At 67.0% G+C, this 57,671-nt stretch carries 45 protein-coding genes, 2 tRNA genes and 4 pseudogenes (1 of these 51 cut by a window edge); 14 read left to right on the top strand and 37 right to left on the bottom strand.

Annotation, left to right across the window (positions count from 1 at the left end):
- A protein-coding gene (locus tag H8R18_RS03945) for a methylated-DNA--[protein]-cysteine S-methyltransferase (protein WP_191070822.1) crosses the window boundary here: on the bottom strand, positions 1–107 show its 5' end (the start). It extends 442 nt beyond the left edge of the window; the window shows 107 of its 549 coding nt (coding positions 1–107); it begins with the start codon at positions 105–107; its stop codon lies beyond the left edge, outside the window.
- On the opposite strand from H8R18_RS03945, the pseudogene H8R18_RS03940 reads away from it, so the two are divergent.
- Together H8R18_RS03940 and H8R18_RS09940 are read left to right on the top strand one after the other, a co-directional pair.
- Positions 106–1,674 (top strand): annotated as a pseudogene (locus H8R18_RS03940) (AMP-dependent synthetase/ligase); the annotation flags it as partial. The gene H8R18_RS03945 and the pseudogene H8R18_RS03940 overlap by 2 nt on opposite strands.
- Positions 1,675–1,754: 80 nt before the next feature.
- Entirely contained in the window at positions 1,755–2,018 is a 264-nt protein-coding gene (locus H8R18_RS09940) for a hypothetical protein (protein WP_420846898.1), read from the top strand.
- 40 nt (positions 2,019–2,058) lie between these two features.
- Here the strand turns inward: H8R18_RS09940 and uvrA are convergent, their stop codons facing one another.
- A complete protein-coding gene (gene uvrA / locus H8R18_RS03935) occupies positions 2,059–4,905 on the bottom strand; it encodes an excinuclease ABC subunit UvrA (RefSeq protein WP_191070820.1) in 2,847 nt (948 codons plus the stop codon).
- A gap of 103 nt (positions 4,906–5,008) precedes the next feature.
- Between uvrA and H8R18_RS03930 the strand changes: the two genes are divergently transcribed.
- Positions 5,009–5,302: a YciI family protein gene (locus H8R18_RS03930; RefSeq protein WP_191070819.1), complete on the top strand. Its 294-nt coding sequence runs from the start codon at positions 5,009–5,011 to the stop codon at positions 5,300–5,302.
- Positions 5,302–6,312: a bile acid:sodium symporter family protein gene (locus H8R18_RS03925; protein ID WP_194189388.1), complete on the top strand. Its 1,011-nt coding sequence runs from the start codon at positions 5,302–5,304 to the stop codon at positions 6,310–6,312. Before H8R18_RS03930 ends, H8R18_RS03925 begins: the two co-directional genes overlap by 1 nt.
- On the opposite strand, the gene H8R18_RS03920 is transcribed toward H8R18_RS03925, so the two are convergent.
- The 4 genes from H8R18_RS03920 to coaE form a co-directional block, all read right to left on the bottom strand.
- Entirely contained in the window at positions 6,259–7,254 is a 996-nt protein-coding gene (locus H8R18_RS03920) for a TerC/Alx family metal homeostasis membrane protein (RefSeq protein ID WP_191070817.1), read from the bottom strand. The genes H8R18_RS03925 and H8R18_RS03920 overlap by 54 nt on opposite strands.
- A 138-nt stretch (positions 7,255–7,392) precedes the next feature.
- The gene (locus H8R18_RS03915; protein ID WP_191070816.1) at positions 7,393–9,897 is read right to left on the bottom strand and encodes an HAD-IC family P-type ATPase; all 2,505 of its coding nucleotides are present in this window, start codon (positions 9,895–9,897) and stop codon (positions 7,393–7,395) included.
- A complete protein-coding gene (gene uvrB, locus H8R18_RS03910) occupies positions 9,898–11,988 on the bottom strand; it encodes an excinuclease ABC subunit UvrB (RefSeq protein WP_191070815.1) in 2,091 nt (696 codons plus the stop codon).
- Between the two features lie 9 nt (positions 11,989–11,997).
- Entirely contained in the window at positions 11,998–12,663 is a 666-nt protein-coding gene (coaE, locus tag H8R18_RS03905; RefSeq protein WP_191070814.1) for a dephospho-CoA kinase, read from the bottom strand.
- Between the two features lie 166 nt (positions 12,664–12,829).
- On the opposite strand from coaE, the gene H8R18_RS03900 reads away from it, so the two are divergent.
- On the top strand, positions 12,830–14,740 hold the full coding sequence (locus H8R18_RS03900; RefSeq protein ID WP_191070813.1) for a BCCT family transporter: 1,911 nt from the start codon (positions 12,830–12,832) through the stop codon (positions 14,738–14,740).
- Between the two features lie 76 nt (positions 14,741–14,816).
- On the opposite strand, the gene H8R18_RS03895 is transcribed toward H8R18_RS03900, so the two are convergent.
- Positions 14,817–15,362, bottom strand: a complete 546-nt coding sequence (locus H8R18_RS03895) for a PaaI family thioesterase (RefSeq protein WP_191070812.1) — start codon at positions 15,360–15,362, stop codon at positions 14,817–14,819.
- Between the two features lie 168 nt (positions 15,363–15,530).
- A complete protein-coding gene (rpsA, locus tag H8R18_RS03890; RefSeq protein WP_191070811.1) occupies positions 15,531–16,985 on the bottom strand; it encodes a 30S ribosomal protein S1 in 1,455 nt (484 codons plus the stop codon).
- A 148-nt stretch (positions 16,986–17,133) separates the two neighbouring features.
- Here rpsA and H8R18_RS03885 point away from each other — a divergent pair, with 148 nt between their 5' ends.
- Positions 17,134–17,811 carry an SDR family oxidoreductase gene (locus tag H8R18_RS03885; RefSeq protein WP_191070810.1) on the top strand — a complete coding sequence of 226 codons (678 nt, stop codon included), beginning with the start codon at positions 17,134–17,136 and terminating at the stop codon, positions 17,809–17,811.
- A gap of 5 nt (positions 17,812–17,816) precedes the next feature.
- Here H8R18_RS03885 and polA read toward each other — a convergent pair whose 3' ends face one another.
- Together polA and H8R18_RS03875 are read right to left on the bottom strand one after the other, a co-directional pair.
- Complete coding sequence (gene polA / locus H8R18_RS03880; RefSeq protein WP_191070809.1) at positions 17,817–20,483, bottom strand: DNA polymerase I; 2,667 nt, start codon at positions 20,481–20,483, stop codon at positions 17,817–17,819.
- A 73-nt stretch (positions 20,484–20,556) separates the two neighbouring features.
- Positions 20,557–21,171 carry an ANTAR domain-containing response regulator gene (locus H8R18_RS03875; RefSeq protein ID WP_227712879.1) on the bottom strand — a complete coding sequence of 205 codons (615 nt, stop codon included), beginning with the start codon at positions 21,169–21,171 and terminating at the stop codon, positions 20,557–20,559.
- 36 nt (positions 21,172–21,207) lie between these two features.
- Between H8R18_RS03875 and H8R18_RS03870 the strand changes: the two genes are divergently transcribed.
- Positions 21,208–21,281 (top strand) — tRNA-Leu (locus H8R18_RS03870).
- 128 nt (positions 21,282–21,409) lie between these two features.
- Here H8R18_RS03870 and H8R18_RS03865 read toward each other — a convergent pair.
- The 16 genes and pseudogenes from H8R18_RS03865 to H8R18_RS03795 all read right to left on the bottom strand — a co-directional run bounded on the left by H8R18_RS03865 (position 21,410) and on the right by H8R18_RS03795 (position 36,814).
- On the bottom strand, positions 21,410–21,625 hold the full coding sequence (locus H8R18_RS03865) for a hypothetical protein (protein WP_191070808.1): 216 nt from the start codon (positions 21,623–21,625) through the stop codon (positions 21,410–21,412).
- A 118-nt stretch (positions 21,626–21,743) separates the two neighbouring features.
- Positions 21,744–23,180 carry a pyruvate kinase gene (gene pyk / locus H8R18_RS03860; protein WP_191070807.1) on the bottom strand — a complete coding sequence of 479 codons (1,437 nt, stop codon included), beginning with the start codon at positions 23,178–23,180 and terminating at the stop codon, positions 21,744–21,746.
- Between the two features lie 31 nt (positions 23,181–23,211).
- Positions 23,212–24,072, bottom strand: coding sequence for a prolipoprotein diacylglyceryl transferase (gene lgt, locus H8R18_RS03855; protein ID WP_191070806.1), 861 nt, complete (start codon positions 24,070–24,072; stop codon positions 23,212–23,214).
- Complete coding sequence (gene trpA, locus H8R18_RS03850; RefSeq protein WP_191070805.1) at positions 24,069–24,866, bottom strand: tryptophan synthase subunit alpha; 798 nt, start codon at positions 24,864–24,866, stop codon at positions 24,069–24,071. The genes lgt and trpA overlap by 4 nt, the downstream gene beginning before the upstream one ends.
- A complete protein-coding gene (gene trpB, locus H8R18_RS03845; RefSeq protein ID WP_191070804.1) occupies positions 24,863–26,101 on the bottom strand; it encodes a tryptophan synthase subunit beta in 1,239 nt (412 codons plus the stop codon). Before trpB ends, trpA begins: the two co-directional genes overlap by 4 nt.
- A gap of 21 nt (positions 26,102–26,122) precedes the next feature.
- A complete protein-coding gene (trpC, locus tag H8R18_RS03840; RefSeq protein WP_191070803.1) occupies positions 26,123–26,974 on the bottom strand; it encodes an indole-3-glycerol phosphate synthase TrpC in 852 nt (283 codons plus the stop codon).
- 33 nt (positions 26,975–27,007) lie between these two features.
- Complete coding sequence (locus H8R18_RS03835; RefSeq protein WP_227712878.1) at positions 27,008–28,564, bottom strand: chorismate-binding protein; 1,557 nt, start codon at positions 28,562–28,564, stop codon at positions 27,008–27,010.
- Positions 28,561–28,923, bottom strand: a complete 363-nt coding sequence (hisI, locus tag H8R18_RS03830; RefSeq protein WP_191070802.1) for a phosphoribosyl-AMP cyclohydrolase — start codon at positions 28,921–28,923, stop codon at positions 28,561–28,563. Before hisI ends, H8R18_RS03835 begins: the two co-directional genes overlap by 4 nt.
- A gap of 2 nt (positions 28,924–28,925) precedes the next feature.
- Positions 28,926–29,693, bottom strand: coding sequence for an imidazole glycerol phosphate synthase subunit HisF (hisF, locus tag H8R18_RS03825; protein WP_191070801.1), 768 nt, complete (start codon positions 29,691–29,693; stop codon positions 28,926–28,928).
- Positions 29,694–29,695: 2 nt separating this feature from the next.
- On the bottom strand, positions 29,696–30,964 hold the full coding sequence (locus H8R18_RS03820) for an FKBP-type peptidyl-prolyl cis-trans isomerase (protein ID WP_191070800.1): 1,269 nt from the start codon (positions 30,962–30,964) through the stop codon (positions 29,696–29,698).
- Positions 30,965–30,994: 30 nt separating this feature from the next.
- Positions 30,995–31,153, bottom strand: a complete 159-nt coding sequence (locus tag H8R18_RS09735; RefSeq protein WP_338089211.1) for a hypothetical protein — start codon at positions 31,151–31,153, stop codon at positions 30,995–30,997.
- The gene (locus H8R18_RS03815) at positions 31,150–32,352 is read right to left on the bottom strand and encodes a proteasome accessory factor PafA2 family protein (RefSeq protein WP_338089210.1); all 1,203 of its coding nucleotides are present in this window, start codon (positions 32,350–32,352) and stop codon (positions 31,150–31,152) included. Before H8R18_RS03815 ends, H8R18_RS09735 begins: the two co-directional genes overlap by 4 nt.
- Complete coding sequence (locus tag H8R18_RS03810; protein ID WP_191070798.1) at positions 32,349–32,528, bottom strand: ubiquitin-like protein Pup; 180 nt, start codon at positions 32,526–32,528, stop codon at positions 32,349–32,351. Before H8R18_RS03810 ends, H8R18_RS03815 begins: the two co-directional genes overlap by 4 nt.
- Positions 32,529–32,572: 44 nt before the next feature.
- Positions 32,573–34,150, bottom strand: a pseudogene (gene dop / locus H8R18_RS09935) (depupylase/deamidase Dop).
- Between the two features lie 24 nt (positions 34,151–34,174).
- Positions 34,175–35,728: a proteasome ATPase gene (arc, locus tag H8R18_RS03800; protein ID WP_191070796.1), complete on the bottom strand. Its 1,554-nt coding sequence runs from the start codon at positions 35,726–35,728 to the stop codon at positions 34,175–34,177.
- A gap of 30 nt (positions 35,729–35,758) precedes the next feature.
- Positions 35,759–36,814: a tRNA (adenine-N1)-methyltransferase gene (locus H8R18_RS03795; RefSeq protein ID WP_191070795.1), complete on the bottom strand. Its 1,056-nt coding sequence runs from the start codon at positions 36,812–36,814 to the stop codon at positions 35,759–35,761.
- Between the two features lie 50 nt (positions 36,815–36,864).
- Between H8R18_RS03795 and H8R18_RS03790 the strand changes: the two genes are divergently transcribed.
- A complete protein-coding gene (locus H8R18_RS03790) occupies positions 36,865–37,686 on the top strand; it encodes a RecB family exonuclease (protein WP_191070794.1) in 822 nt (273 codons plus the stop codon).
- On the opposite strand, the gene H8R18_RS03785 is transcribed toward H8R18_RS03790, so the two are convergent.
- Both H8R18_RS03785 and H8R18_RS03780 read right to left on the bottom strand, forming a co-directional pair.
- Positions 37,683–38,096: an HAD family hydrolase gene (locus H8R18_RS03785; RefSeq protein ID WP_194189387.1), complete on the bottom strand. Its 414-nt coding sequence runs from the start codon at positions 38,094–38,096 to the stop codon at positions 37,683–37,685. The genes H8R18_RS03790 and H8R18_RS03785 overlap by 4 nt on opposite strands.
- A gap of 226 nt (positions 38,097–38,322) precedes the next feature.
- Positions 38,323–39,177 carry an undecaprenyl-diphosphate phosphatase gene (locus tag H8R18_RS03780; RefSeq protein WP_191070792.1) on the bottom strand — a complete coding sequence of 285 codons (855 nt, stop codon included), beginning with the start codon at positions 39,175–39,177 and terminating at the stop codon, positions 38,323–38,325.
- 39 nt (positions 39,178–39,216) lie between these two features.
- Here H8R18_RS03780 and H8R18_RS03775 point away from each other — a divergent pair, with 39 nt between their 5' ends.
- The 3 genes and pseudogenes from H8R18_RS03775 (at position 39,217) to H8R18_RS10050 (ending at position 44,787) form a co-directional block, all read left to right on the top strand.
- Positions 39,217–40,152: an aldo/keto reductase gene (locus tag H8R18_RS03775; protein WP_191070791.1), complete on the top strand. Its 936-nt coding sequence runs from the start codon at positions 39,217–39,219 to the stop codon at positions 40,150–40,152.
- A gap of 164 nt (positions 40,153–40,316) precedes the next feature.
- Positions 40,317–42,179 (top strand): site-specific DNA-methyltransferase, encoded by a 1,863-nt coding sequence (locus H8R18_RS03770; RefSeq protein WP_338089213.1) that lies wholly within the window; start codon positions 40,317–40,319, stop codon positions 42,177–42,179.
- Positions 42,179–44,787 (top strand): annotated as a pseudogene (locus H8R18_RS10050) (DEAD/DEAH box helicase). Before H8R18_RS03770 ends, H8R18_RS10050 begins: the two are co-directional and overlap by 1 nt.
- Before the next feature lie 288 nt (positions 44,788–45,075).
- Here the strand turns inward: H8R18_RS10050 and H8R18_RS03760 are convergent.
- From H8R18_RS03760 to H8R18_RS03745, 4 genes are all read right to left on the bottom strand, one after another.
- Positions 45,076–45,330 carry a hypothetical protein gene (locus H8R18_RS03760; RefSeq protein WP_191070788.1) on the bottom strand — a complete coding sequence of 85 codons (255 nt, stop codon included), beginning with the start codon at positions 45,328–45,330 and terminating at the stop codon, positions 45,076–45,078.
- A gap of 25 nt (positions 45,331–45,355) precedes the next feature.
- On the bottom strand, positions 45,356–45,634 hold the full coding sequence (locus tag H8R18_RS03755; protein WP_191070787.1) for a DNA primase: 279 nt from the start codon (positions 45,632–45,634) through the stop codon (positions 45,356–45,358).
- Between the two features lie 44 nt (positions 45,635–45,678).
- Positions 45,679–46,773 carry an FAD-dependent oxidoreductase gene (locus H8R18_RS03750; protein WP_191070786.1) on the bottom strand — a complete coding sequence of 365 codons (1,095 nt, stop codon included), beginning with the start codon at positions 46,771–46,773 and terminating at the stop codon, positions 45,679–45,681.
- Positions 46,774–46,885: 112 nt separating this feature from the next.
- Entirely contained in the window at positions 46,886–47,389 is a 504-nt protein-coding gene (locus H8R18_RS03745; protein ID WP_420826888.1) for a pyrophosphohydrolase domain-containing protein, read from the bottom strand.
- A 114-nt stretch (positions 47,390–47,503) separates the two neighbouring features.
- Between H8R18_RS03745 and H8R18_RS03740 the strand changes: the two genes are divergently transcribed.
- A tRNA-Leu gene (locus H8R18_RS03740) sits at positions 47,504–47,591 on the top strand.
- A gap of 52 nt (positions 47,592–47,643) precedes the next feature.
- Here H8R18_RS03740 and H8R18_RS03735 read toward each other — a convergent pair.
- The 4 genes from H8R18_RS03735 to H8R18_RS03720 are packed head-to-tail and all read right to left on the bottom strand — an operon-like array spanning position 47,644 to position 55,992.
- Entirely contained in the window at positions 47,644–50,778 is a 3,135-nt protein-coding gene (locus tag H8R18_RS03735) for an error-prone DNA polymerase (protein WP_191070785.1), read from the bottom strand.
- 8 nt (positions 50,779–50,786) lie between these two features.
- Positions 50,787–53,918: a DEAD/DEAH box helicase gene (locus H8R18_RS03730; RefSeq protein WP_191070784.1), complete on the bottom strand. Its 3,132-nt coding sequence runs from the start codon at positions 53,916–53,918 to the stop codon at positions 50,787–50,789.
- Positions 53,919–53,950: 32 nt separating this feature from the next.
- Positions 53,951–55,534: a DNA polymerase Y family protein gene (locus H8R18_RS03725; RefSeq protein WP_191070783.1), complete on the bottom strand. Its 1,584-nt coding sequence runs from the start codon at positions 55,532–55,534 to the stop codon at positions 53,951–53,953.
- Positions 55,534–55,992: a hypothetical protein gene (locus H8R18_RS03720; protein ID WP_191070782.1), complete on the bottom strand. Its 459-nt coding sequence runs from the start codon at positions 55,990–55,992 to the stop codon at positions 55,534–55,536. Before H8R18_RS03720 ends, H8R18_RS03725 begins: the two co-directional genes overlap by 1 nt.
- 108 nt (positions 55,993–56,100) lie before the next feature.
- Between H8R18_RS03720 and H8R18_RS03715 the strand changes: the two are divergent.
- Both H8R18_RS03715 and H8R18_RS03710 read left to right on the top strand, forming a co-directional pair.
- A pseudogene (locus H8R18_RS03715) lies at positions 56,101–56,640 on the top strand (YbhB/YbcL family Raf kinase inhibitor-like protein).
- Between the two features lie 11 nt (positions 56,641–56,651).
- Entirely contained in the window at positions 56,652–57,113 is a 462-nt protein-coding gene (locus H8R18_RS03710) for a tRNA (cytidine(34)-2'-O)-methyltransferase (RefSeq protein ID WP_191070780.1), read from the top strand.
- Positions 57,114–57,117: 4 nt separating this feature from the next.
- On the opposite strand, the gene H8R18_RS03705 is transcribed toward H8R18_RS03710, so the two are convergent.
- Entirely contained in the window at positions 57,118–57,546 is a 429-nt protein-coding gene (locus H8R18_RS03705) for a hypothetical protein (protein ID WP_191070779.1), read from the bottom strand.
- Positions 57,547–57,671: the final 125 nt, after the last annotated feature.

Genomic DNA, 57,671 nt, shown 5'->3' with positions numbered 1-57,671 from the left:
TCGAAACGGCATCGCTCGAGGTAACGGCCCTGCCCGACAAGGAACAGCGCACCGAACGGCGTCACCGTGATGTAGCGGCGCCGAGGAAACTTGTCGGTCGGATCCATGCCCCCATTATGTCGCGGCGACGCCACCTCGGCGAAGACGGGACGGGGTGGGATTCCGCTAAGCTACGTATGCGTAACTCCATCAATGAGGTGTCTCATGGCTCGTCCTACCGCCCGCGGGGAGTCCCTCCTCGTCTCCCCCACCGTCGTCGACGCAATCATTCGTCGCGCAACGTATTTCCCCACAGAAATCGCCGTCGAGAGACCTTCACAAATCGGGCGGACGTGGGTCAAGACGACGGCGCGCGAGCTGGCCGACGATCTCCTCAACGTCGCCCGCGGGTTCTGCGCCCTAGGGCTGCAGCCGGGCACGTCCGTCGCGATTTTGGCGGCCACCTCGTACGAGTGGATGCTCGTCGACCTCGGGGCTCAGGCCGCCGGCCTCGTCGTCGTCCCCATCTACGAGACCGATTCGGACGCCCAGATCGAGTGGATCATCGATAACGCTGACGTGCGCGTCGCCGTCACCGACACCACGGCGCAGGCTAAGCGCATGGCCGACATTGCGGCAGCGACCACCCCGCTCCTCCACGTGCTCGCCCTCGACGACGGGGGGCTGGAGGAGCTGCTCGAACGTGGCGAATCGGTCTCGCTCGACACCGTGACCCAGCGCATCGCCGACATCGATCCGGACGCCGCCATGTCGATCGTCTACACGTCGGGCACGACGGGGAAACCCAAGGGCGTCGAGATCACGCATTCCTCGCTCATGCACATGCTCGAGGCCGTGCGCGGCCCTTGGGGTCCTCTCATCTACGATCGCGCGACGGCGCGCGTCCTCCTGTTCCTCCCGGTGGCTCACGTACTGGCCCGCTTCATCAGCTATCAGATGCTCGTCGGCCACGGCGTCGCCGGCTACACGCGCTCGACGAAGACCCTGCTCAACGACCTCGCCTCTTTCAAGCCCTACGCGCTGCTCGTCGTTCCACGTGTGCTCGAAAAGATCTTCAACCTCGCTGACACCCAGGCTGGCTCGTCGAAGCTCACCCTCAAGGCATTTCGGTGGGCGGTGCGCGTGGGCGAGGAATGGGCCCGCGCGGTCGAGACGCCCGAGGGACCGACGCGCTCACAGGTCATCAAGCTGAACCTCGCCCGCAGACTCGTCCTCAACAAGGTGCGCAAACTGCTGGGCGGCAACCTCGTCAACATGACGTGCGGGGGCGCTCCCCTGTCGCACCGGGTCGGCTACTTCTTCCACGCCATGGGGATCGAGGTCACGCAGGGCTACGGCTCCACCGAGTGCACGGGTCCGCTGACGATGGCCCACCGCGACGACAACGTCATGGGCACGGTCGGGCCGCCGCTGGCGTGCAACGAGGTGAAGCTCGCCGAGGACGGCGAGCTGTTGGCGCGGGGGTATTCGCTCATGCGCGGCTACCACAACGACCCCGAGGCCACCCGTGAGGCCTTCACCGAGGACGGGTGGTACAAGACGGGTGACCTCGCGCGCATCGACGACAAGGGGCGCGTCTACATCACCGGGCGCAAGCGCGAGATCATCGTCACCGCGGGCGGCAAGAACGTCACGCCCGCCCTCCTTGAGGAATCGCTCAAGGGCTATCCGCTGGTGTCGCAGGTCATGGTCGTCGGAGACAATCGCCCGTTCGTCGCCGCGCTCGTCACGCTCGATCGCGACATGTTGCCGGCGTGGTTGCGCAATCACGGCCTGGAGCCGATGGATCGCACGCGCGCGCGCGCCACCCCGAGGTGCTGGCCGCCCTCAACCGGGCGCTGGAGAAGACGAACGCGCTGGTCTCGCGCGCGGAGTCCATCCGCAAGATCCGGGTCCTGCCCACGGACTTCACCGAGGACAACGGCCTGTTAACCCCGTCGCAAAAGATCAAGCGCGACAAGATCGCCGAGCGTTTTGCTCGCGAGATCGACGAGATCTACGAGCCGGCACGACGCTAGGGCACGTGTGGCGCCGTGTCGGTGCGCGGCACCACACGCGTCACTTTTTCGCGGTGCCGAGGACGTCGGCGAGATAGCGCCCGGTGTAGGAGCGAGGCGATGCCGCGACCGTCTCGGGGGTGCCCTCGGCGATGACCTGGCCGCCACCCTCCCCGCCCTCGGGTCCCATGTCGACGATCCAGTCGGCGCACTTGATGACGTCGAGGTTGTGCTCGATGACGATGACGGTGTTGCCCTTGTCGACAAGGCCCTGCAAGACGAGTAGCAGCTTACGGATGTCCTCCATGTGCAGGCCGGTCGTCGGCTCATCCAGGACATAGATCGTCCGCCCGTTGGAGCGCCGGTGCAGCTCTGAGGCGAGCTTGACCCGCTGCGCCTCGCCGCCCGAGAGTGTCGTTGCCGCCTGCCCCAGACGCACGTATCCGAGACCGACGTTGACGAGCGTCGTCAGGTGGCGCGCGATGGCCTGAATGGGCGAGAAGAACTCGGCTGCCTCCTCAACGGGCATGTCGAGGATGTCGGCCACCGTCTTGCCCTTGTAGCGGATCTCCAACGTCTCCTTGTTGTAGCGCGCGCCGCGGCACACCTCGCACGGGACGTAGACGTCGGGCAGGAAGTTCATCTCGATCTTCAGCGTGCCGTCGCCTTTGCACGATTCGCAGCGCCCGCCCTTGACGTTGAAGGAGAACCGACCCGGCCCGTAGCCGCGGACCTTGGCCTCGGGGGTCTGGGCGAAGAGCTTGCGAATGTGGTCCCACACGCCCGTGTACGTCGCGGGATTCGACCGGGGCGTGCGCCCAATCGGCGACTGATCGACGTGAACGACCTTGTCGAGGTGTTCCATGCCCTCGACGCGCTTGTGCCGACCGGGCACGTTGCGCGAGCGGTTGAGTTCCTTGGCGAGCGCGCGGTAGAGGATCTGGTTGACGAGCGTCGACTTGCCCGACCCCGAGACCCCCGAGACGACGGTGAACGTGCCCAGGGGAAAGGACACCGACACGTTCGACAGGTTGTTTTCCTTCGCGCCGACGACGCGCAGCATCCGCTCCGGGTCGACGTCGCGGCGCTTCTTCGGCATGGCAATCTGGCGGCGCCCCGACAGGTAGTCCGCCGTCAGCGACCCCTCGGTGTCCTCGAGGCCGTCATAGGGACCGGAGTAGACGACGTGACCGCCGTGCTCGCCCGCAGCCGGGCCGATGTCGACGACCCAGTCGGCGGCGCGGATCGTGTCCTCATCGTGTTCGACGACGACGAGGGTGTTACCGAGATCGCGCAGCTTCTCCAGCGTCGTGATGAGGCGGCGGTTGTCGCGCTGATGCAGCCCGATCGAGGGCTCATCCAGCACGTAGAGCACGCCGGTGAGGCCGGACCCGATCTGCGTCGCCAATCGGATGCGCTGGGCCTCCCCACCCGAAAGCGTTCCCGCCGCGCGCGAGAGCGTGAGATAGGACAGGCCAACGTCGACGAGGAACCGCAGCCGCACCTGGATCTCCTTCAGCACGGCACCGGCGATAGCTCGCGCGCGCCCATCCAGCTGGAGGTTATCGAGGTAGTGCGAGGCCTTGTCGATCGACAGGTCGGTGAGTTCGGCGATGTTGAGGTCCCCCACCCGCACGGCCAGAACCTCGTCGCGCAGCCTCGTTCCCCCACATGCGGAACAGGCAACCTCGCGCATGTAGCCCTCGTAGCGCTCACGTGCCGTGTCCGACTCGGTCTCCGTGTGCTTGCGCTCGACGTAGTGAACGGCACCCTCGAATCCCGAGGCATACACGCGTTCGCGGCCCCACCGGTTGCGATAGCGCACTTTAACCTTGTAGTCCTTGCCGTGCAGCAGCGCGTGGCGGACCTTTTTCGGCAGCTTCGCAAACGGGGTGTCGACGTCGAAGCCCAACTGCTCGCCGAGCGCGCGCATGTCGCGCAGGAAGTATTCGTTTGACGTTCCCCACGGCGCAATCGCGCCCTCGGCCAGCGTCTTCGAGGGATCGGGCACCAACAGATCGGGATCGACCTCGAGGTGCGAGCCGATTCCCGAGCACTCCGGACACGCGCCGTAGGGGGCGTTAAAGGAGAACGTGCGCGGCTCCATCTCGTCGAGGGTGAGTGGGTGGCCGTTCGCGCAGGCGCGTTTCTCGGAGAACCGACGGGTGCGCTCGGGATCGTCGGCGTCGCGATCGACGAAATCGATGATGACGAGGCCCTCGGCGAGATTGAGGGCCTGCTCGACGGAATCGGTCAGCCGCGTGCGCACGCCGTCACGGATGACGAGTCGATCGACGGTGATCCAGATGTCGTGGCGAAGCTGTTTCTCCAGCGCCGGCGGCGACTCGAGCCGGATTTCCTCGCCGTCGACGCGGGCGCGCGCAAAGCCCTGGGCCAGGACGTCGGCGAACAGGTCCTCGTACGTGCCCTTTCGCCCGCGCACGACGGGGGCGAAGACCTGAATGCGGGTGCGCTCGGGGTAGTCGAGCAAGACGTCGACGATTTGCTCGGCCGATTGCGCCTGAATCTTCTCGCCACACGTCGGGCAGTACGCCTGGCCGGCGCGGGCATACAGCAGACGCAGGTAGTCGTAGACCTCGGTGATCGTGCCAACTGTGGAGCGCGGATTGCGCGACGTCGACTTCTGATCGATCGAGACGGCGGGTGAGAGTCCCTCAATGAGATCGACGTCGGGCTTGTCCATCTGCCCGAGGAACTGACGCGCGTATGCCGACAGCGACTCGACGTAGCGACGCTGCCCCTCGGCAAAGATCGTGTCGAACGCTAGCGAAGACTTGCCCGATCCCGACAGCCCGGTGAAGACAGCCAACGAGTTGCGGGGAATCGACACGGTGATGTCTTTGAGATTGTGCTCGCGCGCACCGGCGACCAAGAGAGTGTCATTCATCGGTGCCCATTCTAGGAGGTCCGTCCCGCGCCGGCTCAGGCGCAAGGTTGCCGGGCACACGTGACACAATGGAGAAAACTCCACATGCCTATCGGGAGGGCCCATGAGCATCTTCGCCGTCGATTATCTCTACGACGCCACCCGCACCGCCGAGATGGACGAGCTGCGTCCGGCGCATCGGCGCTATCTTCGAGCGGCGGGCGAGCGCGGCGTCGTTGTGCTCGCCGGCCCCTCTCCCCTGGGTCCCGACACCCCCGCGGCCATTATCTTTGTACGTGCCGAGAATGCCGAGCAGGCGCTGCGCGAGCTCGACGGCGATCCCTTCTTCACGGCCGGCCTCATCACCGAGCGTCGCGCCCGCGACTACACCGTCGTCGTCGGCGGATTTGCCAGCTAGTGTCCGCCTCGCGACTGCGTGATCTCGCTGATCCGTTCATCATCACGCTGCTCCTCATCGTCGCGGCCGGGATTCTTATCCCGGCTCCCGCCGCCCTCATCGGCGCGTTCACGTGGGCCGGCAAGGTCGCCGTCATGGTGCTCTTTCTTGTCTATGGCGCCAGGCTGGCCACCCGCGACGTCGTTGAGGGGCTGACGAACCTGCGCCTCCAGGGTGCCGTGGCCGCGGCGACGTTCCTCGTCTTTCCGCTGCTTGGCTGGGCCACCTATGTTCCCCACAAGCTCGTCCTCGGCCCGATGTTCGCGCTCGGCACGCTCTACCTCACCTTGCTGCCCTCAACGGTACAGTCCTCGGTGTCGTTTACGTCGATAGCGCGTGGAAACATCGCCGGAGCCGTGTGCTCGGCGACCGTGTCGAACATCGCCGGGGTCGTCCTCACCCCCGCGCTCGTCTACCTCATCATGGGGCGCGCCTCGGGCGTCGATCCCTCGCGGATCCTCAACGTCGTCGCCCAGCTATTGGTCCCCTTCGTCATCGGCCAGCTGCTTCAGCCGCGCGTCGGTGACTGGGTGCGGTCGAAACGCTGGCTGACGAAGGGTGTCGACCACGGCACGATCCTCCTCGTCGTCGCCTCTGCCGTGTGTGGCGCGACAGCTCAGGGACTGTGGCACACGGTGACGTGGGCGCAGGTCCTCGGGCTACTCGCGTCCTCGGCGATCATCCTCGCCATCATGTTGGCGCTGACGTGGTGGGGTGGCAAGGTGCTTGGCCTCAATCGCGGCGACCGCATCGTCCTGCTCATGTGCGGGTCAAAGAAATCGCTGGCGACGGGCCTGCCGATGGCCTCGATCATCTTCCCGGCGACGACGCTGGCAGCGGTGACCGTACCCGTCATCGTCTTTCACCAGCTCCAGCTGGTCGTGCGCCATCCTGGCTCGCCGCCTCGCGCGCGCCGGCTAGGCGGCGTCTGCTCCACCGAGTCGCTCGCGTCGACGCGAGACAGCCAGTGATACGACTGTCGTCCCCATCAGGACCACGAGGATGTAGGCGAGCGACACCCCGATGGACGGCTCCCAGATGCCCTCGACGTGGCGACCGCCGTTGATGAAGGGCAAATTATTCTCGGCGATCGCGTGCAGGATGAGCTTGATGCCGATGAAACCGAGGATGAGCGCCAGTCCGTAGTTGAGGAAGATGAGCTTTTCCAGCAGGCCGTCGATGAGGAAATACAGCTGACGTAGCCCCAGCAACGAAAATGCCGTCGCGGAAAAGACGATGAACGGCTCGCGCGTCAGCCCAAAGATCGCCGGGATCGAGTCGACGGCGAACATGATGTCGGCCGAGCCGAGCGCCACCATGACGACGAGCATCGGGGTGATGAACGTCTTGCCGCGGTGGCGCACGAGCAGCCGCCCGCCGACGAAGCCGTCGGTCATGGGAAAGACTCGTCGCACGACGCGCGTCAAGCGATTCTCCTGGTAACTGTCGTCCTCGTCCTCACTCTGGCGCACCTGCGATATCGCCGTGTAGATGAGGAAGGCACCGAAGATGTAGAAGATCCACGCGAACCGGTTGACGAGCGTCGCCCCGATCATGATGAAGGCGAAGCGGAAGACGAGGGCGAGGATGATGCCACCGAGCAGCACCTCTTGCTGATAGGCGCGCGGAACCCGGAAGGCGCCGATGATGATGATGAAAACGAACAGATTATCCAGGGACAGCGACCATTCGGTCACCCAGCCGGCCCAGTATTCACTGGCGTAATTCAGGCCCCACAGCCACCACACTCCGAAGCCGTAGGCAACGGCCAGGGCGACATATGCCGCCGACCAACGCGCGGCTTCCTTGAGCGTCGGTTCGTGAGCGGCCTTGACGTGGCCGATAAAGTCGATTGCCAGCAGTGCGACGACGAGGACCGTTAAACCGATCCAGGCAGAGATATGGACATCCACGAGCGGTCTCCTCCGGCTCTTTCCGTACAGGTCAGGGCGCGAGGTCTCAATCCGCCGCTGGGGCCACCTGACCGAGCGCTGCGGCGCCGTGATGACGACCAGGTTGTTTACGGGTTTACTCCCCTCTGCCCGCCCAGTTTACTCAGCGCCCGCGCGAGCCTCCAACGCCCCACGGGTGTCGTCGCTTACACGGGTGGAACTGTAGAAGTGACGCGACCACACCCACCCGATGACTCCGATGAGGATGGCACCGGCCGCAACGAGGCCGCTCACGAGCTCCCAGTGGCCGGTGCTCAACCACCGCAGCGCGAAGAAGTGGCGCGCGAGCGGGATCAGGGTGATGAGGACAACGCACGCCCCCATCGCGGCAACGAGGATCCCTCGCCACGACACGAGCGGACGCGAGAGCACCGCCAGAAGGGCGAGCGAGCATCCGGTGATCGTCAGGGTGCACAGGGTCTGTGGAACCCGATTCGCCTCGTCCAGATGTGTGAGATAGACCCCGAGTCCGAGCGCGGCGATGATGAGGCCGCACGGACCAACCAGGGTGAAGACGCGGCGCAGGAAGCCCGGGCGGTAACGCGATCGCGATGGTGCCAGCGCCAAGACGAATGCGGGAACGCCGATCGTGAAGACGCCGATGAGGGTGAGGTGGCGCGGCAAGAAGGGATAGTTGACCGCGCTCAGCGAGACGACCATGGCGATGAGGAAGGCCCACAGGGTCTTGGCGAGGAACAGCGTCGAGACCCGCTCCATGTTGCCGAGCACACGACGCCCCTCGTCGACGACGGCGGGCAGGCGGGAGAACTCCGAGTCGAGGAGGACGACCTTTGCCGCGGCCTTCGTCGCCTGCGCGCCCGACCCCATGGCAATCCCGAGGTCGGCGTCCTTGAGGGCGAGGGCATCGTTGACGCCGTCTCCCGTCATCGCCACCGTGTGACCGCTGCGCTGGAAGGCGTGGACGAGCGCGCGCTTTTGTTCCGGCGTGACCCGGGCGAAAATCCGGTACCTGTCGACGGCTTCGTCGAACGCCGGATCGCCGGCCGGCGGAGCCTCACGGGTGCGGCGCCGATGGTGGCGCTCGGCGACGGTGGAAGGCGGGGTCGGCAGCGTGCGCGCGTCGCACACCTCATCGCGCTCCACCGAGACACGGGCGTGGCGGGCCACCGTGAAGACCGTCTCGGGGGCATCGCCGGAGATGATGCGGACGTCGACGCCTTGGCGCTCGAAATACGTCAGCGTTTCCTCGGCGTCGGGGCGAATCTCCTCGAAGAACGCCAACACAAAGCGACCGTGAAGGCCACTCGGCAGGCTCGTGGCATCGGCAGCGATGGGCTCCGGGGTCGACGCAACGGCGACGGCGCGCCATCCGGCCGCGAGGTAGTGATCGGTCGTCTCGCGCATGTCGACGGGATTGTCGCACGCCTCGATGATGATCTCGGGCGCGCCCATGACCCACGTCGTCTGGTCTGCTCGCGCGGCAGACCACTTCGTCCGCGACGAAAAGGGCACCCGCACGTCGGGTTCGGCGACCGGGCGGTCGAGGGCGTCGGCCAGAGCCACGGCCGTCGCATTCGTCCGGTCGGCGCTGAGTAACGCGAGCCCGTCGAGGAGATCGTCGTCGAACATCGAAAAAGCCCCGTGCTCGTAGCCACCGGGCAGGTCACCGCCGCTGCACGTCATGAGACCGGTCGTGATTGTGCCTGTCTTGTCCAGACACAGGACGTCGACGCGCGCGAGCACCTCGACCGCCGGCAGTTCCTGGACGAGAACCTTGCGGCGGGCGAGCTTGAGCGCCGCCGTCGCGAAGTTCACCGAGGTCAACAAGACAAGCCCCTGCGGGATCATCCCCACCAGGGCAGCGACGATGGCGACGACCGCGGTGCGCCACTGCCCGGAGGATATGACGCCGGCGAGGCCGTGCGACCAGTCGATCTGCGAGGCGCCGAGGATGAGGATCATCACGGGCAACACCCACGTGATGATCCGAAGGATCTTGTCGATACCCTCGCTGAGCTCGGAGTGGGCAAGCTGAAACCGCTTGACCTCACTGCTCATCGTGTTCGCCCACGAGTCGGCGCCGACTTTGTCGACGACGACGTGAGCCTGTCCGGCGACCACCGTGGCCCCCGACAGCACGCGGTCGCCGGCCTGCTTGTGGACGGGCACCGATTCGCCGGTGAGAATCGACTCGTCGACTTGCAGCTGAGCCGACGCCTCGACGGTGCCGTCGGCTGGGATTTGGTCGCCCGCACGCACGAGGACCAGGTCGGTGACGACGATGTCGTCGGGCGCCACGGTCGTCTCCGCGCCATCGCGAATGACGGTGATCGGCGAGGCCGACAGGATCGCCAGGCGATCGAGCGTGCGTTTGGCCCGGATCTCGGAGACGATGCCCGTCGCCGCATTGAGGATGAGGACGCCGGCAAAGACGCCGTCTCGCAGCTCGCCGACGGCGACGATGACGACGAGGCACGCACACAAGATGGCGTTGAATAGCGTCAGACAGTTATCGCGAATGATCGCGCCGATCGAGCGCGACGTCGGCGTCGTCACAGCATTGGTTTTGCCCTGTGCGACGAGATCGCGCACCTGCGCCGTCGTCAGCCCGCGCGGGCGAGATGGTGTGGTGACCTCGCTCATCTAGTGTGCCGCCTTCATCGCTCGCAGTTCCTTCTTCAGGTCGGCGACCTCGTCGCGCAGACGCGCGGCGAGCTCGAATTCGAGGTTGTCGGCCGCACTCATCATCTGTGCCGACAGCTCCTCGATGAGGCCCGCGAGGTCGCCCTCGGCCGAGATCGCCAGCTGTTCGCGTATGCTCGCCGCCGCTCCCTCGCGCTGGCGTCGATCGGGACCCGTGCCGGCACCGCGATAGCCGGAAGCAAGCAGCTCCTCGGTATCGACTTCCTCTCGTGCCAGCATGTCGGTGACGTCGGCAATCTTCTTGCGCAGCGGCTGGGGATCGATGCCGTGTTCGGTGTTGTAGGCGATCTGCTTGGCGCGGCGCCTCTCGGTCTCGTCGATCGCCGCCCTCATGGAGTCGGTCAGCGAGTCGGCATACATGTGAACCTCGCCCGAGACGTTGCGCGCGGCGCGTCCGATCGTCTGGATCAGCGACGTCGTCGAGCGCAAGAAGCCTTCCTTGTCGGCGTCGAGGATGGCGACGAGCGAGACCTCGGGCAGATCCAGGCCCTCGCGCAACAGGTTGATGCCGACGAGGACGTCGAAGCGCCCCAGCCGCAGCTCGCGCAGCAGTTCGACGCGACGCAGCGTATCGACGTCGGAGTGGAGATACTCCACGCGGACGGAGCGCTCGGCGAGGTAGGTCGTCAGATCCTCGGCCATCTTCTTCGTCAGCGTCGTCACGAGCACGCGCTCGTTCTTGTCCGTGCGAGAGCGGATCTCGCCGAGGAGATCGTCGATCTGGCCCTCGGTCGGCTTGACGATGACCTTGGGGTCGACGAGACCCGTCGGGCGAATGATCTGCTCGACGACGCCGTCGCCGCGCTCGCGCTCGAACGGCCCGGGCGTGGCCGACAGGTAGACGGTCTGCCCGATCCGGTCTTGGAATTCGTCGAACGTCAGCGGTCGGTTATCCATCGCCGAGGGCAGACGGAACCCGTGGTCGACGAGGGTGCGTTTGCGCGACATGTCGCCCTCGAACATGCCGCCGATCTGGGGAACCGTCACGTGGGATTCATCGATGATGAGCAAGAAGTCATCGGGGAAGTAGTCGAGCAGCGTGTGGGGCGGTGTCCCCGGTCCGCGCCCGTCGATGTGGCGCGAGTAGTTCTCGATGCCCGAGCACGTGCCGATTTCCTTCATCATCTCCAGGTCGTAGGTCGTGCGCATCCGCAGACGCTGCTCCTCGAGAAGCTTGCCCTCGGCGGTGAATTCGGCCAGCCGCTCCCCCAGCTCGGCCTCGATCGAGTCGATGGCGCGCTGCATCCGCTCAGGCCCGGCCACGTAGTGCGAGGCCGGAAACAGATAGACGTGGTCTTCGGTAGCAACGACCGTGCCCGTCACGGGATGCAGGGTTGCCAGCCCGTCGATCTCGTCGCCGAACATCTCGATGCGGATCGCGAGTTCCTCGTAGACCGGAATGATCTCGATCGTGTCCCCGCGCACCCGAAACGTTCCGCGCTCGAAGGCGACGTCGTTTCGGGTGTACTGCATCTCGACGAAACGCCGCAACAGCTCATCGCGATCGATGGTCATGCCGACCTCGAGGGGCACCATGCGTTCGACGTATTCTTCGGGCGTGCCCAGGCCATAGATGCACGACACGGTGGAGACGACGATGACGTCGCGACGCGTCAGCAGCGAATTCGTCGCGGAGTGGCGCAGCCGCTCCACCTCGTCGTTAATCGAGGAATCTTTCTCGATGTAGGTATCCGTCTGGGGGACGTAGGCTTCGGGCTGGTAGTAGTCGTAGTAGCTGACGAAGTATTCGACCGCGTTGTGGGGAAAGAGTTCGCGCAGTTCCGCGGCCATCTGGGCAGCCAGCGTCTTATTCGGCTCCATGACGAGGCAGGGGCGTTGGACCTTCTCGACCAGCCAGGCCGCCGTCGCCGACTTTCCCGTGCCCGTTGCCCCCATGAGGACGACGTCGGTCTCTCCCCCGTTGATCCGTTTCGCCAACTCGGCGATCGCGTGGGGCTGATCGCCCGACGGGGTGTATTCCGAGACGACGCTAAAGGGGGCATCCTGCCGAAGCAGCGGCACAGAGGTCATGGGTTCAGGCTAGTTGTCTCGACCCGTCAGAGCGAGCAGAGCCGGCCACAGCTCGCCCCTGACCGCCTCGGCGGTGTCGGCGGGCCTCCCCGTGTTGGTGACGATGGCGTGAGCACTGCGCTCACGTTCGGCGTCGCTGGCTTGAACGGCAATCCGCGCCATCGCATCCGCCGTCGTCATCTGTCGATCGCGGCGAAGCCGCTCGAGCCGCGTCGCGATATCGGCCCATACGACGACGATGGCGTCGAAATAGTCTTCGGCCCCGGTCTCGACGAGCAGCGGGATGTCGTAGACCGCGATGGATCCGGCCTCCGCCCGCGCAAAGAAATCATGAGCCTCGCGGGCGATGAGCGGGTGGATGAGCCTCTCGAGGTCGGTGCGCGCACGATCGTCACGGAAGACAACGCCGGCCAGGCGAGCCCGATCGACCGAACCGTCCTCGGCGATGACGTCGTCACCGAAACGGGCGCGAATCGGCTCAACCGCGGCTCCGCCGGGACCTTGGAGGTCGCGAGCGATATCGTCCGATGAGATGACCGAGGCACCCAGGTCGGCGAGCGCTCGGGTGACCGTCGTCTTGCCGGCCCCGATGCCGCCGGTCACGCCAACGCGCACCGCCCGACTTGGACCCACGTAGTGGAACGGTGTGACGAATCGGATCGGCAGGCCGCTCACTCGCCCTCCCCTTCTCCTCGATCTCTCGGCGTCTTTTGCCACACTAGCGAATCACACGAGAAGCAGCTGCGGGACGCTCCCACATGACGTGCCCACATCGTCTTCCTATACTGGCAGATGGTGCCCACTTTCGGGCACGTGTTGTTGTTCCCAATCTCGGAAAAGTATGGTTTCTCAGTCATCGACCACCCCATCGTCCGATGCATCCGCGGCGCCCGTCATCGACAAGGCTCCGCCCGAACCCCGTGAGGTTCCCGACAGCCAAGCCGATTCCACGCCGCCGGCGGGTCTCGTCGTTCGGCGAGCGGTGTTCTGGCCTTCGGTCATCATCCTTGTTGCCCTCGTCGTCCTGGCGATCACCGTGCCTCATCAGCTTCACGACGTGTTGTCGTGGCTATCGGCACGGGTGACGAACAATCTGTCGTGGTACTACGTCCTCATCGCGTCGGGGTTCGTCGTCTTCGCCCTCGGCGTCGCGTTCTCGCGCCTGGGCGATCTCAAGCTCGGCCGCGACGACGAGGACCCCGAATACTCGACGGCGTCGTGGTTCGCCATGCTCTTTGCCGCCGGCATGGGGATCGGGCTGGTGTTTTACGGTGCCGCCGAGCCCCTGTCGCACTTCGCTAACCCCCGTCCGGGCCTATCGGGTTCCGATGCGACGCTGGCGCGCGACGCCATGGGGTCGACGTTCCTCCACTGGGGCCTGCATCCGTGGTCGATCTACGTCGTCGTTGGCCTGGCGGTTGCCTATTCCTCGTTCCGTCGCGGCCGACCGATGTCGCTGCGGTGGAGCCTCGAGCCGCTGTTCGGCGAACGCGTGACCGGCAAGCTCGGCGACACGATCGACGGCGTCGCCATCGTCGGGACGCTGCTCGGCATCGCGACGTCGCTGGGCTTCGGCGTCGTCCAGGTTGCCGCGGGCACCGAGTTCCTCGGCGGTCCGCACGCGACCAAGGGAATGCTCATCGCGCTCGTTGTCGTCATCTCGACGATCGCCGGCATCTCGGCCGTCTCCGGAATCGGCCGCGGGATTCAGTGGCTGTCCTCGATCAACCTCATCCTCGCGGTGCTTCTTGCGCTGGCAATCCTCGCGCTTGGCAACACGACATTCATGCTGTCCGAGTACGTCTCGGGACTCGGAGCCTACCTCGGCGACTTCATCAACCGCTCGCTGCGGACGCTACCCTTCCAGGGTCCCGACGGCACCCAGTGGCTGTCGTCGTGGACGACCTACTACTGGGGCTGGTGGATCTCCTGGTCCCCCTTCGTCGGCATCTTCATCGCGCGGATCTCGCGCGGGCGCACGGTGCGCGAGTTCATCGTCGGCGTCGTCGCCGTGCCCGTCCTCGTGACGACCGCGTGGTTTGCGATTCTCGGTGGCAACGCGCTCTACCAGGTCATGTTTGCCGGAAAGAAGCTCATCGGTCCCGACGGAACCGTCAACACCGATACCGTGCTTTTCCAGTCGTTCTCGCATATGCCCGCCGGCGCGCTGCTGTCGGGGCTGGCGATGATCATCGTCGTCATCTTCTTCATCACGTCCTCCGACTCAGGCTCCTTCGTCATGTCGATGCTCTCGGCCGGAGGCAACCCCGACCCCGCCGTTCGGGTCCGCCTGACGTGGGCCGTCCTCACGGGCGCGGTGACGGCTGCCATGATGTCGACCGGCGAATCATCGACGGCGTTGGCGGCCTTGCAGTCGCTCGCGATCCTCGTCGCACTGCCGTTCTCGGTCATCATGATCGGTATGTGCCAGTCGATGATCCGCGCCATGCGTCACGATCACTGGGCCCTCGAACGCGAGAAGCAGCGAGCCATCCGCGAAATGCTCGTGACGAAAGTCAAGGACGAACTCGATCAGGGCGACGACGGCGAGGCCCAGCCGATTCCCGTCATGCCCAGCGGTGACCGCACCCAGCAGGTGCTGAAGGACGCCAAGCGATTCTTCACGATGAACCGCGCTGATCGCCGCGTCCCCCGCGCGGTCGCAACCAGCCAGGTTCATGGTCGCGCCGCCTACCGCGGGCCGAATGCTCCGGCCGCGCCGCCGCCGCGAGACCAGATCGACCCGAGCTAGGTCCGATCCACCCATACGCCAGAGGGAGGCTCCGACAGAACGCCGGGGCCTCCCTCGTGTTATATGGAATGCGGGGCTAACGCGAGGTGCCTCGCGCTCCCTCCGCCGTCGCGGCGATGGGGCGCAGGGCGCAGGTGTGCTGCCCACTCGACGTGACAACGCCGTCGTCGCGGTAGACGCACAGCTGGTAGGACGCGAAGCTGCGAGTGAGGCTGACGCGACGGGCGACGCACCAGATCCGTCCTTCGGCAACGCCGCGGTGATGGTGCATCGCAATGTCCAGGCCCAGCGCCGTCCAACCCTCGGGGGCTCCGACCCACGCGGCGAACGAGCCCGTTGTCTCACCGAGAACGGCGTTGATTCCCCCGTGGAGAATTCCCATATGTTGTTCGTTGCCGGCAACGGGCATCGAGCAAATCATGCGCTCGGCGTCGATGACGTGGATGCGCAGACCGAGGTCCGTCGCGACGTTACCCTCGGCCCAGGGAAACTCACTCGATCGATCGGGCAGGCTCTGGAACCACTCACCGCGCTCGGCGTCGCTCACGCACGACGATGTCATGCGATCGATGGTCTCTCGCAGCTCCTCAGCGCTGTTCGTCGTGGCCGGGCTCGTCGTCATACCTGTGTCCTCTCTTCCGCATCGGGTCGTGCACGCGCTACGCGCCGACCTCTCTATCTATGCCCAAGATACGCTGTGGCCCCGCACCGGAGTGCGGGGCCACAGCCTAGCGATTATTCACTCCGCCGATCACCGCAGTGTGCCTAAACAGGCCGCGGTGTCGGGGACTCAGCGATCGCTGGTGAGCTTCTCGCGGAGCGCAGCGAGCGCCTCATCCGAGGCGAGCGTGCCGGCGGAGTCGGCCGTCTCGGTCGAGTAGGAGGCGTCCTGAGCCGGGTCGACAACCAGGGCGTCGCGGTCGGCCTCGAGAGCACGCGCAGCCTGCTCCTTGTGCGCCTTCCAGCGGGCCTCGGCCTGGGCGTACTGCTGCTCCCACGCCTCGCGCTGAGCCTCGTAACCTTCCATCCACTCGTTGGTCGCGGGATCGAAGCCCTCGGGGTACTTGTAGTTGCCCTCGTCGTCGTATTCGGCCGTCATGCCGTACAGCGACGGGTCGAACTCCTGAGCGTTCGGGTCGACGCCGTCGTTCGCCTGCTTGAGCGAGAGCGAGATGCGGCGGCGATCCAGGTCGATGTCGATGACCTTGACGAAGATCTCTTCGCCCATCTTGACGACCTGCTCGGGAACGTCGATGTGACGCTGAGCCAGCTCGGAGATGTGGACGAGGCCTTCGATGCCGTCCTCGACGCGGACGAACGCGCCGAAGGGAACGAGCTTCGTCACGCGACCGGGAACGACCTGGCCGATGGCGTGGGTGCGGGCGAAGACCTGCCACGGGTCTTCCTGCGTCGCCTTGAGCGAGAGCGACACGCGCTCGCGATCCATGTCGACGTCGAGAACCTCGACCGTGACCTCCTGGCCGACCTCAACGACCTCGGAGGGGTGATCGATGTGCTTCCACGACAGTTCGGAGACGTGAACGAGGCCGTCGACACCACCAAGGTCGACGAACGCGCCGAAGTTGACGATCGACGAGACAACGCCGGAACGGATCTGGCCCTTCTGCAAGGTGTTGAGGAACTGCGAGCGGACCTCAGCCTGCGTCTGCTCGAGCCAGGCACGGCGCGACAGAACGACGTTGTTGCGGTTCTTGTCCAGCTCGATGATCTTGGCCTCGAGCTGACGACCGATGTAAGGCTGCAGGTCGCGCACGCGACGCATCTCGACGAGCGAAGCGGGCAGGAAGCCGCGCAGGCCGATATCGAGGATGAGGCCACCCTTGACGACCTCGATCACCGTGCCGGTGACGACGCCATCCGACTCCTTGATCCGCTCGATGTCGCCCCAGGCGCGCTCGTACTGAGCACGCTTCTTCGACAGCATGAGGCGGCCTTCTTTGTCTTCCTTCTGGAGGACAAGCGCCTCGATCTGGTCGCCGACGTTGACGACGTCATCGGGGTTGACGTCGTGCTTGATGGACAGCTCGCGAGAGAGGATCACGCCCTCGGTCTTGTAGCCGATGTCGAGCAGGACCTCGTCGCGGTCGACGCGAACAACGGTGCCCTCGACGATGTCGCCATCGTTGAAGTACTTAATCGTGGAATCGATGGCAGCGAGCAGGTCGTCTTTCGACCCGATGTCGTTCACCGCAACCTGATCCAGGTGCTCAGTGGAGGTGGTCATGTATTGGAGTCTCCGAAACGGACTATGGTAGACGGACAGTTTCAGCGGTTAGGCGCCTATGGCCCAACCGCTACACAGTCTAGCAAACCCCGCCAAGACGCCAAATGTCGCGCCGCGGCAGCGACGCACACGATCGAGGAGGAGCCCCATGCGCCACGCACTCATTACCGGAGCCACCCGCGGCATCGGCCGCGCCATTGCCGAGGCTCTGAGCCCCACCTATCACCTCTACATTGGTGGCACCGCCGCGTCATCATGCGAAAAGGTCGCGGCCGCCTATCCGCACGCGACGCCGTGGCCGGTCAATCTCACCGACCTCGACGCCGTGACGGAGGCGGCTGCGGCCATTGACGAGCTCGACGTCCTCATCCACTCAGCGGGCATCGCCCCGCTCGGCAACGTGGCCAACACCACGTCCGATCATTGGCGTGAGGTCTTCGAGGTCAACGTCTTCGCCCCGGTCCACCTCACCCAGGCGCTGCTGCCCGCGCTGCGTCGCAGCCACGGGCAGGTACTCACGCTCAACTCGGGGGCCGGCTTCCACTCGATGCCCGGCGGCGCGGCCTACGCGGCGTCGAAGTTTGCTCTGCGCGCCTTCACCGACGCCCTGCGCGAAGAAGAACGCGAACACATCCGCGTTATCTCCATTCACCCCGGGCGTGTCGACACCGACATGCAGGTCGCCATGCAAAACGCTGGACCCGACTACGACGGCACCCGCTATGTCGACCCCGCTTCTGTCGCCCAGGCGTGCGCGTTCGCGCTCAGCATCGGCGAGGATGCGACGGTGGAATCGCTCGAGATTCGTCCGCGATTCACCCACTAAGTCCGCTAGTGGGCCGCCTCGCGCCACGTCGCCCCGTAGCCCACCGATACGTCGAGGCTAACGTCGAGGCTCGCGGCAGTGGCCATGTTGTGGCGCAACAACTCCTCGAGCTGGTCGCGCTCGCCCGGGGCGACCTCGACGATGAGTTCGTCGTGGACCTGGAGCAGCAACCGCGATCGCAAGCCTGCCTCGCGCATCGCCGCGTCGACCATAATCATCGCCGACTTGATGATGTCGGCGGCCGAACCTTGAATGGGGGCGTTCAGCGCGGCCCGCTCGGCGGCCTGTTGTTCGGTGCGCGAGAGCGAGGCGAGGTTCATGAGGTAGCGGCGACGTCCGAGGATCGTCTCGGTGTAGCCCGTCTTGCGGGCGCGGGCCACGAGGGACTCCAAGTAGTCGCGAATTCCCCCGAAACGCGAGAAGTAGGCGTCGCGCAGGTGGCGCGCCTCGGCCTGCGAGATGTCGAGCTGACGCGACAGTCCGAAGACCGACAGCCCGTAGGCCAGCCCGTACGACGTCGCCTTGATCTTCGACCGCTGTTCCGGGGTCACTTCCTCGGGGGCGACGCCGAACACCATCGCCGCCATCGTCTGGTGCAGGTCCTCGCCACTGCTAAACGCGGCAATGAGTCCGGGATCTTGCGATAGGGCCGCCATGACGCGCATCTCGATCTGGGAGTAGTCGGCGGTCATGAGGCCGTCGTAGCCCTCCCCCGCGACGAACACCTCGCGAATCGCCATGCCGGTGGGCGTGCGCGCGGGGATGTTTTGCAGATTGGGGTGAATTGACGACAGCCGCCCTGTGGTCGTCTTCGTCTGGAGGAATTCCGTGTGAATCCGCCCGTCGGGCTGGACGTGTTTGGCCAGCGACTCGACGACCTGGAGCAGCTTGATCTTGTCGCGGTGTTCGAGCAGATACGCCAGGAACGGGTGCTGGGTGGACACGTAGAGCTGCTGCAACGCCTCGGCGTTGGTCGTGTACCCGCGCTTTGTCTTGCGCGTCGGTGGCATCTTGAGCTGCTCGAACAAGACCTCCTGGAGCTGCTTCGGGCTGGACAGGTTGAGGTCGGGGCGCTCGACGACGGCGCACGCCTGTTCGCGTGCCCGCTCGACCTGGTGGGTGAGGTCACCGATCAGCGCCTCCAGCCGCTCCTCGTCGACGGTGATGCCCGCGTCCTCCATGCGCGCAAGGATCGGCGTAACCGGCTGCTCGAGCACCCGGACGAGATCGAGTTGCTTGGCCTGCTCGAGGCGCTCGACGAGAACGGGAACGAGGTCGGCGACGACCTGGGCCCGCCACGCTGACGGCGCGGCCTCGTCACCGAAGAGGGTGCCGGCGTCGGCGTCCGAGGGCGCGGTGCGCCCGAGGTATTCACGCGCCAACGATTCGACGTCGTAGTCCGTGGCCGCCGGCGCGAGCACGTGGGCGCACAGGGCGACGTCGGTGCCCGGTGACTGCGCCTCGATCCCGGCGCCGCGCAGCGCGTGCCACGCTGCCTTGAAGTCGGCGTAGGCCAGCCGATCAGCGTATTCGGCCAGAAGCTGGCGCAGCTGGGTGACGATGGCCTCGTCACCGCGCAGCTCAACCGTGACGGCCTCGGTGCCGCGGGCGAGGCTGACGATGTCGGCATCGCCGCGTCCCGGGCTCGTTCGCCCGACGACGTCGACACCGATCGTCGCGTCGTCGCTGCCCGCCCACGCGAGCAGACCGCCCGACAGGCTGTCGGCGTCAACGATGCTCAGGCGTCGCTCCTCGACCTCGCGCTCACCGCGTGCGTGGAGGGGACGAATCTGGTCGAGGGCGTGCCAGACCTGGGTGCGCAGCGACGTGAATTCCAGGTCGTCGCACAGTTCCTCCCACGCCTGGAGATTGCCCGCGCCGACCTCGAGATCGCCGACGGCGACCGGCAGATCGAGGTCGCGACGTAGCTCGTTGAGCTGCAAGTTACGACGCACGAGGTCGACGCTTTCGCGCAGCGCCTGGCCCCGCTTGCCCCGGATCTCGTCGGCGTGGTCGAGCAGGTTGTCGATCGTGTCGTACTCGTTGATGAGCTTCGCCGCCGTCACCTTGCCGATCCCGGGCACGCCGGGGATGTTGTCGGCCCCTTCGCCGACGAGGGCGGCAACCGCGCGATAGCGATCGGGACTCACCCCGGTCTTTTCGCGGATCTCTTGCGGCGAAAATTCGTTGAGCTTCTGCGTCGAGGAGCCCGGCGACAACACGTGGACCTGATCGGTGACGAGCTGGTACATGTCGCGGTCGCTGGAGACGATGAGGACATCCCGCCCGTCCTCTTCGCCGTGGCGCGCCAGGGTCGCGACGATGTCGTCGGCCTCGAAACCCGGCTTCGTCAGGGACCGGATACCGAGCAAACCCAATGCCTGCTGGATGATCTCGATCTGACCGGGCAGAGACTCGGGCGTCTCGCGCCGACCATCCTTGTACTCGGGGTACAGCTCCTTGCGAAACGTCGGCGTCGACGTGTCGAAGGCGACGGCGACGCCCCCGGGCTCGTAGTCGTTGACGAGCCGCATGAGCATGCGACAAAACACGAACACGGCATTCGTCATCTGACCCGTCGACGTTTGAAAGTCTTCGGGCGAGCGCATCGCATAGTAGGCACGAAACGCCAGCGAATGGCCGTCGATGAGGAGCAGGCGCGAAGAGGTCATGCCCCCACTGTAGTGGCGCACATATGCCAACGCCGCGCCGGATACACATCACCGGCGCGGCGCGAAGCTGCGGCTACTTGTTGCCGACCTGTTCGATGACGGCCTGAGCGACCTCGCGCATGGACAGACGCCGATTCATCGAGGTCTTCTGGATCCACCGGAACGCCTCGGGCTCGGTCATATCCATGTTCTCCATGAGCAGCCCCTTGGCGCGGTCGACGGCCTTGCGGGTCTCGAGGCGCTCGGAGATGTCAGCGATCTCGTCTTCCAGCGCCTGAATCTCCTGCGAACGCGACACCGCGATTTCGACGGCGGGCAGCAGGTCGTTGGGGGTGAAGGGCTTGACGACGTAGGCCATCGCCCCGGCGTCTCGGGCACGCTCGACGAGTTCGCGCTGTGAGAACGCCGTCAACATGACGACCGCGCACGGCAGCGATTCGGTGATCTGCTCGGCCGCCTCGATGCCATCCATCTTCGGCATCTTGACGTCCATGACGCACAGGTCGGGCTCGAGTTCGCGGGCCTTTTCGACGGCGGCTTCGCCGTCGCCCACCTCGGCGACGACGTCATAACCGGCTTCCGTCAGCGTCTCGACGATGTCGAGACGAATGAGGGTCTCGTCTTCGGCGACGAGGACGGTGCGCTGGTCGCGCACCTCAGGAGTTTCATCTGATTTCGAAGTTGTCACGGGATTATTCTATAATGGCTCGCGGACCTTGTGTCTGCCCCGATAGCCCAACTGGCAGAGGCGGTCGGCTCAAACCCGGCTTGTTGTGGGTTCGAATCCCACTCGGGGTACGCATCTCTAGCGCGCGTCACGGCAGGTGGCGCGCGCTTTTCGTTGTCCGCGCCGAACCGTGAACGCTGTGAAAAGGCGAAGTCCCCAGGAAGCTCGCACTTCCTGGGGACGGCGTCTCACGGGCGCTTTAGACAGCCGCGGGGCGAATGGATACGCCCAACACGTCCTGTGCCCAGCGCCGCTCTCCCTCGCTGGCCGATCCCAGCGCGCTCAGGGCGCGGGCGACTCGCGAGTTGTGGGCAACATCGGCAAACCACGGACGCACGGCCTCGGGGATCGAGGCGGCGAACACGTTGTTCGCCTGACGTCCGGTTCCGGATTCTTCCACGTTGAAAAGTGTCATGAGATACTCCTTCTTCTTCCTTCTGCGGGGTAGACACGCGGTGTGCCTGGCAGCCCCATCGGCCTTGCGGCCGGCCCCACGTTACCACGGGGGCCATGCGCTAGCGCGCTGACGCGCACTAGTAGACGGACCGATAGTCCATCTCCTCCCCAACCTTGTGGATGCGCAGGGAGTTCGTCGACCCCGCCGTCCCCGGAGGCATGCCGCCGAGAATGACGATCTGGTCGCCGGCCTCGGCCAAGTGCGAGGCCTGCAACAGCTGGTCGACCTGCCACACCATGTCGTCGGTGTGGCGCACCTCGGGAACCCGATACGTCGTCACGCCCCACGTCACCGCCAGGCGCGAGCGCGTCGACTCCAGCGGGGTGAACGCGAGGATGGGAATCGGCGAGCGCAGCCGCGCCATCTTGCGCGCCGTGTCGCCGGACTGGGTGAAGGTCACGAGGTACTTGAGGTCGAGGGTCTCGGCGACCTCGTTCGCGGCCTTCGTCAACACGCCCGCCGGGGTGAGCGCGTATTCCCCGCTCAACGGGGCAATGCGCTCGCCGCCGTTGACCTCGACGTTTTCGACGATGCGCGACATCGTGCGCACGGCCTCAATGGGGAACTGCCCGACCGAGGTCTCGCCCGAGAGCATGACGGCATCGGCCCCATCGAGGATGGCGTTGGCGCAGTCGGATGCCTCGGCGCGCGTGGGGCGGGGGTTGTGAATCATCGAGTCGAGCACCTGGGTGGCGACGATGACGGGCTTCGACATGCGCCGGCACACCTCGATCGCGTGCTTTTGGACGAGCGGCACCTGTTCGAGCGGCAGCTCGACGCCGAGGTCGCCGCGGGCAACCATGACGCCGTCGAAGGCCTCGATGATCTCCATGAGATTCTCGACCGCCTGGGGCTTCTCGATCTTAGCGATCACCGGGCAGCGGTAGCCTTCTTCCTCCATGATCGCGCGCACGTCCTGGTAGTCCTCGGCGGACCGGACGAACGACAGGGCGATGATGTCGGCGTGATGCTTGAGGGCCCAGCGCAGGTCGTCGCGGTCCTTCTCGCTCAGCGCTGGGACGGACACGGCGACGCCGGGCAGGTTGAGGCCCTTGTGATCCGAAACGATGCCCGGGACCTCGACCGTCGTGACGACGTCGGTATCCGTCACGGACTTCACCCGCACCGCGACGTTGCCGTCGTCGATGAGGAGTCGATCGCCCGGGCGGCAGTCGCCAGGCAGACCGGGGAACGTCGTCCCGACTTCTTCCGCATCGCCGGGGACATCGCGCGTCGTGATCGTGAAGGTGTCGCCCTTGTGGAGGCTCTGCGGGCCCTCGGCAAACGTTCCGAGGCGGATTTTCGGTCCCTGCAAGTCGACGAGAATCGCGACGGCGCGCCGCGAGTCCTGGGCGGCCTTGCGGATCGTCGCGATGACCTTCTCGGATTCTTCTTGCGAGCCGTGTGAGCGGTTGATGCGGGCAACGTCCATGCCGGCGTCAACCAACGCTTGGATCTGTGAGGGAGAATCGGTCGCCGGACCGATTGTGCACACAATTTTTGCTCGTCGCATAACTCGATCCTATCGGGTTGCGCGGCCAAGGTCAGTTCTGGGCCGTTTGTCCCTGCTCACGTTGCTCGCCCGCACGTTCGTCCGCGCCGATGCGGGCCGGATGATTGGCTCGCCCGGCCCGAGATGCGGCAACCGCAGCCAGGGCGAAGATGATGAGGCACGTCCACATATTCAGGCGCAACCCGAGGATGTGGTTAGCCGTGTCGATGCGCAACGCCTCGATCCACACGCGCCCCAGGCAGTAGCCGGCGACGTAAAGCCACCACACCTGTCCCGATGCGAGGCGGCGACGGCGTTCGAGCCCAATGAGGACGGCCGCGAGGGCGAGGTTCCACAGCAGTTCATAGAGGAACGTCGGATGAAACAGCGTGCCCGGTGCGTAGCCGGCGGGCAGGTGCGCGGGATCGACTCGCAGCCCCCACGCCAGCTCGGTCGGGGCGCCGAAGAGCTCCTGATTGAACCAGTTACCGAGACGCCCGATGGCCTGGGCACATGCCAGTCCCGGCGCCAGCGCGTCGGCGAAGGGGCCGAAGCGGGCTTTGCGGCGAACGACCAGGTAGGCGCCGAGGGCGCCGAGCGCGACGGCTCCCCAGATCCCCAGCCCGCCATTCCAGATTTTGAGGGCGTCGCCAAGATGGCGTCCCGGGCCGATGTAGTTCTCATACGACGTCACGACGTGGTAGATGCGCCCCCCAATGATGCCCGCCGGCACGGCGACGATGGCCGCGTCGAGGACGAGATTGGGATCGCCTCCGCGGTCGCGGTAGCGGCGATGGGCGATGACGACCGCGACGATGACACCGAGAAGGATAACGATGCCGTACATGTGGATCGTCAGCGGCCCCAGCGAGAACGTCGAGAAGCCCGGGGAAGGGATCGCGCCAGGCCTCACCGCTCGACCTTTAGCGTGGCCTCGCGCAGGTCACGGGCGAGGGCGTCGAGGCGGGCGGTGGCCTCGTTCCAGTCGCCGTCGAGGCACTGCAGCAGCGCCGACCCGACGATGACGCCGTCGGCGTAGGTGGCGATCGACGCGGCCTGCTCGCCCCGCGAGACGCCGAAGCCGACGCACACCGTGTCGGCGCCGCCGCGGCGGGTGCGCTCGACGAGGCCGCGCGCGGCCACATCGACGTCGGAGCGAGCACCGGTCACGCCCATCGTCGAGGCCGCGTACACCCACCCGCGCGTGTGCTCGCAGATCATCGCGATGCGTTGATCCGACGAGGACGGGGCAACGAGGTAGGTGCGTTCGAGGTTGTGCGCGTCGGCGGCGGCCTCCCACTCGCCGCCCTCTTCGGGCGGCAGGTCGGGCGTGACGACGCCAACGCCGCCGGCGGCAGCGAGATCGCGGGCGTAGGTGTCGACGCCGCGGGTGAACATGAGGTTGTAATACGTCATCGTCATGACGGTGCCGCCGTGGCGCGAGACCGCCTCGACCGCCGTAAACACGTCGTCCGTGCGCAGGCCCTGCTCAAGGGCGCGAACCGAGGCCTTCTGGATCGCCGGGCCGTCCATCGACGGATCCGAATACGGCTGGCCGAACTCGATGACGTCAAAGCCGGCGTCGACGAGGCGGCACGCCGCCTCGATGGATCGATCCAGCGTCGGGTAGCCGACGGGCAGATACCCGATGAGGCCCGCTCCCCCGGCGTCAACGCGTTGGCGAATCGCTGTGGTGGCGCTGGTCATTTCGTCTCCTTCTGCGGCCGCGTCCCCGTTCCCGTCGACGGGATGGCCTCGCCCAGGTCGAACCACTCGGCGGCCGTCGACATGTCTTTGTCCCCGCGCCCGGACAGGCACACGATGGCGAGCGGGGTCTCGTCCGCGCCCTCGCGCTCGCGCGCCCACCGCTTGAGGCCGGCCAGCGCGTGCGCCGATTCGATGGCCGGGATGATTCCCTCGGTCTGCGACAGCTCGCGCATCGCCTCCATCGCCTCGGTGTCACTCACGCCGATGTAACGGGCGCGCCCGATGCTCGAGAGGTAGACGTGTTCGGGTCCCGAACCCGGGTAGTCGAGGCCGGCCGAGATGGAATGCGACTCAATGGTCTGGCCGTCGTCGTCGGCCAGCAGCAACGTGCGCGCACCGTGGAGAACGCCCGGGCGTCCCGCGCTGATCGAGGCCGCGTGGCGCCCGGTCTCGACGCCATCGCCGCCGGCTTCGCAGCCGAGCAGCTCGACGTCCTCGTCATCGATGAACGCCGTGAACGCGCCGATCGCGTTGGAGCCGCCGCCAACGCACGCGGTGACGACGTCGGGCAGGCGCCCGGTGGCGGCGAGGATCTGCTCGCGCGCCTCGTCGCCGATAATCCGCTGGGCGTCGCGGACGATGCGCGGGTAGGGATCTGGACCCGCGGCGGTGCCGAAGATGTAGTTCGTCGTCTCGACGTTCGACACCCAGTCGCGGAAGGTCTCATTGATCGCGTCCTTGAGCGTGCGCGACCCCTCGCGAACGGCAATGACCTCGGCGCCGAGCATCTGCATCCGGGCGACATTGAGGGCCTGGCGTTGAGTGTCGACCTCGCCCATGTAGATCGTGCACTCGAGGTCGAGCAGAGCCGCCGCCGTCGCGGTGGCGACGCCGTGTTGGCCGGCACCGGTCTCGGCGATGACGCGCGTCTTGCCGAGAGCCTTCGTCAACAGGGCTTGTGCCAGGACGTTGTTGATCTTGTGCGATCCCGTGTGGTTGAGGTCCTCGCGCTTCAAGAACACGCGGACGCCGCAGGCCGCGCCGAACGTCGGGGCCTCGGTCAGCAGTGAGGGCCGCCCGGCGTAGGAGACCAACAGGTCGCGCAGCTTCGCGGAAAACTCGGCATCGTCACGCAGCCGCGTCCACGCCTCGTCGACTTCGTCGAGCGCACCCATGAGCGGCTCAGCAACATAACGGCCCCCGTAGGGGCCGAAGTAGCGAGATGTCGTAGCCATCGAGATCCTTTCTGGCTCGGCCTAGCGGGAGTGGTGGTGATCGCGCGCCGAGCGCACGCGCACCTTGCGCGAGGAGGCGAGCGTGGGATGGGCGCCGGCGGCAACCATCTGGGCAACGGCGTCGCGCGGGTTGCCGTCGCGCACGAGGGCCTCGCCGATGAGGACGGCGTCCGCCCCGTCCTGGGCGTAGGCGAGAACGTCCTGGGCGCTGCGCACACCCGACTCGGCCACGGCGACGACGCCCTCGGGAATGACGTCGACGATTTGGGCGAAATTCGCGCGGTCGACGGTGAACGTCGTGAGGTCGCGGGCGTTGACGCCGACAACGCGGGCGCCGGCGTCGAGCGCACGCAGGGCTTCCAGGCGCGAGTGGGCCTCGACGAGAGCCGTCATTCCCAGCGAATGGACGCGTTCGACGAGCGAGGTCAGCACCGTCTGCTCCAGCGCGGCGACGATGAGGAGGACGAGGTCGGCACCGTGGGCGCGCGCCTCGTGAACCTGGTAGGGGTGAACGATGAAGTCCTTGCGCAGGATCGGCAGCGACGTCGCCGCCCGCACCTCGTCGAGGTCGGCCAGCGATCCGTGGAACTGGCGTTCCTCCGTGAGGACCGAGATGCACGCGGCTCCCCCGGCCTCGTAGGCACTCGCAAGCTGCGCGGGCGAGGCGATGTCGGCCAGGTGTCCCTTCGACGGCGAGGCCCGCTTGATTTCGGAGATGACGGCGACGGGGCCGGCCGCGCGCAGAGCCGCCACGGCGTCGCGCGCGGAGGGTTGGCGGCGAGCACGCTCTTTGAGATCGTCCAGGCTCACCTGTTCTTGGCGCCGCGCCATATCGGCGAGCGCACCGTCAACGAGGTCACTGAGAATCGTCATCGTCGCCTCCTTCGGTCCTCATCGTAGTCCAGCTCACGCGCTCGCCTCGTCGGCGTCCACACGCCACGAGTGGGCGACCTGGGCCGCCCGCAGGGACGCCGACGCCTTCGTCATCGTCTCCTCGTATTCCGTGCGCGGATCCGAATCCGCGACGATCCCGGCGCCGGCCTGCACCCACGCGCGGGAGTCGGCGAGGACTGCCGTGCGAATGGCGATGGCGAGGTCGGCCTCGCCGCTGAAGGTGATGTGCCCGACCACTCCCCCGTACAGGCCGCGCCGGGCGGGTTCGTAACGGTTGATGAGCTCGATCGCCTTCGGCTTGGGCGCGCCGGACAGCGTGCCCGCCGGGAACGTCGCCGCCAGGCAGTCGATGGCGTCGACGTCGGGACGCACCCGGCCCGATACCGTCGACGTGATGTGCATGATGTGGCTGAAGGAGAGAATCTCCATGAAGCCCGACACGCTCACCGATTCCGGCTCGCACACCTTGGACAAGTCGTTACGTGCGAGGTCAACGAGCATGAGGTGCTCGGAGCGTTCCTTCTCGTCGGCCAGCAGGTCGCGGGCGCGGGCGCGGTCGACGTCGGGGTGCCCGCTGCGCGGGCGCGAGCCGGCAATGGGGAACGTCGTCAGTTCACCGCCGCGCACTCGCATGAGGGTCTCGGGGCTCGCCCCGACGACGGCAAAGTCGTGTTCTCCCTCGCGCATAGCCAGCAGGTACATGTAGGGCGAGGGATTGATGGTCCGCAGGGCCCGATAGACGTCAAGGGCGGAGGCCGCGCAAGCGACGTCCAGGCGCTGCGACGGGACGACTTGGAACACGTCACCGGCGCGCACGTGTTCCTTGCACGCCTCGACGACGGCACAAAAGTCCTCGCGGCTCACGCGCTGGTTGATCGGCGGCAGCGGCCCCGAGGACGCCCCCGGCGACACGTCCAGGGCCATGGGCGCCCCGAGCCGCTCCTCCATCGCGTCCAGGCGCGCCACGGCGTCGGCGTAGGCGTCTTCAATACCTTCGGCCAGACCGTTGCCGTTGATGGCATTGGCGATGAGCCACACCGAGCCGTCGACGTGGTCGACGGCAATGACGTCGGAGGCCAGCGCCAGGGCGACGTCGGGCGTGTCGACCTCGCGCGGGGCGGTCGCCGCCAGCTGGGGTTCCCACTGGGCGACCGTGTCCCAACCCAGCGCGCCGATCAGCCCGGACGTCAGCGGTGGCAGCCCGTCGATCGCGGGGGTGGCGAGGATGTCGAGGGTCGCGCGGATGACGTCGAAGAGACCGCCCGAGGTCGGGATGCCGGCGGGAACCTCACCTTCCCACCAGGCCTGCCCGTCGCGGGCGAACAGGCACGCCGCCGAGTGCGCCCCAACGAAGGACCAGCGATTCCACGTGCCGTCGTGCTCGGCGGATTCCAGCAGGAACGTGCCCGCCTCGCCGCGCGCCACCCGGCGATAGATGCCGACGGCGCTGGCCTCGTCGCCGAGGAGGCGACGCACGACGGGGACGACGCGTGAGGACGCGCCGCGCTCGCAGAACTCCTCGAGCGTGGGCCACGTCTGTCCCCACTCGACAATCACGGTTTCGCTCACGGTTCCTCCCCTCGGTGGGCCGGCAGCTGGCCGCCGGCATCAAAGCAACTGCGGGTGCCCTCGTGACAGGCCGCGCCAACCTGGTGGACGCGCACGAGCAGGGCGTCGCCGTCGCAGTCGATGGCGACGGAGCGGACGTACTGGGCGTGCCCCGACGTGTCGCCTTTGCGCCAGTATTCCCCGCGCGAGCGCGACCAGTACGTGACGCGTCCCTCGCTGAGGGTGCGCCGCAGCGCCTCGTCATCCATCCACGCGAGCATGAGGACGCGCTCGGTCTCGTCGTCTTGGACGATGGCGGCGACCAGGCCGTCGGGGCCCCTCTTCAGTCGATCGGCAATAGCCGGGTCCAGGCGTTCCATATCTACCTCACGGGGAAACCGGCCGCGGCCAGGGCGGCCTTGACGTCACCGATGCTGAGCTGACCAAAGTGAAAGACGCTCGCCGCCAGCACGGCATCCGCTCCCTCGCGCACGGCCTCGACGAAGTGCTCAGGACGCCCGGCCCCGCCCGAGGCGATGAGGGGCACGTCGACAACGGCGCGGACGTCGGCCAGCATGGCGAGGTCGAAACCGTCGCGCACCCCGTCGGCATCCATCGAGTTCAGCAGGATCTCACCGGCGCCGCGTTCGACGCCCTGGCGCGCCCACTCTAGCGCGTCGATCCCCGTCGAGCGGGTTCCCCCGTGTGTCGTCACCTCGTAACCCGAGCGCGTCGTCACGCCCTCGGGGCAGCGCCGGGCGTCGACCGAGAGGACGATGACCTGGTTGCCGAAGCGCTCGGCGATCTGGGTGATGAGACCTGGCTCGGCAATCGCCGCCGTGTTGATCCCCACCTTGTCGGCGCCGGCGCGCAGGCGGGATTCGACGTCGCCGACGCTGCGCACCCCGCCGCCGACGGTGAGGGGGACGAAGACCTCCCCGGCGGTGGAGGCGATGACGTCTTCCATGGCCTCGTGGCCGCGCACGGACGCCGAGATGTCGAGGAACGTGATCTCGTCGGCGCCCTGGTCGTCGTAGGCGCGGGCAAGCTCCACCGGATCGCCGGCGTCGCGCAGGTTGGTGAAATTGACGCCCTTAACGACGCGACCGTCGCTGACGTCGAGGCAGGGGATGACGCGAATGGCTACCACGGCTACTCCTGAGATGTCGTGTCGATGACGGCGAGGATGTCGGCGACGACGATGAGGGTGTCGTCGCCCTTGGCCTGCTCGGGCGGCAACACGATGAGGACGCGCGAGCCGACGCGCTGGTCGTACAACTGCTCGCGCAACCCCGTCATCGCCCCGGCCAAGTCGATCACCTGGGGGCCTTTGCCCTCCCACGTGTTCGAGGTCTGAGACTTGTCGTGCCAACGCCACACGGCGAAATTGGCGATCACCGATTGGCCGTTGCTCACCTGTGCGCCCTCACCGGCGCGCAGGACCTTGAGGTAGGCCGCGTTAGGCGGCTCCTCGGCGAGGCTCGCGAGCTGGGGCACGCCCGAGGAATCGCCGATGCTCACCGGCGCGCCGGGATCGGCGGGCATGACCTCGCCCGTCGGCTCGGTCGACAACACGTCGATGACGTCGATCTCCATCGCCTGCTCGCCGTCACGCGAAACCGGTCGCCGCAATGCCAGGCGGGAACCGACTCGCTGGTTCATGACCGCCGTCTTCAGCTCGGGCATGAGCGTCTCGGAGTTGACGCGACCGGCGATGTAGTGCGGCATGTCCCCCGACGACACGAGCTCGCCGGTCGTCCCGTCGAAGACGGTCAGGCGCAGCAAAACGGGCGAACCCTCGCTCAGCTGCGGCCCCTTGCCCTCGGTGACCACCTGAGACTTGGCAAAAGTCAGCGGCAGCGCGGCGTTGAGCGAGACGACGGGAACCGAGTCCGTGTCGCCGGAAATCTCCAGGGACTCCGACACTCCCGAGGGGTGAGTGAGCTGGTAGTGGTGGTAGAACACCGTCGCCATCGTCGCGATCGCGGCGACGACAACAATAGCCAGGCCAACGGGCCACAACCGCATGATCCTACGACCCAGCGTCGGCTTCTTGACCCGGCGCTGCCCGCGGCGCGAGGGACGCGAGGCTGCCTCAGCCCCGCGGTGACGGTGATCGCGACGTGTCCTCGGTGCCGGGATCGCCTCCGCGGGCGGGTCGGACTCGGCGGCGTCGACCTGCTCATGCTCCACAGCCTCGTCGCTGTTCACAGGCTCCCCCTCCGGCGCCGCATCGGCGTCGTCGGGATCAGCCGGGGCGGGGTCGGCGTGGATCATCGCCTCGGGGCGCACGTAGGTCGGCATCGTGAAGTCCGGCAGCTCGTCGGGCATGTCGCGAGGCGTGTAGGTGTCGCCGCGACGGATGGACTCGAGCATGTCTTCGTAAATCCACTGCTCGCGCTCGTGCTCGGTTAAGGGCACGCGGTTTCTTTCCCGATGCGGTGCCATCTCCTACTCCTGCTCGATGTCGGCGAGGATCTCAGCGATCCCCTCGTCACTCGTCGCCAACGGATCGCCGAGCGTCACGGTCGGCAATCGCGAATCGTTGAGGCGCACGTGCAGCCAGTCGCACGTGACCGAGCGGCGGGCGCGCTTGGCCGCCGTGATCACGCTGCCGCGCAGGTGCGCGGGGGCCGGGGAGCGGCGGGGGGCGTGAGCGCGCGCCGGCGCTGCTCGGGCGAGGTGAACCGGCGCAGTCGCCCGGCCGCGGCGAGGGCCTCGCCCAGCCCGGCCGACGTGATGTCGTGGTAGGCCAGTTCCATCCGGATGAGCATGGCCGGTGCCACGTCAGCGCCCGCGCGTTCGCGCACCTGCGCCAGCAAGCGGTGTTTAATCGCGAAGTCCAGCTCGGTGTCGATCCCGCTCCAGTCACCGCTGGCCAGCGCGGTCATTCCCCGTCGCCACAGGTCCCACACGGCGGATTCCAGCGGGTCGCTCGTCGCGGGGTAGGCGCTGACGCGCTCGGCGATCTCGCCCAGGTACTCGACGATGCTTAAGCGCCGCCCGTCGCGCAGCTCGTAGCGGCCGGTACCGTCGAGGTCGGCCGAACTAGCCCGCAGGGTCGCCAGCGGATCGGCAAACGTCAGGCCCGTGATGTCGGCCCCGGCCTCCAACGCATTGAGCAGCAGGTGCGTCATCCCGACCTTGAGCAGCGTCGATCCTTCGGCGACGTTCGAGTCGCCGACGATGACGTGGAGGCGGCGGAAGTCGCGCGCGTGCGCGAGCGGTTCGTCGCGCGTGTTGATGATGGGGCGCGTCGTCGTCGTTGCGGCCGAAACGGCGTCGTCCATGTGGTCGGCGCGTTGAGACAGCGCGTAGCTGCCGTCGGGGCGCACCCACCCCGCACCGACCAGCGGCTGGCGGGCGACGAAGAAGGAGACGAGGGCATCGGCCATGTCGCGGAAGCGGCTATCGCGGCGCAACAGGTAGTTTTCGTGACACCCGCACGAGTTTCCCGCCGAATCGACGTTGTTCTTCAGCAGGTGGATGACACCGGAGACACCCTCGCGCGCCAGCCGCTCGTTGGCCTGCGTCGCGAGGTCGGCGAGCATGTGCTGCCCCGCCGCGTCGTGGGCCAGCAGGTCGGCGAGCATGTCGCATTCGGCCGTCGCGTATTCGGGATGGGCGCCAACGTCGAGATAGAGCCGCCCACCGTTGGGAAGAAAGACGTTCGTCGTCCGCTCGCGCTCGACGAGGAGACGGAACAGCTCGCGAGCCGCGTGTTCGGCATCGAGCGGGGACGCCGCCGGGTCACTCGCGGCGCACGTGATCCCGTATTCGGTCTCGATCCCCCAGATGCGACGGGTCACTGGCCACCCTTTTGGACAAAGCCCTGGACAAACGCCTGGGCGTCCGAGGCGAGGACCTCGTCGATCTGGTCGAGCAGGGCGTCGATTCCCGGCGTCACCATCGCCTGGCCGCCGGCGCTCCCGGTGTCCTCGTCCCCCGCCGGAGCGCCACCGGCGCTGATCTGTTCCTGACTCATTGTGCCTCCCGACTCTTCTGCCGTGCCCAGTCTAATGTGCTCGCCTACCCCAGTGAGTCAACGAGGGCCCGGGCATCTGCGGCCTCCAGGACCGCCCGCTGCGCCGGCGTCGGCTCGACGTCCGGATCGGGCAGCGGCACGCGAATGAGGTCGTCGCCGCCGAAATCGAACAGGAGCGACGACCACGACGCCCGCTGCAACTCGTCGAGGCACGCGACGGCGCGACCACGCAGCCACGCCCGGGTCGTCCTCGGCGGCTCACTCAACGCCTGCTCGACCTCGTAGGAGTCGACGAGCCGCTCGACGCGTCCGGCGGCCTCGAGGCTGGCGACGAGCGAGGTCTGCGGGCGCAGGTCGGCCCACTGGAGGTCCATCGCCGCCAACTTCGGATGTTCCCACCCCGAGCCGACGCGCTGGCGCATCGCGTCGAGCAGCTGATACTTGGCGATCCACTCGATCTGGCCGCCGCGTCCATCGGCCGCATCGCCAAGACGTCGAGGATCGAGATCCAGCGGTCACAAAAATCTCGCGTCTCGTCGTCAACGGCACCGGCCGCCTCCATCGCCGCGGTGACGACGTCGGCGTAGCGACGCTGGATGTCGACCGCGCGCAGGTTGCCCGCCCCGACGGTGGCAATCTCGTAGCTCAGCGTCGGATCGTGCGACACGTTCCACGCCTCGGCCACGGGGTCCCCGGCGATGCGGATATCCGCGAGCTGGCTCAGGTCGCCGTTCTCGGCAAACCACAACAGCGCCGACGTCGAGGCCAGGCGCAGATAGGTCGACACATCGAATTGGTTGGCATCGCCCGTGATGAGGTGGAGTCGCCGCCAGCGCCGCGCCTGTGCGTGGGGCTCGTCGCGCGTGTTGACGAGCGGGCGATTGAATGTCGTCTCGAGCCCGACGGTGTTCTCGACGTAGTCGGCGCGCTGGGAGATTTGGAATCCCGGCGTTTCAGACCTCTGCCCGATGCCGACGCGACCGGCACCACAGATGACCGGCCGGGTGACGAGGAAGGGAATGAGAGCCTCGCTCAGCGCCGCGAAGTCGGACGTCGCGGCGAACGAGGTAGTTCTCGTGCGCGCCGTAGGAGGCTCCCTTACCGTCGACGTTGTTCTTGTACAGGACGATGTCGTCGCCGCCGCGGGCCAGCTCCTCCATCGAGCGCCGCGCCACCAGGTCACCGGCACGGTCGTAGAGAACAGCCTCACGCGGCGAAGCCGTCTCGGGCGAGGAGTATTCGGGATGCGCGTGGTCGACGTAGTAACGCGCCCCGTTCGCCAACACGCACGAGGCCGCCTGTGGTTGGCGCGTGAGCGAGCGCGGGGCGTGCTCGATCCCGGCCGCGCTCGATGTCGGGCCCGAGGGCGCCGGGCGGTCGGGGTCGTCGGTGAGCATCGACGGGTCGGCGCTGGCGCGCTGAAGGTGGAAACCGCGCATGTCGGCCAGCGGGTCCTCGCCCGCGAAGTCCCACCGCACCGGCCCGGACTCGCCGCCTCCGCGCGAGAGCCGGTAATAGGCCGAGACGACGTGTGAGGACAGGACCATCGCGTGTGCCCCCGGCGTCGACGGGGACAGCACCCCGAATTCCGTTTCGGTCCCGATCGGGCGAGCGATCGTCATGGAGCTTCCTCTCGTCGAAAGGTGTTACTTCTGCGCCGGGCGTACCGCTGCCACCGTATCGCCCCGGTATCCCAAATTCCGACTCCACTGCGTGGGGTCGGCAGCCGCGGCCAGCTTCGTCATCTCGTCGATCTCGGCCGCGACCGCGGCGCGGCAATGCTGCTCCCCCATTCCGGCACCCACGCCGCCCAGGGCGTCTTTGATGGCGAGTTTCTTCGCCCGCTCGACGATGCCGGCCAGCATGGCACCCGAGACGATGTCGCGCAGGTAGATGACGCCGCTGGCCCCGGAGGAGTAGGTGACGTCGAATACGCGCCGCTCCTCATCGCGACTCCACACGGCCGACGTGATGAGGTCGACCAGGTGATCGCGGGCACCGTCCTGCCCTCCATACCGCACGACCAGGGCGGGATCGAGCGGGACGTCGCGACCGACGTGGATCGCGACGATCTCGGCGCCGGCCTCGCGGTCGGGACGCTCCAAGCGGATCCGCACGTCCAGCCGTCCGGCGCGCAAAACCGCGGGATCGATCATGTCCTCGCGGTTGGATGCGCCGATGATGATGACGTTGTCGAGCCCATCCACGCCGTCCATCTCGGCGAGCAGCTGGGGCACGACCATCGTCTCGACGTCGGAGGAGATGCCCGAGCCGCGGGTGCGGAACAGGGCCTCCATCTCGTCGAAGAAGATGACGACGGGGTGGTTGGCGCCGGCGAGTTCGCGGGCACGGGCGAAGATCTGCCGGATCTGGCGCTCGGTCTCGCCGACGAATTTCGACAGCAGCTCGGGCCCCTTGACGGACAGGAAATAAGCGCCGGCCTCCCCACCCAACGACGTCGCGATGGCCTTGGCGATGAGGGTCTTGCCGCACCCGGGCGGGCCGTACAGCAGGATGCCGCGGGAGGGCTCGAGTCCGTAGGAGCGATAGAGCTCGGGGTGGGAAAACGGCAGTTCCACGGTGTCGCGCACGAGGTCGATCTGCTCGCGCAGCCCGCCGATGTCGCTGTAGGACACGTGCGGAATCTCGGGAGTCAGCAGCTGCTCGACGTCCTCGCGCACGACCCGCTCGACGGCGATACCGGCTGCCGTGACGGCGATGAGGGAGTCGCCGGGGCGAACGACGTCGCGCAGCCCCTCTGCCAGGCGCAGCACGAGCGCGCTGATGTGGCCCGATTGGACGAGAACGCGCCCATCGGCGAGCACCTCGCGCACGGTGACAATCTCGCCGGTGTCCAGGGGCACGCCCGGCCCCGCGGCCACCATCTCGTCGCCGAGCCGCACGAGATCGCCGACGCGTAGTCCCTCGCTGCCGGGCGCGAGTGCGACCCGCATCCGCTTGCCACCCGACCACACCTCGGCCTCTCCGGCCTCGGCGTCGAGCGCAAGCAGAGGAACGAGGCTGACCGGCGGCTTCGCGCAGGTATCGACGAGCGCCTGCATGTCGAGGAGTTGCTGGCGTGCCTTCGCCAGGGCCTCGCCCAGGCGGCGGTTTTTCTCTTCCACACTGGCCAGACGCCGTCGCTCATCCTCACGCGAGAACTCCCGAAAGGTCTGGGTGTCGGACGAGTGTGGATTCACCGGGGCAGCCTCCTGATCGATGTATTCAGTCTAGGAAGGCGCCTCCTCGCGCGCCATCGCGTCCGCCTGCGGGTCCTCCGGCCCCTCGTGTACCCACTCGGCGACGCGAGCCTGGGCGTCGCGACGGACACGACGCAGCTTCTTTGCCGAGATGGGACGCTGCCCGGCGTCCGCCGGATCCCACCCGGTCGCGTCATCCCACTGCCCGCCCATCCCCTCGGCTGCCTTGGCCGGACGCCGCTTGGGGCGCGGCGGCGTGCAACCGGGCGCGAGCAGGCGCGTCATGAGAAGGAACCCCGTGTGGGCGATCATTCGGTGTTCGGGGCGCACCGCCAGTCCCTCGACGTGCCAGCCGCGCTGCGTCGTCTCCCACACCTCCGGCTCGGTGAAGCGCTGGGTCGCGCGAATGTCCTCGGTCAGGCGCGACATCTGGGTGACGGTGGCGACGTAACACACGAGGACGCCGCCGGGGTCGAGCACGCGCGTGAGGGCGTCGAGGTGTTCCCACGGGGCCAGCATGTCGAGGACGCAGCGGTCGAAGCGGTCCTCGCCGCCGTCCAGCACCTCGCTCATGTCGCCGCGGCGCAGGTCCCACGTCGACGGCATCCCGCCGAACCACAGCTCGACGTTGGCCTGGGCGATGTCGGCGAAGTCGTCGCGAATCTCGATGCTCGTCAGCTTGCCCGTCTGCCCGATCGCACTGAGCACCGTCAGCGACAGCGCCCCCGACCCGGCGCCCGCCTCGAGAACGCGCGCGCCGGGATACAGATCGGCCAGCTGAACGATCTGGGCCGTGTCTTTGGGATAGATGATCGTCGCACCGCGCGGCATTTGCAGGATGTAGTCCTGTAGGCGCGGGCGCATCGCGACGAATTCGCGTCCCTCACGCGAGGTGACGACGCTGCCTTCGGGCGCACCGATCAGCGGTTCGAGTCGCAGGGTCGTCTTGTTGGCGTTCAGCCATCCGTCGCGCCGCAACGTCACCGTGTAGGGGCGCCCACCCGCCGAGGTCAGCTGGACGCGTTCACCTTCGCGCAGGGGGCCCCGCCGACTGGCCGGTCCCGGGGTGGCAATGGAATCGGTCATTCGCCCAGTCTACGGTGCCCCGGAGCGGCCAAGCGGTTTAGGGTGACGTCATGAGCTTGCCCGCGCTATCGCCCTCACGCGCCAACGATTTTCGCAAATGTCCCCTCCAGTTCCGCCTCACCGTCGTCGACCGGATTCCCTCTCCCCCGGCGCCCGCGCGCGAACGCGGCACGCTCGTCCACCAGGTGCTCGAAGACCTCTTCGACCTGCCCGAGAACGAGCGCACGTCCGAGCACGCTCGCGACATGCTCGCGCCGGCCTGGGCGGCGATGGTCGAGAAGAATCCCGACCTCGAAGACGTCTTGTTCACCGACGGGCTGACCCGCGAGGCCTTCCTCGCCGAGGCCGCCGGACTCGTCGACAACTATTTTTCCCTGGAGAATCCCAGCCGCCTAGCCCCGACCTACCGCGAACACTACGTGCGGGCCACCGTCGGCGACGGCCTGCACATTCACGGCTTCCTCGACCGCATCGACGTCGCCCCCTCCGGCCAGGTCCGCATCGTCGACTACAAGACGGGCAAAGCGCCGGCGCTGGCGTGGCTCGGTCCCTACCTGTTCCAGTTGCGCTTTTACGCCCTCGCGTGGCGGGTCATGCACGACGTCGCACCGGCACGACTACAGCTGCTGTTCCTCAAGTCGGCGAAGACGTACACGCACGACCCCTCGGCGGCCGAGCTGGAAGCGACCGAGGAGGAGCTCGTCGACCTGTGGGGCGATATCTCGGCCGCCGCCACCTCGGGCAATTTCCCGCCCCGGCGCTCAAAGCTGTGCGACTGGTGCGATGTGCGTCATCTGTGCCCGCTCTTCGGCGGCACCCCGCCCGAGATTCCCGAAGACGGCATCACCCGGCTGCTGTCGATGCACGACTAGCAGCTGCGCAGCGCCTCCACGGTGAGGTCGCCGACCTCGCGCACCGTCATGTCGGCCTCGGGCCACGCGTGCCCCAGCGGCCCAGACAGGCCGACGACGCGGGCACCCGCCCCCCTGCGGGCCGCCATGCCGCTGGCCGAGTCCTCGACGACGACACACTCGGTGATGTCGAGCCCGAGGCGCGAGGCCGCGCACAGGTACGGATCGGGGTGGGGTTTCGCGCGCTCGACCTCGTCACCGGCGATCGACACGTCGAACACGTCCGGGCCCGCCGAGTCGATGACGGGGGCGAGCAGGATCCGGTAGGAGGACTGATGAGCCCCGTCGCGATCTGGGCCTGACGTAGGCCGGCGAGCAACGCAGCGCCCGGGCATCCACGGCACGCCGTCCCGTCTGTAGGACGTGGCCATCGCGTGCAGCAGCTCGTCGACGACGGCCCCTCGTCACCGCTGCGTCCGGCGTGGTCGAGCATGTTCCGAGCCGTCACGCGCAGGGGTTGCCCCGTGCACGAGCGCCCGAGTTCGGGCGTCCATGCTTCGCCGCCCCACGATTCCATGATCGCAGCCTCGCTGGCCTGCCAGCGCGGTTCGGAATCGATGAGAGTGCCGTCCATATCGAACAGCACGGCGCGGATGCTCACAGCGACCCCACGCTCGACAGCGCCGGGATGACCCCGGCGAGCAGGCAGCCGGCGACGACGAACGCCAGCACGATGCGGTAAATGACGAACGGCGTGAACGTCTTGGTTTCCACCAGGCGGAGGAACCACACGATGACGGCGTAGCCGACGACGAACGAGACCACCGTCGCGACGAGCGTCGGCCCCCACCCGGCGTCGTTGCCCTCGGCGAGTGCTTTCACCGCCTTGTACAGGCCCGAGGCGAAGACCGCCGGCATGGCCAACAGGAAGGAATAGCGGGCGGCGGCGACGCGAGAATAGCCCATGAAGCGCCCCGCCATGATCGTTCCTCCCGAGCGCGATACGCCGGGGATGAGGGCGAGCGCCTGCGCGAATCCGAAGGTGATGGCGTCGCGCCAGCTCAGCTGCTCCAGCGATTTGCGCTTGGAGCCGTAGCGATCGGCCAGCCCCAGCAGCAAAGCGAAGGCGATGAGCATGACAACGGTGATCCACAGGTTGCGGAAACTCGAGTCGATCCACGATTCCAGCGCCAGCCCCAGCAGGCCGATCGGCAGCGAGCCGACGATAATCATCCACCCCATGCGGGCGTCCGGGTCGTTGCTCGGCACACGCGAGCGCGCCGGCGCAATCGGCAGCGACAACGCCCACGACCGGATGATGCGGACGATGTCGGAGAAGAAGTAGACGAGCACGGCCAGCTCGGTACCGATTTGGATGATCGCCGTGAAGGCGGCACCGGCGTCGCGACCGAGGAATTCCGAGGCGATGCGCAGGTGCGCGGAGGACGAGATTGGCAAGAATTCGGTGAGCCCCTGGATGAGTCCGAGGAGCAGTGCTTCGCCGTAGTTCACGACTACACACAGTACTCAAGCCGCGATAGCGTGGAGCCTATGGAATTACGCCGAGTTGGTCACACCGGGCTGCGGGTGTCGGCATTGGGGTTGGGCACCCTCACGTGGGGGCGCGACACCGACCGCGAGGATGCCCGCCAGCTGCTCAGTGATTTCCTCGACGCCGGCGGCACCCTAATCGACACGGCCGCTCACTACGGCGACGGGTTGGCCGAGCAGACGATCGGCGACGTCATCGACCAGCTGGGCGTTCGCGGCGACGTCGTCCTCGCCTCGAAGGCGGGCCTGGTCGAGGGTGCCGATGGTCCGCGCATTGACTGCTCGCGCACCTGCCTGCTCGACAGCCTCGATGCCTCGCTGGAGGCCCTGCATACGGATCACCTGGAATTGTGGTTACTCGACCACTTCGACGCCTCGGTCCCCATCGACGAGACGCTGTCGGCCCTTGAGGTGGCCCTGCGCTCGGGCCGGATTCGTTACGTCGGGGTCGCGAACTATCCGGCGTGGGCGCTGGCCGAGATCGCGTGCCTGCTGCCGGGCCACGGCGGGCACCTGGCCGTCATCGAGACGGAATATTCCCTGCTCAACCGCTCGTTCGAGGGCGAGCTCACCGACGCCAGCGCGCACTTCGGGTGCGGCGTCTTCGCGTGGTCGCCCCTGGCGCGCGGGGTGCTGACGGGGAAGTATCGCTCGCATACTCCCCCGGATTCGCGCGCGGCGACCCCGCACCTACGCGGTTTCGTCGAGCCCTACCTCGATGCGCGCTACGCCGGCACCATCGAGGCGGTCGCTCGCGCCGGCGAGGGCTTTGGGCTGTCGGCCGGCCAGGTCGCCCTGTCGTGGGTCAAGGACGCGCCCGGCGTCACGTCGACGCTGCTGGGCCCGCGTACCCCCGGCCAGCTCGCCCAGCTGCTCGAGGTCGTCGACTTCGCGCTGCCCCACCAGATCCGCAAAGCCCTCGACGACGTCTCCTAGCCCCCTCCCAGAAAGCTCCCCCGCATGACCGCGCAACGCCTCCAGCTCACTTGGTACAACAAGGACCAGGCCCTCATACCCACCGAGACGGGTAAGTACGGCTATACGTGGGTGGACCCGTCTGATCCGCGCTACTGCGAGACCCATACGCTGGTCATGGATGAATACGTAGGGGGGGGGGAACTCCCAAGCAGGACGGAGTTGTCTATTCTGAGCGCGCCGATCTGGAGCCTCAAAACGATAACCTGCTGATCCTGGGTGAGTCGGGGGATGTTCTCGAAGCCCTCACCCGCGTTCCCGAGCTAGCCGAAAAATACGTCGGCAAGGTCAAGCTCGTCTACATCGACCCGCCGTTTAACACCGCGCAGACGTTTGCCCACTACGAGGACAACCTCGAGCATTCGATCTGGCTAACGATGATGCGCGACCGGCTGCTGCATCTCAAAAACCTGCTCGCCGAGGACGGCAGCATTTGGGTGCATTTGGATCACGTCGAGAACCACCGGATGCGACTTCTCATGGACGAGGTTTTCGGCGCCGTCAATTTTATTGGTGAGGTGTCGTGGGAGAAGACTTATTCACCTCGCAACGACGCAAAGGGTCTGTCCGAGCGAACAGACCAGATTATTGTCTATGGCAAGTCTGAATCGTTTGGGGTGAATCGACTTCCTCGTACAGCTGAGATGAATGCGCGCTACTCCAATCCTGATGGCTCGAGGTGTGGTGTATGGAAGAGTGGCGATGTGTCAGCTCCGAACAACCTATCTGGGAAACGACAGGTTCCCGCGTTGTTCGGGATTGAGCATCCACTAACGGGAGAACTTGTCTATCCGGCGCGCGGGGCCCAGTGGAGATTCAAGCAACAGCGTGTTCTTGCCGCTCTTAAGGAATATGCCTCCTACGAACTTGTCGCCCCTGATCTTGAGCTGCGTGCAAAGCACAGCGGACTTTCCCTATCCGAGCTTCGTGACGATGTCTGCGATCTACGGATTCCACCTGATCAGGTTGCGGCTGCTCACGAGCAAACTCTAGCGAGGATAGCGGAGGGCGATTGGCCCGAGTTCTACGTCAAAGATACGTCCTTTGGTCGAAAAATCTACGCCGCAGAAGCAGCAGGGCGTACGCCCGAGAATCTGTGGCTGCACGAAGAGGTTGGGCACACCGATGGGGCGAAGAAAGAGATCCAGGCCCTCTTCCCCGGCACCACGGCGTTTTCTACGCCCAAGCCCGAGCGGCTCCTCGAACGGATCATTCACATCGGGTCGGACCCTGGCGACATCGTCCTCGACGTCTTCGCGGGTTCCGGCACGACGGCGGCCGTCGCCCAGAAAATGGGACGGCGCTGGGTGACGTGCGAACTGCTGGAGTCCACGTTTATGACGTTTACCCGCCCGCGCCTCGAGAAGGTCATCAACGATGAAGATCCCGGCGGGATCACTCGTACGAAGGGCGAGCGCGTCGCCGCCGCGGGCGTCGAACTGCCCGCCGGCGTAAGTCCCGATGACGCCGCGGCCTTCACCCGGGTGCTCAACAAGCTCATCACCAACGACCCCGAGGCCAAGAAGGACCCGCGCGTCAAAGCCCTCAAGGCCGCGGCGAAAACCGCCCGCGGCGCGGACGTCATCAACTGGCGCGGCGGGGGCGGCTTCCAGATCGCGCACCTGTCGCCCGCGTGTTTCGACTACGACCCCGCGCTCGACCGGGTGCTGCTGACTGCTGACGCAACCGGCGACGCCCTGGTCGCCTCGGTCGCCGCGAACCTCGGATTCACGCTGTCGCACCCCGACGATGACTACCTCTTCGACGGCCGACGCGGCAATGCCCTGCTGAAGGTCGTTGACGGCATCGCAACGACTGACATTGTCGACTCGCTGGCCTCGGAAATCCAACCAGGCGAGACGATCGTCCTGGCCGCAACGGCCGTCATGGACGGCGTGCGCCACCACCTACGCCAGGCCGTGAAGGGCTCACGGGTGGTAGCCATACCCGATGACGTGTTCCGCTACACGCAAGGTGGTGACCAGTAATGACAGCCAAGCTCAGCATCGGTTTCGATTCGGAGATGCTCGAGTCGATCAGCGCCGAATTCGACCTGCGTGCCCCGAACAAGGAGGCGCTGCGGCAGCTGATCTTTACCCTCGACGGTGACTACGACCCCGGCGTCATGCAGGTGCTCAACCTGGCTACGGGCGTCGGCAAGACCTACCTGATGGCGGCGTTCATCGAGTATCTGCGCCGCCAAGGCGTGGGCAACGTCGTCATCGTCACGCCCGGCAAAGACTGTCCAGGCCAAGACGGTGCAGAACTTCACGCCCGGCTCGCCGCGCTACATCGCCGGCTCCCCCGTGCCACCGCAGGTGGTGACCCCGCAGGACTACTCGGCGTGGATCGCCCGCCAAAACGGAGCAGACCACCTGTCGTTTGGGCGCGAGGTGCCGATGCTCACCTTCATCTTCAACATCCAGCAGCTCATCGCCCCGAAGTCGGTTGAGGGCGACACGCTCGGCACCAGCCAGGACGCGATACGCCGCAAGCCGCGTCGCTTCGATGAGAACGCCGGGGTGTTGTTCGACTACCTGAAGAACCTCCATGACCTCGTTGTCATCGCCGACGAGTCTCACCTCTACGGCTCCACGGCAGTGGCGTTCCACGCGGCTCTCAAGGAGCTGGATCCCGCGGCGGCCATTGGGCTGACGGCGTCGGTGAACAAGAAGACCGATCACGTCATCTACGAATATCCGCTGTATCAGGCGATCCGCGACAAATACGTCAAGGCGCCGGTGCTCGCCTTCCGCAAGGATGGCTACGGCACATCTGAAAACCCGGAGGAGCAGCAGTTGCGCGACGCGTTGCAGCTTCGCGAGATCAAGCAGGCGCACTACGACGCCTACGCCGCCAACCAGAACCGCGCCCAAGTCACCGCCGTCGCATTCGTCGTGTGCGCCGATGTCGACCACGCAACGCAGGTCGCCGATCTGTTGCGCACGCCGGAATATTTCGGGCGCGACGACGCCGTGTTGCAGGTGGACTCCAAGCACGAGGACGAGGTAACTCAACGACGCCTCGACGAGCTCGATCACCCCGACTCCTCTGTTCGCGCCGTTGTCAGCGTCAACAAGCTCAAAGAGGGCTGGGACGTCAAGAACATTGCCGTCGTCGTCACGCTGCGGGCAATGGCGTCAGAGGTGCTGACCCAGCAGACCATGGGCCGCGGCCTGCGGTTGCCGTTCGGGCGCTACACCGGGGTCGGGCAGATCGACCAGCTCGACATCATCGCCCACCAGTCCTTCGAGGAACTGTTGAACGCCGAAAACGTCCTCCAACAATTCGGCCTCGAAGATGCCGTTGCCGAGACGGACAAGACACGCGTGGACGAGGCAATCCGCAGGGCCGCGGGTGCGACGTCTCCATCCCCCATCGGGACGGGCGAGCAAGCGCAACCAGTCGATGAGCGCCACGAGAACCCCCGCAGCGTCGACGAGACAGCTGGCCTCGGCAGCGAGACCGTCCCACCGGCACCGGTCGCGCGACCGGGAAGCGTGCCGATTTCGGGCGGTGGGAGCCCAGGTCCCGGCATCGAGATTCGCACAATCCCGACACCGCAGCCCTGTGACGAGACCGAGCAGACCTGGGACTTCCCAACAATCGAGCGCAACCCGGAGTTCGCAGACGTCACCTACATGTTTCCCACCACGACGGTGACGAGCGTCCAGCCGCCGATTGAGCTATCCGAGATCGACGACGACGCGGTGGAGCGGGCCGCCCACCGGGTCACCTCCGCCGGGGACGTGTTGTTGCGCAAAGAGATCATTGCGGCACTGGGCAAGAAGCTGCGGACTGAGGACCGCGAGAGCGCGGAGGTCGGCTCGCTCCCGGTCGAGGCGGATGACGCACACCGAGAGCTTGTCACGCTCGTCCTGAACATGGCCCGTGGTGCCGAAGACCGATAGAACGGCTCATTATGTCAGGGCATTCCTCGTGCCGAAATTCATGCAGGCCGTCCCCTTTTCCGGATGGACTGTTAAGTCACTGGCGTCAGCGCGTAATGAACTCGAAAAGCTCGTTCGCACCTACATTAACGAGGCGCTGCGGGCAACCCGCGAGGTGCCAAGCATTCGCCCCACGGCGATGCCGGGCGGCGCTTATACGCTGCCGCTGGGCGAACAGATTTATGACCAGATCCAGACGCCCGCGGATTTTGTTGCCCGGCGCGTCTATCGCGGCTGGTTCAAGTCGCTGTATGCCGAGGAGTCGTTCGACTCCTACAGCGGCGAGTACGCGCTGGCCCGCCTCCTCAACACCTCCCCCAACATCGTGTGGTGGCATCGCCTCCACTCCCGCAAGAGCGGGTTTATCTACTACACCGCGAAAGACCGCTATTTTCCGGATTTCGTCGCCCTCGACACCGACGGGGTGCACTGGATCATCGAGGGCAAGTCAGAGCGCGGGCGCGACGATGCCACCGTCCAGGCCAAGCGTAAAGCCGCCGAAGCCCTGGTGCGTCGCCTCGTTGCCGAGGAGGCCTACGCCGGTCAAAAGTGGGGCTACCTCATCGCTTACGAAAAGGACACGGAGCGAGCCGATTCGTGGAACGACCTCAAGGCGTTCTCGAACCCGGTCAGCAACGCGCTATAGCGGAGACTGCCGTCACTCATATGCTCAGCGCTGGTCGCGTCGATGATTGGCGACTAGCACTGCGACCAATCCACATATACACGCGATCGAACCGACCAACCATAGGGGGTTACTGAACGCGCAGGCAAGGGTAATCATCCCCACAGCGCCCAAAATCGCGACCACGATTATCTCAGATGGTGATAAGCGATACGTGCGCACGCCGCACCTCCTGCCCTATTTCCGTCCCCTCACGCGGCTTGTCCCAAGTTATTAATGTGGTGCTGCGTCACCACCGGCCGATGCCGGCTACTTCGTGCAGCGGCTCGCCACAAGCGTCGTAATCGCCGCAAGAGAGATAAACAGCGAAACCGACGCGCCCAGATTATTCGATACCGGAGCGAAGAACGGGATCGTGAACGCCAATAGCGCAGACGCGAACGTCAGCGACAGGTCTCGATCCCTATCCCCACTCTTCGTGAGCTTGGCACCCAGGCGAGCAAACTGCACTCCAGCAAAAAACGCGCCGACAAGGTTGGCGATGAGGCTGATGACAAATGACATCCCGACACCCCGAGCGCTCTACGACCTAGTAGTCGTCGTCCTCGTCGTCGCCGAACTCGTAATCGTCGTCGTCAAAGACCCCGTCGTCGTCCTCGTCGTCTTCGTCATCGACGATGTCGAAGGGCAGCTCGACCCCGACGGCCTTGAAGAGCGCCTGATCGTAGGCGAAGAACGCGTCCTGCAACGCGGTCTCGCTGTCGACGACGTCATCGGCGTCGGGATCTTTGGACGTCGTGGCAGCCGCATAATGCTTTTCCAGCACCGCGATGAGGTGGTCGAGCGCTGCGCGGGGATCCTTAGCCATGAGTGTCTCCCTCCGGGTAATAGTCGTCGCGATGGGGAAATAAGTTACGGCAGGTGCAGCTGACCGCGGATCATCGACACCATGAGGTCGGTGCCCTTGATCTCGGCCGTCTCCTCGGGGCCGACGATGCGGGTCTGGCCATTGGGCTCAACCAGCTGGGACGCGCCGCCCTCGGGACCGAGGGGAAGAATGACCCATTCCTTGCCGGGGGCGTACGTCGTCGACGGTTCGCGCCCGACGAGCTGGTCGCGAATGTTCGCGATGACGACGCGTGCGTGGGCACGCGCCGCGTCCGCGCGCTTCGACTCGGGAACGTCGGTGATGTCGCCGACGGCGTAGACGTTGTCGCATCCCACGACGCGCATGTGCTCGGTGACGCGCACCTTGCCGTTGGGGCGCAGCTGCTCGGCGTAGGAGCGGCCCAGGTACCCGCTGGCGGTCTGTGAGCCGTAGCAGAGGAACCACATGTCGGCGTCGATCGAGCGGCCGTCGACCGTGGCCACCTGGAACGGCGACAGGGTGCCGACATCCGTCGGCGGGACGTAAGCCAGAGGCGAGCCGAGGACCAATTCGACCCCGCGGTCCTCCAGCTGCTTGGTGATCGTCTGGCGCAGCTCGTCCTTATAGCCCGCGGTTCCGAGGATCGTGTCGGCCTTGTCGACCATGACGATCTCGAGCTCGGGGAACGTCGCGCTCAGCTCACCGGCGAATTCGACACCGACCGTGCCCGCGCCGACGAGGAGCACGCGCCGGGCGCGCCCCAGCGCCTCGCGGGTGACGTCCAGACGAGCCTTGGCGACGGCCGACTGCGAGACGAGGTGCTTGGCCGGATATGGGTAGGTCGTGCCCGTGGCGAGGACGAGGTAATCGGCCTCGATCGGGTCGTGACCGGCGACGTGAACCGTCGTACCCTCGACCGACATGGCAGGGCCGTGAACGACCTGGCCGCGGGTCAGCAAGCGCGTGTACGGCATGAAGATCGTGTGTCCCCATACGGAATCGACCGTCGCGCGCAGGGCGGCCGCGTGGTGGACGAACTGATCCTTCTGCTCGACCAGCGTCACGTCCGCCACATCGTCCAGGCCACCGGCAACCGTAATGCCGCCGTAGCCACCGCCAATCACTACAACCTTCGCCATGATGTCTCCGGTTCTCTCCCGCGTCGACGTCTCACACCGATTCTCCTCATCGCGCGGGGCACAGTGAGGAGATCCGGGCTGTTTTAGTAGTCGAGATTACTATAAGAGGTCCTCACGCGTCAGTGGGCGCGGACGCGTCGAGAGGTTGCTCGAGGGCTCGGGCCACGTTGGGCGGGAAGAACCCGGGACCTTTGAGGACCTTGCCGTCTTCGCGATAGATCGGGCGACCGTTTTCGTCAAGCTTCGACATGTTCGAGGCCTGGACCTCAGCGAGGACGCGTGGCAGGGAAATTCCCGACTCCAAGGCCATGCCGTAGACGACGTAGGTGAGGTCGGCCAGTGCGTCGGCCGCTTCAACGACGTCGCGTTCCCCCTCGTCGTACTCGCGCAACCGCGACGCCACCTCGTCGAGGGCGGCAGCGGCCCGCGTGCCGTAGACCGCACCGACGAGTTCGCCGACCTCTTCGAGGATGAGGCCGAGCCTCATGTGGACGCGCTCATAGTCGACACTGGCCGGGGCGGTCGAGATCGGCATGGCATAGGTGTCGTGAAACTGGCGAACCAGAGCTTCGGGATCGCGCGGATCCGGCTGGCTCGGCTGAATGGAAGCGGTCACGTGTACTCCCCTGTTGCGAACGGATTACCCCGCCTACCGTACGCGTCCCTTGACGGCGCGTGAGCCGATTTTGCAGCCGCGATTGCCGCGTGCTAATGTCTTCATCGTTGCCCAGCGCGGGTGGCGGAATTGGTAGACGCGCTAGCTTGAGGTGCTAGTGACCAATTAAACGGTCGTAGGGGTTCAAGTCCCCTTCCGCGCACAGCACGAAAGGCCCCGGCAGACCACCGGGGCCTTTCGCTATTCCCACGTGCTCACCGGTAATTGCGGGCCGGCGCGGCGGCGGACACCTCAAGCGGCTCGGCGTATTCGGCAACGACCGAGCGCGCCCCATCGCCACGCTCGACGCGGCCACGAATAACCACCGCCGGAGCGGTCGTCACCACGGGACGAAAGCGCTCCCACATTCCCGCAGAACACACGACGTTGACGAGGCCGGTCTCGTCTTGGAGCGACAGGAACGTCGTGCCCACGGCCGTGTGGGGCCGCTGGCGATGCGTGATGATCCCGGCAATGGTGACGCGCTCGCCACAGCGGTGGGTGGTGACGGCGCTGAGAGGACGGATACCGCGAGCATGTAGGTCGTCGCGAATGAACGCGGTGGGGAATCCGCTGTGCGAGACCCCGCCGGTGCGGATATCGGCGATCATGTCCTCGCGCGCGCTCATCTCGACAAGCGGCGGGGCGGTCGCGCCGGGGGCCGTCTCGGGCAGGACCTCCTGCACCCAGCCGTGGCGCGTGGGGGCCGACTGGGCCACTCCCCCGGCGGCCCACATTCCCGCGCGCCGGGTGATGTTTAGGCTCGCCATCGCGCCGCTTTCGGCAAGCGTCTCCAATGCGACCACCGGCAGCCTCGTGCGTGTGGCCACGTCCTCCATGCTGGCGTAGGGCCGCGTCGCACGGGCCTCGACGATTATCCGGGCGCGCTCCTTGCCGAGGCCTTTCAGGGGCGCGAGTCCCAGCCGCACGGCCAACCCGGACGGGGACTCGGGATCGGCCTCGACGCACGCGTCGACCTGTGAGTAATTCACATCGGCAGGGTGCACGCGCACGCCGTGCCTGCGGGCGTCCTCGACGAGGGTCAGCGGGGAATAAAACCCCAGCGGTTGGGCGGCGAGCACGGCGGCATAAAAGTCCTCGGGATAGTGGACTTTCAGCCACGCCGAGGCGTAGACGATGCCGGCGAAGGAAAACGCGTGGGATTCGGGGAAACCAAAATCGGCGAACCCCTGGAGTTGACGCCAGATCTGTTCGGCACCCGCCTCATCGATTCCCCGCTCGGCCATGCCGGCGAACAGCGCGGGTTTGAGGGCCGCCATCCGCTGGGCCGAGCGTTTTGCCCCCATGGCCTTGCGCAGCTCGTCGGCCTGGGAGGGACTGAAACCGGCGGCGTCCTCGGCCAACTGCATGAGCTGTTCCTGGAAGAGGGCGACCCCGAGCGTCTTCTCGAGGGCGCGTTTCGTCAGCGGGTGCGGATAGGTCACAGCCTCGCGCCCGCGGCGCCTGCGCAGATAGGGATTGACCGCCTGGCCCTGAATGGGGCCGGGGCGCACGAGGGCCACGGCGATGACGATGTCGTAGAACGTCTGCGGTTTCAGGCGGGGCAACACCGACATTTGGGCTCGCGATTCAACCTGGAAGACACCGACCGTGTCGGCGCGCTGAAGCAGGTCGAACACGCCGTCGTCCTCGGGGTTCAGGCTGGCCATGTCCCACGTGGTTCCGCGCGGCGGTGCCACCGAGCGCTGCGTCAGAGACGTGAAGGCCAGGCGCAGCGCGGTGAGCATCCCCAGGCCCAGCAGGTCGAATTTGACGAGGCCGGCGTCGGCGCAATCGTCTTTGTCCCACTGCAAGACGCTGCGTCCCGGGGTGTTCGCCCACGTCACCGGGCACACGTCGATAACCGGACGGTCGCACAACACCATCCCGCCCGAGTGGATGCCCATGTGGCGGGGCAGGCGCTGGAGGCGGCGCGCCACGTCGGCGACCGGGCGGGGAATGGTCGGGGAATCAAAGGGATCGCGATCGATGCCCCCGAAGCTCTGCCGCATCCACCCCTCGGCCGTGCCCTCGTCATACCCCATGACCCGGGCGACGTCGCGCAGCGCCGAACGCGGGCGATAGCTGATGACCGTCCCCACCTGCGCGGCCTGCTCGCGCCCGTAACGGGCGTAGACGTGAGCGATGACGTCCTCGCGCCGATTCGCCTCGATGTCCAGGTCGATGTCGGGCATGCCGACGCGCCCGGGCGAGAGGAACCGCTCGAAGTGAAGTTTGTGGCGCACGGCGTCGACCGCGGTGATCCCTAAGGCGTAGCACACGGCGGAGTTCGCCGCCGACCCGCGCCCCTGCGTGAGGATTCCCTGGGCGCGGCAGAATTCGACGATCTCGTGAACGATGAGGAAGTACCCGGAAAATCCCAGCTCACCGATGAGGGCGAGTTCGCGGGTGATCTGATCGCGCACGGCGGCAGAATCGGCGTCGTCACCGTAGCGGCGCCGGACCCCTCGCCACGTGAGTTCGCTCAGCCAACTGTGCGGCGTGTGCGCGTCGGGGACATCCGGGCGGGGCAGCTCGGGAGCGATGAGGTCGAGGCCGAACGCGCACTCGCGAGCGATCTCGACGCTTGTCGCCACCGCGCGCGGGTGGCGGTTGTGGAGGCGAGCCATCTGCTCGGGCGAGCGCAGCCGGGCATGGCGGGTGGGCAATCTCCCCCACGCCTCCTCCAGGCTCACCCGCATCCGCCGCGCCTCAACGACATCGGCCAGGTGCTGACCCGCGGCGTTCGCGCAGCGCGCTCCCGTCGTCGCGACGAGGGGCAGGCGACGGGAATCGGCCAGATCCGCGAGCGCGTCGGCTAGCCCCGCCTCGCCCGGCGATCCCGTGAGGCAGGTTTCGACGGCCACGGCCTCGGCCCCGAAGCACGCGATGGCGTGGTCGAGCCAGCGGGCGGCCGCGTCGGGACCTGATCGGGCGAGGCACGTGCGCAGCGGTCCCGTGTCGTCGCCGGTGAGAACGAGCCAGTCGGTGGCAGCATCGGCGAGGTCGGTGAGGTCGTGCGCGGGCGTTGCTCGGCTGCCAGCTGCGAGGTTGTGTCGCGAGATCGTTCGTGACAGTCGCGCGTATCCGGCGGCGGTGCGGGCGAGGATCGGCAGCCGGGTGCCGTCGGCGAGGGTGAGCTCGGCGCCGTGGATGAGGGCGAGGGGCAGGTCGCGGGCTGCGCGGTGGGCTTGAACCGTGGCGTAGAGGCCGTCGCGATCGGTGATGGCCAGGCCGGTGAGTCCCAGTCGCGCGGCCTCGCTGACGAGGTCGGCGGGCTGGTCGACGCCCTCGCCAAAGCTGTAGGCCGAACGCGCGTGCAGCTCGGCATACCCACCTATATCGAACATACGTTCGATTATAGGGAGGCAGGCCGCCCCGCGCCGAAGGAAGCGGCGATGAGGTCGCGCAGCTGCGCGCTGTCGAACGAGGCCATTCCTCCCTGGCCGATCACGCGGTCGTACAGCTGGCGTTTCGACTCCGCGAGCGCGGCGACCTGGGTTTCGACGGTGTCAGCTGCCAGGAGGCGATAGACGGTGACGGGGCGCGTTTGCCCGATGCGGTGCGCGCGGTCGACGGCCTGGGCTTCCACGGCGGGGTTCCACCAGGGGTCGAGCACAAACACGTAGTCGGCCTCGGTCAGGGTTAGCCCGAAGCCGCCGGCCTTAATGCTGATGAGGAAGACGCCGGCCTCGCCTGCGCGCCATCGGGCGATCTCCCCCTCGCGGTCGCGGGTGGCCCCGTCGAGATAGGCGTGCGCGATCCCCTCGGCGTCCAGGCGTTCGCGCACGCGGGCGAGATAGCTGGTGAACTGGCTGAACACGAGCGCGCAGTGGCCCGCGGCGCGCAGCTCGCCGATGCGGGAGATGAGGTAATCGGTTTTTGCCGATTCCGCCTGCCCGACCCCGTCGACCAGCGCGGGATCGAGGCTGAGGAGGCGGAGCTTCGTCAGGGCGCGCAGGATGCCCATGCGATTGGCGTCGACGTCGTCGATGAGGCCGAGCATGCGCTGGCGTTCGCGAGCGAGGTAGGCGTCGTAGATGCGGCGGTGGCCCTCACCTAGCTCGAGGGTGACGACCTGTTCGCTCTTCGCCGGCAGATCGGCGGCCACCTGCTCTTTCGTACGCCGACACAGGAAGGGTCGGTAGCGGCGTTTCAGCTCCTCGGCCGCCTCGCGGTTGCCGTCGGCCTCGATGGGGCGGCGGTAGCGGGCGATGAAGCGGGTGCGCGGAGGCAACAGGCCCGGCGCGACGAGGGCGTAGATGGCCCACAGGTCCATGACCGAGTTTTCGACCGGCGTCCCGCTCACCGCCAACCGCCAGGCGCAGTCGAGGCGGCGGATCGCGCGGTGGGTGCGCGATGCGGGGTTCTTCACGGCCTGTGCCTCGTCGAGGACGCATCCGCCCCAGGAGATCTCGGCGTAGTCGTCGATCTCGAGGCGCAACAGGTGATACGAGGTGACGAGAATGTCGCAGCCGCCGGCCTGGTCGCCGACCGTGTCTGCGCGCGTGGCGCGGGTGCCGTCACGCCGGGTGACGACGAGATCGGGATAGAACCGGGCGGCCTCGCTGATCCACGTCGTGGCCACCGACGTCGGGGCGACGACGAGGACCGGGCCGCGATCGGGATGCGCGAGGCGATCGGCCGCGATCGCGGTGAGGACCTGAACGGTTTTGCCCAGCCCCATGTCGTCGGCGAGGATCCCGCCGAGTCCGCACGTGAACAGCCAGTGGCACCACGCGGCGCCGTCTTGCTGGTAGGAGCGCAGGGTGAGGCCGGGCGCCGGGGGCATCTCGAAGGTGCCGGGGCCGCGTTCGATGTGGGCCAGGCGGTCGAGGAATTCCCGGGGGGCCTCGAAGGTGTCGCTGTGGTCGCGCAGCTGTGCCAGCACCTCGGCGTCGTAGGTGGTGACAGAAACGTCCGCGCCGGGTCGGTCGGTGATATCGGCGGCGCCGCGCAGCGCCTGGGCGATGGCGCACAGGTCGGGATCGGTGATGTCGACCCACACCCCGGGGGTGACCTCAAGGTGGCTCTGGCCGTGACTGAGGGCGAGGATGACGTCACGCAGGGCGAGGTCGTGGCCGCAGATGTTTACACGGGCGGAGAGTCCGAGCCAGTCGCGGCGCTGCCCGGCACTCAGCGTGACGGCGATGTGGGGAGTGCCGGTGAGGACGCGCCCGGCCAGGACGGGGTCGACGCTCACGGTGACGTGATCGAGGCTGGCCAGTGCGGGAACCAGTGTTCCCACGAGGGTGGGGAGATCATCGGGCGACCAGCGATAGGCCAGTGGCGAAGCGGCGTCCTCGATTCCCGTCCGGGCGTAGACGTCGGCGATGTCCTGGGTGAGGGCGAGCAGGTCGCTTCCGGCGTAGGTGTTCCAGGCAGCGCGGTGGTCGCCTTTGCGGCACGTCCACGTGATGCCCAGGCTCTCCCCCAGGGTTGTCACGTACCCCTCGAGGACGAGGTCGGCAGCTTCGGGCGGCGTCCACGATCGATCGGTGGAGGTGAGCGGGAGATCGTCGGTGAGGATCGGAGCCAGGGTGAGGGCAAATTCGCCGATGTCGGCGGCGGGGATCGTCACGGGATCGGGGCGGCCCCACCAGCGTCGCGCCGCCGGGGTGAGGGTCGTCGTGAGGGCGTGGAGGGCCGGCGGGTTGAGCCGCAGCAGCCACAGCGCGTGAGTCCCGCCGATAATCCACTCGTCGCGGTGCAGAACCTGCTCGCCAATGCGGATTGCGGGGTCTGCCCGCAGGTCGTCGCCTTCGGCGCGGATGTCGATGACCGGGTGGGCCGAGGCCTCGGCGAGCCTGATCTGGCGGCCACTGACCTGGTCGATGAGGGCGACGCCGGCCGAATGGGCAATGAGGAGCTGGGTGAGGGCGTGGTCGCGCAGGGATGCCAGGGTGATCTCGCCCGCGCGATTGCGCGAGGTCGCCAGGTCGACGATCCCCTTCATGACGGTGACGTGGCGCGAACGCAGATCGCCGGTCACCGATTCCCATCCCGACGCCAGGTCCTTCCAGCTGACCCGCGCGCGGGTCCACTCTCCGCGCCTCGTCCGGCGGAGCGGGTAGATCGTGACCTCACGCGAATCGGCATAGTCAAGGCCGAGGCCCAGCGGGGCACGATCGGTGTCGGCGGTGACGAGGCCGCCCAGGTGTTCGCGCCAGCCGATGCCCGCTTCGCGCGCGTGATCGCGCACCTGAAGGATGAGGGCGAGCATGTGGACACAGCGCGGACCGAGCGCGCACGTGCACCGGGCTTCGAGCTCCTCTAGCGTCGCCCCATGTGCGCGCAGCGACACCGTGTAGGTCACGCCCGTCGCGGCATCGTGGACCTGCCCGTCGACGCCCTCGGCCGCGTGTGAGACCCGGGTGAGCGCACCCGCGCGGACGAGGCGGTCGGCGCGCAGGTAGCTGGCCGGGCCCAAGAAGGCGCGGATCTCGTCGTCGCTTAGCGCCCGAAGCACCACGTCGATCGAGGCTGCCATCGCTGTCCTTTCCGTGTCGTCCGGCCAAATTTTCAGCGTAGCACCGCGATCGAATCCTCATAGGTGCCCTCATGCCACCACCGACCCTGCCGATAGACGAGCAGCAGCGCATCGCCTTCGCAGCGAACGATGAGGTAGGCCCGAAACGTATCGGCGTCGCCGTGGCCTCGCCACCACGCCCCGTTAACCGGGTAGGGCCCATAGGCCTCACCGATGGGGCAGCTTGCCCCAATCGAGCGATCGAGAACCGCCGGGGGCGCACTCAACTCGCCATCCTCGTCAATCGTCACGGGGTTCCCGGCACCATCGCGCACCCCGACCCCGCGCGGGGTATCCCACAGCAGCGTCGGGGCCGGGGTGCACACTGCGCCGCGCCAGGGCGCATCCTCGGGTGCCAGCGGGGGCGGTGGCGCATCCCAGGGGTGCGGCCGCACCCGCGAGCGCGGATCGAAACCGCCTTGGCGGTGGAGCCGGGTCACCCCGTCGCTGCCGACCAGTCGGGTGATGTGGGTGGCGGCGGCGTGGGCGCGGCGGGTGTGGAGGACGGAGCGTTCGTCGCCCCACAAGCTCGGGGTGAGTTCGGCCAGGGGCAGGACGGCGAGCGCCGTCAGGGTGAGGGCGTGGACCCCGCCCGTGACGGCGCCGGCCTCGCCCAGCCACTCGTCGACGTGCCAGCGCACCCGGGTGACGATGTCGCGGCTGCGCGGGGGCGGATCGAGCACCCACGTGCGAGCGCGGTGCTCGCCGAGGCCAAACGTGCAGGTGATGCGCAGGCGGGTGAGGGTGAGGCCGCGCTGGCTGAGGTCATCGAGCAGGTCGTCGGCAAGGTGTTTGGCGAGGAAGACGACCTGTCCGCTGTCACGCAGCGGCGGGTCGCACTCGCGCGTGCGGGCGACGTCGTCGTCACCACACGCCCGCCCGTGCAACGGCCAGTCCTCTCCGCGAGCGAGAAGGGTGACGAGTTCGCCGGCTGCGCCAAAGCGCGCGGCAAGCGACCCGGCGGGCAGGCGGCGGATGTCGCCGAGCTGGCGGATTCCAAGCTGGCGCAGCTGATCGACAAACTCGGCGACGTCGCGCCGATGCGGGCCGGCCTCGTAGACGAGGGGCAGCCAGGTTGTCGGCAGCGGGGCGAGGAAAGCCGCCTGTTCGTCGGGGGCGACTCTGAGGCCACGGTGGGCGGCGACGATCCCGGCGAGGGTGCCGTCGGCGATCCCGACGCTGGCGTCGGCTCCCGTGTGGTAGGCGATGACCTCACCGGCCTGTTCCATCAGTTGCTCCTCGTCGGCGTCACTGCTCAGTCTCCCCAGCGGCGCAACGGCCAGGCCTGGCCGCCACGCGCTGACGTCCCAACGCAGCTCGTGGAGGGCGTGGAGAACCCGATCGAAGGCTCGCTGCGATCGATCGGGATCGGGCGGGAGTAACGCGAGGTGCGGGAGAATCGCGCGCGCCTGGCGAACGCGCATGCGTGGGCGCACTCCGGCGCGCCGAGCCACGGGCGAGACGTCCAGGATGGTCTGCCCGCTGGCCAGAGCCGCCGGGGCGTCGGGCGGATATCCGGCCTGCGCGATCTGTAGGGCCCAGTGGGCGACCCAGACGACTAATCGGCGCTGCGCCATTACCCCACCTCCACCGCGCGCTCGCGCGCGCCTGGCCACGCCCCCAGCGCGATCACCGTGCAGCCGCGGGCGTGGGCCCGCGCTGCCAACGTGCGCGCGCTCATCGGTTCCACGCGCGTGCTGCCGGCGACGACGACGGCGCACGCGTCGACGAGGGCCGTCAAGATGGCGACGTCGCTGCCGAACGTGCGCGGGACGTAGAGCACTCGATCGAGGTCGACTCCGTGCTGAGCCGCCGCCAACCACCCGACATCGGGCAGCGCGACGACGCCGGCCCACCCGTAAGTCCCCATGGCGCGCGCCATCGCCTCGTACAGGTCGACCCGGCGTGCCGGGCAGCGAATGACGCCTCCCGCACGCGGGCGCGACCCACGGATTCCCACGCGTTTCTCCGCTACCGCGAGCGCGCGCCGTGCCCGGTCCAGGCGCGCGGGGACCCCCTCCACACTCTCGAACATACGTTCGATACTAGCGCGCGCCGCAGCTGCTGCGCCCACCCTTAGCCGCCGGCCACGTTTCCGGCTACAGTGTCGGTAACGACACCGCCGTCTTGCCGAGGAGGACCGATGGATCTCTCTGCCCGCCCACTCGCCCCCAACCCCTACGACCTGCTGCCTCACTTCCCCTCCTTCACGCTGACGTCGACGGACATGGTCGACGATGGGGCGTTGGACGTCGGCGACGGCGCAGGGCGGCTCGCGTTCCCCGCAGCTGTCGTGGTCGGGTTTCCCGGACGGCACGCGCTCGTTTCTGGTGACATGTTTTGATCCCGATGCGCCGACCCCAGCGGGGTTTTGGCACTGGTGTGCGGCTAACGTGCCGGGCAGCGTCGCCGAGCTCGCGGCGGGTGCGGGAGCCTCAGACGCGGAGCTGAGCGGAGGCTTCCACTGCCCGAACGACACGGGGCAGCGCAATTTCTTCGGTGCCCGCCGCCCGCGGGAGACCGGGCACACCGCTACATCTTTGCCGTCCACGCGCTCGACGTCGACTCCCTTGACGTCGATCACGACACCCGCCCCACCGCTGTGTCTTTCCAGGCGCTCTTCCACACCCTCGCAATCGCGACGGTGACGGGGATGTATCGCACGCCCGAGGACGCGGGGTAGACTTCCTGCCCGTGCTTCACCTGCTGTATTACGCCCCGTGTATCCCGGGCAATTCCGGCGCTGCCATTCGCCTGTCGGCCTGCACGGGATCGATGCTTCACCTCATCGAGCCACTGGGCTTCGTCATGGACGACACGCGATTGAAGCGGGCGGGGCTGGACTATCACGACCTCGCTCACGTGAAGGTCCACCCGAATCTCGACGAGGCCGTGGCCGAGATCGAAGGCAGTCTCTACGCCTTCACCGGCCACGCCACGACGTGGCACACGGACGTGTCCTATCGCGACGGCGACGGCCTGCTGTTTGGCCCGGAACCCACGGGGTTGCCGGCCGAGGTGCTGGCCGATGCGCGCATCACCGAGCAGGTGCGCATCCCCATGACGCCACAGCGGCGCTCACTCAATCTCACGATCGCCGCCTCGATCGCGACTTACGAGGCGCTGCGTCAGTGCGGGTTCCCCGGGCTGACCTAGCCGCTCAGCGTCCGGCGAGGCGACGCGGATCCGAAACGATCATCCACCACGCCGCCACGACGAGCAGGATTGCGGGAATCCACCAGTAGTGGGCCCCGCCCCCGCGCCAGATCAACCACTCGCGCACCCAGTCGGCCTCGGCGGTTTCGGCTGCCGCAGCCACGACGAGACCGACCGCGTGGAGGAGCAACCCGGTGACGGCGAGGGCACGCATCCGCCGACCGTTGTGAATGATGCCGGCTGCGACGAGGCACCACACGAGGCCGGTGATGACGTCGAGGGCGTTGCCGACGCTCGCCTGGTCGACGAGGCGGCTTCCCGCCGCGATCGTTGACCACGCGGCGAAGATGACGAGGATCCCCATGAGGACGCGGGCCGCACCTAGGGCCGGCGGCCTGGTGTCGATCGTCGACGCGTTCACGTCCTCGCTCACGGTTGTCTCCTCACTGCTACGGCTTAGGCGAGGACCTATTCTAAGCCGCGCCCGCGATCTTCTCTCCCCTATGGCGAACGCCACGTCGGGTGGGGACTTTAGTCTGTCGCCCGCTCGCCGCTGGC

The organism is Nanchangia anserum (assembly GCF_015240065.1).
Taxonomy (GTDB): Bacteria; Actinomycetota; Actinomycetes; order Actinomycetales; family Actinomycetaceae; genus Nanchangia; species Nanchangia anserum.
The sequence above is the reverse complement of the archived record's forward strand: the minus strand, read 5'-3'. Positions and strand labels throughout refer to the sequence as shown.

Bases quoted from the DNA above. Each gene is read 5' to 3' on its own strand.
- H8R18_RS03775 (WP_191070791.1), top strand. From the start codon at position 39,217: ATGGAATTACGCCGAGTTGGTCACACCGGGCTGCGGGTGTCGGCATTG.
- H8R18_RS03900 (WP_191070813.1), top strand. From the start codon at position 12,830: ATGGTTTCTCAGTCATCGACCACCCCATCGTCCGATGCATCCGCGGCG.
- H8R18_RS03795 (WP_191070795.1), bottom strand. From the start codon at position 36,814: ATGACCGATTCCATTGCCACCCCGGGACCGGCCAGTCGGCGGGGCCCC.
- H8R18_RS03760 (WP_191070788.1), bottom strand. From the start codon at position 45,330: ATGTCATTTGTCATCAGCCTCATCGCCAACCTTGTCGGCGCGTTTTTT.
- uvrA (WP_191070820.1), bottom strand. From the start codon at position 4,905: ATGAATGACACTCTCTTGGTCGCCGGTGCGCGCGAGCACAATCTCAAA.
- H8R18_RS03915 (WP_191070816.1), bottom strand. From the start codon at position 9,897: ATGAGCGAGGTCACCACACCATCTCGCCCGCGCGGGCTGACGACGGCG.
- trpC (WP_191070803.1), bottom strand. From the start codon at position 26,974: ATGACGATTCTCAGTGACCTCGTTGACGGTGCGCTCGCCGATATGGCG.
- H8R18_RS03720 (WP_191070782.1), bottom strand. From the start codon at position 55,992: ATGTTCGAGAGTGTGGAGGGGGTCCCCGCGCGCCTGGACCGGGCACGG.
- H8R18_RS03865 (WP_191070808.1), bottom strand. From the start codon at position 21,625: ATGACACTTTTCAACGTGGAAGAATCCGGAACCGGACGTCAGGCGAAC.
- H8R18_RS03725 (WP_191070783.1), bottom strand. From the start codon at position 55,534: ATGGCGCAGCGCCGATTAGTCGTCTGGGTCGCCCACTGGGCCCTACAG.
- hisI (WP_191070802.1), bottom strand. From the start codon at position 28,923: ATGGAACGCCTGGACCCGGCTATTGCCGATCGACTGAAGAGGGGCCCC.
- H8R18_RS03755 (WP_191070787.1), bottom strand. From the start codon at position 45,634: ATGGCTAAGGATCCCCGCGCAGCGCTCGACCACCTCATCGCGGTGCTG.
- H8R18_RS03735 (WP_191070785.1), bottom strand. From the start codon at position 50,778: ATGTTCGATATAGGTGGGTATGCCGAGCTGCACGCGCGTTCGGCCTAC.
- trpB (WP_191070804.1), bottom strand. From the start codon at position 26,101: ATGGCTACGACATCTCGCTACTTCGGCCCCTACGGGGGCCGTTATGTT.
- H8R18_RS03885 (WP_191070810.1), top strand. From the start codon at position 17,134: ATGCGCCACGCACTCATTACCGGAGCCACCCGCGGCATCGGCCGCGCC.
- H8R18_RS03785 (WP_194189387.1), bottom strand. From the start codon at position 38,096: ATGGCCACGTCCTACAGACGGGACGGCGTGCCGTGGATGCCCGGGCGC.
- uvrB (WP_191070815.1), bottom strand. From the start codon at position 11,988: ATGACCTCTGTGCCGCTGCTTCGGCAGGATGCCCCCTTTAGCGTCGTC.
- pyk (WP_191070807.1), bottom strand. From the start codon at position 23,180: ATGCGACGAGCAAAAATTGTGTGCACAATCGGTCCGGCGACCGATTCT.
- trpA (WP_191070805.1), bottom strand. From the start codon at position 24,866: ATGACCAGCGCCACCACAGCGATTCGCCAACGCGTTGACGCCGGGGGA.
- H8R18_RS03790 (WP_191070794.1), top strand. From the start codon at position 36,865: ATGAGCTTGCCCGCGCTATCGCCCTCACGCGCCAACGATTTTCGCAAA.
- H8R18_RS03730 (WP_191070784.1), bottom strand. From the start codon at position 53,918: ATGGCAGCCTCGATCGACGTGGTGCTTCGGGCGCTAAGCGACGACGAG.
- H8R18_RS03810 (WP_191070798.1), bottom strand. From the start codon at position 32,528: ATGAGTCAGGAACAGATCAGCGCCGGTGGCGCTCCGGCGGGGGACGAG.
- H8R18_RS03930 (WP_191070819.1), top strand. From the start codon at position 5,009: ATGAGCATCTTCGCCGTCGATTATCTCTACGACGCCACCCGCACCGCC.
- H8R18_RS03750 (WP_191070786.1), bottom strand. From the start codon at position 46,773: ATGGCGAAGGTTGTAGTGATTGGCGGTGGCTACGGCGGCATTACGGTT.
- rpsA (WP_191070811.1), bottom strand. From the start codon at position 16,985: ATGACCACCTCCACTGAGCACCTGGATCAGGTTGCGGTGAACGACATC.
- polA (WP_191070809.1), bottom strand. From the start codon at position 20,483: ATGACCTCTTCGCGCCTGCTCCTCATCGACGGCCATTCGCTGGCGTTT.
- H8R18_RS03895 (WP_191070812.1), bottom strand. From the start codon at position 15,362: ATGACGACGAGCCCGGCCACGACGAACAGCGCTGAGGAGCTGCGAGAG.